42 protein-coding genes and 1 tRNA gene (1 of these 43 cut by a window edge) are annotated in these 43,355 nt (G+C 69.1%); 30 read left to right on the top strand and 13 right to left on the bottom strand.

What is annotated here, in order from left to right:
• Positions 1-210: the 3' end of an ankyrin repeat domain-containing protein gene (locus AX018_RS03710; RefSeq protein WP_111875962.1), read on the top strand. 474 nt of this gene lie to the left of the window's left edge; the window shows 210 of its 684 coding nt (coding positions 475-684); its start codon lies beyond the left edge, outside the window; its stop codon occupies positions 208-210.
• A gap of 13 nt (positions 211-223) precedes the next feature.
• On the opposite strand, the gene msbA is transcribed toward AX018_RS03710, so the two are convergent.
• Positions 224-2,014, bottom strand: coding sequence for a lipid A export permease/ATP-binding protein MsbA (msbA, locus tag AX018_RS03715; RefSeq protein WP_111875963.1), 1,791 nt, complete (start codon positions 2,012-2,014; stop codon positions 224-226).
• 135 nt (positions 2,015-2,149) lie between these two features.
• On the opposite strand from msbA, the gene tolB reads away from it, so the two are divergent.
• From tolB to AX018_RS03740, 5 genes are all read left to right on the top strand, one after another.
• Positions 2,150-3,466, top strand: coding sequence for a Tol-Pal system beta propeller repeat protein TolB (gene tolB / locus AX018_RS03720; protein WP_111875964.1), 1,317 nt, complete (start codon positions 2,150-2,152; stop codon positions 3,464-3,466).
• A gap of 60 nt (positions 3,467-3,526) precedes the next feature.
• Positions 3,527-4,072 carry a peptidoglycan-associated lipoprotein Pal gene (gene pal / locus AX018_RS03725; RefSeq protein WP_111875965.1) on the top strand — a complete coding sequence of 182 codons (546 nt, stop codon included), beginning with the start codon at positions 3,527-3,529 and terminating at the stop codon, positions 4,070-4,072.
• Entirely contained in the window at positions 4,072-4,869 is a 798-nt protein-coding gene (gene ybgF, locus AX018_RS03730; RefSeq protein WP_170146173.1) for a tol-pal system protein YbgF, read from the top strand. Before pal ends, ybgF begins: the two co-directional genes overlap by 1 nt.
• A gap of 11 nt (positions 4,870-4,880) precedes the next feature.
• Entirely contained in the window at positions 4,881-5,690 is an 810-nt protein-coding gene (locus AX018_RS03735) for a tRNA threonylcarbamoyladenosine dehydratase (protein WP_245951412.1), read from the top strand.
• Between the two features lie 55 nt (positions 5,691-5,745).
• A tRNA-Lys gene (locus AX018_RS03740) sits at positions 5,746-5,821 on the top strand.
• 270 nt (positions 5,822-6,091) lie between these two features.
• On the opposite strand, the gene AX018_RS03745 is transcribed toward AX018_RS03740, so the two are convergent.
• Positions 6,092-6,565 carry a DUF2846 domain-containing protein gene (locus AX018_RS03745; RefSeq protein WP_111875968.1) on the bottom strand — a complete coding sequence of 158 codons (474 nt, stop codon included), beginning with the start codon at positions 6,563-6,565 and terminating at the stop codon, positions 6,092-6,094.
• A gap of 259 nt (positions 6,566-6,824) precedes the next feature.
• Between AX018_RS03745 and AX018_RS03750 the strand changes: the two genes are divergently transcribed.
• The 4 genes from AX018_RS03750 (at position 6,825) to AX018_RS03765 (ending at position 10,118) form a co-directional block, all read left to right on the top strand.
• A complete protein-coding gene (locus AX018_RS03750; RefSeq protein WP_111875969.1) occupies positions 6,825-7,124 on the top strand; it encodes a DUF2789 domain-containing protein in 300 nt (99 codons plus the stop codon).
• Between the two features lie 223 nt (positions 7,125-7,347).
• A complete protein-coding gene (locus AX018_RS03755) occupies positions 7,348-7,764 on the top strand; it encodes a hypothetical protein (protein ID WP_111875970.1) in 417 nt (138 codons plus the stop codon).
• Positions 7,765-7,877: 113 nt separating this feature from the next.
• Complete coding sequence (locus AX018_RS03760) at positions 7,878-9,014, top strand: acyltransferase family protein (protein WP_111875971.1); 1,137 nt, start codon at positions 7,878-7,880, stop codon at positions 9,012-9,014.
• A gap of 66 nt (positions 9,015-9,080) precedes the next feature.
• Positions 9,081-10,118 (top strand): phytanoyl-CoA dioxygenase family protein, encoded by a 1,038-nt coding sequence (locus AX018_RS03765; protein WP_245951413.1) that lies wholly within the window; start codon positions 9,081-9,083, stop codon positions 10,116-10,118.
• Between the two features lie 65 nt (positions 10,119-10,183).
• Here AX018_RS03765 and AX018_RS03770 read toward each other — a convergent pair whose 3' ends face one another.
• Together AX018_RS03770 and AX018_RS03775 are read right to left on the bottom strand one after the other, a co-directional pair.
• The gene (locus AX018_RS03770) at positions 10,184-11,803 is read right to left on the bottom strand and encodes a sensor domain-containing diguanylate cyclase (protein ID WP_111875973.1); all 1,620 of its coding nucleotides are present in this window, start codon (positions 11,801-11,803) and stop codon (positions 10,184-10,186) included.
• Between the two features lie 65 nt (positions 11,804-11,868).
• A complete protein-coding gene (locus tag AX018_RS03775; RefSeq protein WP_111875974.1) occupies positions 11,869-12,765 on the bottom strand; it encodes a LysR family transcriptional regulator in 897 nt (298 codons plus the stop codon).
• A gap of 116 nt (positions 12,766-12,881) precedes the next feature.
• Between AX018_RS03775 and AX018_RS03780 the strand changes: the two genes are divergently transcribed.
• From AX018_RS03780 to typA, 13 genes are all read left to right on the top strand, one after another.
• On the top strand, positions 12,882-14,255 hold the full coding sequence (locus AX018_RS03780) for an acyclic terpene utilization AtuA family protein (protein WP_111875975.1): 1,374 nt from the start codon (positions 12,882-12,884) through the stop codon (positions 14,253-14,255).
• Positions 14,256-14,284: 29 nt separating this feature from the next.
• Entirely contained in the window at positions 14,285-14,668 is a 384-nt protein-coding gene (locus AX018_RS03785; protein ID WP_111875976.1) for an AtuA-related protein, read from the top strand.
• Between the two features lie 100 nt (positions 14,669-14,768).
• Positions 14,769-15,758 carry a Bug family tripartite tricarboxylate transporter substrate binding protein gene (locus AX018_RS03790; RefSeq protein WP_111875977.1) on the top strand — a complete coding sequence of 330 codons (990 nt, stop codon included), beginning with the start codon at positions 14,769-14,771 and terminating at the stop codon, positions 15,756-15,758.
• A gap of 153 nt (positions 15,759-15,911) precedes the next feature.
• Positions 15,912-18,050: an alpha/beta hydrolase domain-containing protein gene (locus AX018_RS03795; protein WP_111876010.1), complete on the top strand. Its 2,139-nt coding sequence runs from the start codon at positions 15,912-15,914 to the stop codon at positions 18,048-18,050.
• Positions 18,051-18,255: 205 nt separating this feature from the next.
• Positions 18,256-19,065: a c-type cytochrome gene (locus tag AX018_RS03800; protein ID WP_245951414.1), complete on the top strand. Its 810-nt coding sequence runs from the start codon at positions 18,256-18,258 to the stop codon at positions 19,063-19,065.
• Positions 19,062-20,390 carry a c-type cytochrome gene (locus AX018_RS03805; protein ID WP_111875978.1) on the top strand — a complete coding sequence of 443 codons (1,329 nt, stop codon included), beginning with the start codon at positions 19,062-19,064 and terminating at the stop codon, positions 20,388-20,390. Before AX018_RS03800 ends, AX018_RS03805 begins: the two co-directional genes overlap by 4 nt.
• 66 nt (positions 20,391-20,456) lie before the next feature.
• Positions 20,457-20,852 (top strand): thioredoxin family protein, encoded by a 396-nt coding sequence (locus AX018_RS03810; protein ID WP_111875979.1) that lies wholly within the window; start codon positions 20,457-20,459, stop codon positions 20,850-20,852.
• Between the two features lie 213 nt (positions 20,853-21,065).
• Positions 21,066-21,665, top strand: a complete 600-nt coding sequence (rimP, locus tag AX018_RS03815; RefSeq protein ID WP_111875980.1) for a ribosome maturation factor RimP — start codon at positions 21,066-21,068, stop codon at positions 21,663-21,665.
• A gap of 73 nt (positions 21,666-21,738) precedes the next feature.
• Positions 21,739-23,223 (top strand): transcription termination factor NusA, encoded by a 1,485-nt coding sequence (gene nusA, locus AX018_RS03820; RefSeq protein ID WP_111875981.1) that lies wholly within the window; start codon positions 21,739-21,741, stop codon positions 23,221-23,223.
• A 25-nt stretch (positions 23,224-23,248) separates the two neighbouring features.
• Positions 23,249-26,098, top strand: a complete 2,850-nt coding sequence (infB, locus tag AX018_RS03825) for a translation initiation factor IF-2 (protein WP_111875982.1) — start codon at positions 23,249-23,251, stop codon at positions 26,096-26,098.
• A 167-nt stretch (positions 26,099-26,265) separates the two neighbouring features.
• A complete protein-coding gene (gene rbfA / locus AX018_RS03830; RefSeq protein ID WP_111875983.1) occupies positions 26,266-26,637 on the top strand; it encodes a 30S ribosome-binding factor RbfA in 372 nt (123 codons plus the stop codon).
• Between the two features lies 1 nt (position 26,638).
• Positions 26,639-27,634 (top strand): tRNA pseudouridine(55) synthase TruB, encoded by a 996-nt coding sequence (gene truB / locus AX018_RS03835; RefSeq protein WP_111875984.1) that lies wholly within the window; start codon positions 26,639-26,641, stop codon positions 27,632-27,634.
• The gene (gene typA / locus AX018_RS03840) at positions 27,631-29,460 is read left to right on the top strand and encodes a translational GTPase TypA (protein WP_111875985.1); all 1,830 of its coding nucleotides are present in this window, start codon (positions 27,631-27,633) and stop codon (positions 29,458-29,460) included. Before truB ends, typA begins: the two co-directional genes overlap by 4 nt.
• 115 nt (positions 29,461-29,575) lie before the next feature.
• Here typA and AX018_RS03845 read toward each other — a convergent pair whose 3' ends face one another.
• Entirely contained in the window at positions 29,576-31,135 is a 1,560-nt protein-coding gene (locus AX018_RS03845; RefSeq protein ID WP_111875986.1) for a TerC family protein, read from the bottom strand.
• A 259-nt stretch (positions 31,136-31,394) separates the two neighbouring features.
• Between AX018_RS03845 and AX018_RS03850 the strand changes: the two genes are divergently transcribed.
• A complete protein-coding gene (locus tag AX018_RS03850; protein ID WP_111875987.1) occupies positions 31,395-32,486 on the top strand; it encodes an enoyl-CoA hydratase/isomerase family protein in 1,092 nt (363 codons plus the stop codon).
• Positions 32,487-32,510: 24 nt separating this feature from the next.
• On the opposite strand, the gene AX018_RS03855 is transcribed toward AX018_RS03850, so the two are convergent.
• The 4 genes from AX018_RS03855 to smpB all read right to left on the bottom strand — a co-directional run bounded on the left by AX018_RS03855 (position 32,511) and on the right by smpB (position 34,916).
• A complete protein-coding gene (locus AX018_RS03855; RefSeq protein ID WP_111875988.1) occupies positions 32,511-33,353 on the bottom strand; it encodes an anti-sigma factor family protein in 843 nt (280 codons plus the stop codon).
• Between the two features lie 23 nt (positions 33,354-33,376).
• On the bottom strand, positions 33,377-33,928 hold the full coding sequence (locus AX018_RS03860) for an RNA polymerase sigma factor (protein ID WP_111875989.1): 552 nt from the start codon (positions 33,926-33,928) through the stop codon (positions 33,377-33,379).
• 34 nt (positions 33,929-33,962) lie between these two features.
• Positions 33,963-34,346, bottom strand: a complete 384-nt coding sequence (locus tag AX018_RS03865) for a COG4315 family predicted lipoprotein (protein WP_111876012.1) — start codon at positions 34,344-34,346, stop codon at positions 33,963-33,965.
• A gap of 96 nt (positions 34,347-34,442) precedes the next feature.
• Positions 34,443-34,916, bottom strand: a complete 474-nt coding sequence (gene smpB / locus AX018_RS03870) for an SsrA-binding protein SmpB (RefSeq protein WP_111875990.1) — start codon at positions 34,914-34,916, stop codon at positions 34,443-34,445.
• Positions 34,917-35,106: 190 nt separating this feature from the next.
• On the opposite strand from smpB, the gene AX018_RS03875 reads away from it, so the two are divergent.
• Together AX018_RS03875 and AX018_RS03880 are read left to right on the top strand one after the other, a co-directional pair.
• The gene (locus tag AX018_RS03875; RefSeq protein WP_111875991.1) at positions 35,107-35,547 is read left to right on the top strand and encodes a type II toxin-antitoxin system RatA family toxin; all 441 of its coding nucleotides are present in this window, start codon (positions 35,107-35,109) and stop codon (positions 35,545-35,547) included.
• Positions 35,540-35,878 (top strand): RnfH family protein, encoded by a 339-nt coding sequence (locus AX018_RS03880; protein WP_111875992.1) that lies wholly within the window; start codon positions 35,540-35,542, stop codon positions 35,876-35,878. Before AX018_RS03875 ends, AX018_RS03880 begins: the two co-directional genes overlap by 8 nt.
• 103 nt (positions 35,879-35,981) lie before the next feature.
• On the opposite strand, the gene AX018_RS03885 is transcribed toward AX018_RS03880, so the two are convergent.
• Positions 35,982-36,494: a DUF4124 domain-containing protein gene (locus AX018_RS03885; protein ID WP_111875993.1), complete on the bottom strand. Its 513-nt coding sequence runs from the start codon at positions 36,492-36,494 to the stop codon at positions 35,982-35,984.
• Positions 36,495-36,603: 109 nt separating this feature from the next.
• Between AX018_RS03885 and guaB the strand changes: the two genes are divergently transcribed.
• The 4 genes from guaB to guaA all read left to right on the top strand — a co-directional run bounded on the left by guaB (position 36,604) and on the right by guaA (position 40,692).
• Positions 36,604-38,073, top strand: a complete 1,470-nt coding sequence (guaB, locus tag AX018_RS03890; protein WP_111875994.1) for an IMP dehydrogenase — start codon at positions 36,604-36,606, stop codon at positions 38,071-38,073.
• A 259-nt stretch (positions 38,074-38,332) separates the two neighbouring features.
• Positions 38,333-38,596, top strand: coding sequence for a type II toxin-antitoxin system Phd/YefM family antitoxin (locus AX018_RS03900; protein ID WP_111875995.1), 264 nt, complete (start codon positions 38,333-38,335; stop codon positions 38,594-38,596).
• Entirely contained in the window at positions 38,593-39,027 is a 435-nt protein-coding gene (locus tag AX018_RS03905; protein WP_111875996.1) for a type II toxin-antitoxin system VapC family toxin, read from the top strand. Before AX018_RS03900 ends, AX018_RS03905 begins: the two co-directional genes overlap by 4 nt.
• A gap of 45 nt (positions 39,028-39,072) precedes the next feature.
• Positions 39,073-40,692: a glutamine-hydrolyzing GMP synthase gene (gene guaA / locus AX018_RS03910; RefSeq protein WP_111875997.1), complete on the top strand. Its 1,620-nt coding sequence runs from the start codon at positions 39,073-39,075 to the stop codon at positions 40,690-40,692.
• A 419-nt stretch (positions 40,693-41,111) separates the two neighbouring features.
• Here the strand turns inward: guaA and AX018_RS03920 are convergent, their stop codons facing one another.
• The 3 genes from AX018_RS03920 to AX018_RS03930 all read right to left on the bottom strand — a co-directional run.
• Positions 41,112-42,215 (bottom strand): ATP-binding protein, encoded by a 1,104-nt coding sequence (locus AX018_RS03920; protein ID WP_111875999.1) that lies wholly within the window; start codon positions 42,213-42,215, stop codon positions 41,112-41,114.
• Positions 42,212-42,946 (bottom strand): response regulator, encoded by a 735-nt coding sequence (locus AX018_RS03925; protein ID WP_111876000.1) that lies wholly within the window; start codon positions 42,944-42,946, stop codon positions 42,212-42,214. The genes AX018_RS03920 and AX018_RS03925 overlap by 4 nt, the downstream gene beginning before the upstream one ends.
• Before the next feature lie 82 nt (positions 42,947-43,028).
• Positions 43,029-43,355, bottom strand: a 327-nt coding sequence (locus AX018_RS03930; RefSeq protein ID WP_146749212.1) for a transposase, incomplete at its 5' end; no start/stop codon positions are given.

Here is a 43,355-nt window from a genome sequence, read left to right on the forward strand (position 1 = left end):
CCCAACGGCACCACGCCGCTCATGATGGCCGTGAGCTACGGCCGGGCCGAGGTGGCGCGCTTCCTGCTGGAGCAGGGCGCCGACCCGACGCTCAAGAACCAGGTCGGCCTCACCGCCGCCGATTTCGCCCGGCGCGCGGCCCGGCAGGACATGTCCGAATTGGTCGCCGAAGCCATCCGCCGTCGCCAGCCCAACCGCGGCCAATGGTGACGCGGCAGGCGGTTCAGCCGGCCTGGGCCGCCGAGCCCTGCAGCCGCGCGTAGAGCCCGCCGCGCGCCATCAGCTCGGCGTGCGAGCCCTGCTCCGCGATGCGGCCGCGCTCCATCACGACCACGCGGTCGGCATGCTCGATGGTCGAGAGCCGGTGCGCGATCACGAGCGTGGTGCGCCCGCGCATCAGGCGCTGCAGCGCGTCCTGCACCAGCCGCTCCGACTCGGTGTCCAGCGCCGAGGTGGCTTCGTCCAGGATCAGGATCGGCGCGTCCTTGTAGAGCGCGCGGGCGATCGCGAGGCGCTGGCGCTGGCCGCCCGAGAGCTGGGTCGCGTTGTGGCCCACCACCGTGTGGATGCCCTGCGGCATCGCCGCCACGTGGTCCGCGAGGTTCGCCGCCGCAAGACAGGCCTGCACGCGCGCCTCGTCCACCTCGGCGCCCAGCGCCACGTTGGCCGCCACCGTGTCGTTGAACATCACCACGTCCTGGCTGACCATCGCGAACTGCGCGCGCAGCGCCGGCAGGCTCCAGTCCGCGATGGGCTGCCCGTCGAGCAGCACGCGGCCCCGCGTGGGCTGCAGGAAGCGCGGCAGCAGGTTCACCAGCGTGGTCTTGCCCGCGCCCGACGGCCCCACCAGCGCGACGATCTCGCCCGGCCGCACGGCGAGGTCCAGGCGGTCCAGCGCGGGGGCCTGGTCCGGCCCGAAGGCCACGGTCACCTCCTCCAGCACGAGGGCGCCCTGCGCGCGAGCGCCGGGCGCATGTTGCCCGCCGGTCTCGGCCGGCGTGCTCTCCAGCAGCGCCAGCCCGCGCTCCAGCGCCGCCACGCCGCGCGTCACCGGGTTGGCCACGTCCGCGAGGCGGCGGATCGGTGCGATCAGCATCAGCATGGCCGTGATGAAGGCCGCAAAGCCCCCCACCGTCACCCCGCGCGCATCGCTGGCGTGGCTTTGCCAGAGCGCCACGCAGATCACGCCCGAGAGCGCGGCGGCCGCGAGCAACTGGGTGAGCGGCGTCATCGCGGCGGAGGCGATCGTCGCCTTGATCGCCAGGCGCCGCAGGCTGTTGCTCAGGGCGCCGAAGCGGCGGAGCTGGCCAGCCTGGGCGCCATGCAGGCGCACCATGCGGTGGGCGAGCACGTTCTCTTCCACCACGTAGGCGAGCTGGTCGGTGGCCTGCTGGCTGCTCTTGGTGATCTGGTAGAGGCGGCGCGACAGCGTCTTCATGATCCACGCCACGCCCGGCACCACCACGGCCACGATGAGCGTGAGCTGCCAGTTCAGGTAGAGCAGATAGCCCAGCAGCGCCACCAGCGTGAAGCCGTCGCGCGAGATCCCCATCAGGGCCTGCACCAGCAGCGTGGCGCCGGTCTGCACCTCATAGACCACGGTGTTCGACAGGGCGCTGGCGGACTGCCGTGTGAACAGCGCCATGTCGGCCGCCAGCAGCCGCTCGAACAGCGACTCGCGCAGTTTGAGCATGCCCTCGTTGGCGATGCGCGCCAGCGCGTACTGGCCCACGAACTGCGCGAGCCCGCGCACCAGGAACACGCCCATGATGGCGACGGGCACCATCCACAGCTGCAGCGAACCCTCGGTGAAGCCCTCGTCCAGCAGGGGCTTGAGCAGCGCGGGAATCAGGGGCTCGGTCACCGCGCCCACCAGCGTCGCCAGCACGGCGAGCGACCAGGCGAGGCGCTGCCCGCCGAAGTACACGGACAACCGCCGCAGCCGGGCGGCGAGGGGCAGCGGGGGGGAGGGAGGGGCGGTCGCCGGGGCTTGCGGAGGGGCAGGGGCTTGCATGAGGCGCGGATTCTACGTAGGACTGCGCCGCCAACTCGCACAGTTTGTCACAGGGGTATGCGGCCAGTGTGTAACATTCGACCCTCGTCCTCCGGCATTTCCACCGGCGAATGGCCCGGTATCCGAACGCTGCCAATGACTTCAGATCGTCCAGTCCATACCTCCTCTGCGGCCCTGCCGCAACCCACGCGACGCCGCGCCATCGCGGCCCTCGCAGCCTCCTCCTCCCTTCCCGCCCTGGCCCAGTTCCGCGTCGAGATCACCGGCGTGGGAATGACCCAGCTGCCCACCGCCATCGCGCCCTTCCGCGGCGAGGCCGGCGCTCCGCAGAAGATCTCGGCCATCATCCAGGCCGATCTGGAGCGCAGCGGGCAGTTTCGGGCCATCGATGCCTCCGGCCCGCAGCTCGATGAGACCTCGCGTCCCGACGTGGCCCAGTGGAAGCAGAAGGGCGCGGATTCCCTCACCACCGGCAGCGTCACGCGCCTGCCCGACGGCCGCTACGACGTGCGCTTTCGCCTGTGGGAGACGGTGCGCGGCGAAGACCTCGGGGGTCAGAGCTTCGTGGTCACGCAGGCCGACCTGCGCCTCGTCGCGCACCGGATCGCCGACTACGTGTACGAGAAGCTCACCGGCCAGCGCGGCATCTTCTCCACCCGCATCGCCTACGTGACCAAGGCCGGCAGCCGCTACAGCCTGTGGGTGGCGGACGCCGACGGCGAGAACGCCCAGTCGGCCCTCTCCAGCCCCGAGCCCATCATCTCGCCGGCCTGGTCGCCTTCGGGCGGCCAACTGGCCTACGTGTCGTTCGAATCGCGCAAGCCCGTGGTCTACGTGCACGACGTCGCCTCGGGCCGGCGCCGGCTCATCGCCAACTTCCGGGGCTCCAACAGCGCCCCGGCGTGGGCGCCGGACGGCCGCACGCTCGCCGTCACGCTGAGCCGCGACGGCAATTCGCAGCTCTACACCATCGATGCCAACGGCGGCGAGCCGCGCCGCCTGATGCAGAGCGCCGGCATCGACACCGAGCCCACGTATTCGAGCGACGGGCGCAGCATCTACTTCGTGAGCGACCGCGGCGGCGCTCCCCAGATCTACCGCGTGCCCGCATCGGGCGGCAATGCCGAGCGCGTGACCTTCACCGGCACCTACAACATCTCGCCAAGCATCAGCCCGGACGGCAAGTGGCTGGCCTACATCTCCCGGGTCGGGGGGGCCTTCAAACTGCACGTCATGGACCTCGCCTCCGGCACCACGACCGCCATCACGGACACCACGGCCGACGAGAATCCCAGCTTTGCCCCCAACAGCCGGCTCATCGTCTACGCCACCCAGCAGCAGGGGCGCGAGGCGCTCATGACCTCCACGCTGGACGGCAAGATCAAGGCACGCCTCGCCGGCCAGAGCGGAGACATCCGCGAGCCGGACTGGGGCCCGTTCCAGAAGCAATGACCTGAACTTTTTCGCACTTTCCTGAACTCGACCCATCTGGACTAGAGGAGAACCTTCCCAATGATCAACCTTCCTTTCAAACGCGTTTCCCTGGCCCTGACCGTGGCAGCCCTCATGGCGGGCTGCAGTTCCGGCGTGAAGCTGGAAGACGTGCCCGTCGAAAACAAGGGCGCGACATCCACCGTGCCCGATGGCGCCAATACCGGCAGCAATTCGCAAAGCGGTGTCGCGCCGGTGGACCTGAACCAGTCCGCGCGCGACGCGGCCGGCCCGGTGGGCGTGAGCCGCATCGTGTACTTCGACTTCGACAGCTACGTCGTCAAGCCGGAGTTCCAGTCGCTCATCGAGCAGCACGCGCGCTTCATCAAGGCCAACCAGGGCCGCAAGGTCATGATCGAAGGCCACACCGACGAGCGTGGCGGCCGTGAATACAACCTGGCCCTGGGCCAGAAGCGCGCGGAGGCCGTGCGCCGTTCCCTGGGCCTGCTCGGCGTGCCGGACAGCCAGGTGGAAGCCGTGAGCTTCGGCAAGGAAAAGCCCGCCGTGCAGGGCGGCTCCGAGGACGCCTACGCGCAGAACCGCCGCGCTGAACTCTCCTACCGTTGATGACTTCCTCCGTGCAGCAGCGGGCCCGGGCCCGCAACGCCGTGGCGCTGGCCGTTCTCTCGCTGGCCGCCGCCTTCGGCGCCTCTTCCAGCCACGCGGCGCTTTTCGAGGACGACGAGGCGCGCCGCGCCATCCTCGAATTGCGCCAGCGCATCGATGCGCTGCAGCAGCGCAGCGGCGAAGACCAGCGCCGTGCGTCGGAGGAAAGCGCCCAGATGCGCCGCAGCCTGATCGACCTGCAATCGCAGATCGAAGCCCTGCGGTCCGAGCAGGCCACCCTGCGGGGCCAGAACGAGCAGCTTTTGCGCGATGCGGCCGACCTGCAGAAGCGGCAGAAGGACATCGCCCAGGGCGTGGACGAGCGCCTGCGCCAGTTCGAGCCCGTGAAGGTCACGGTGGATGGCCAGGAATTCCAGGCGGACCCCGCGGAAAAACGCGACTTCGACGCGGCCCTGGCCGTCTTCCGGTCGGGCAAGTTCCCCGATGCGGTGTCCGTGTTCGGCAACTTCCTGCGGCAGTATCCCCGCAGCGGCTATGTGCCCTCGGCGCGTTTCTGGCTGGGCAACGCCCAGTACGCCACGCGCGACTACAAGGAAGCGATCAACAACTTCAAGGCCCTGCTGGCCGCCGCGCCCGACCACGCGCGCGCACCGGAAGCGGCCCTGTCCATCGCCAACTGCCAGATCGAGCTCAAGGACACGCGAGGCGCCCGCAAGACGCTGGAAGACCTCATCCGCGCATACCCGCAGGCCGAGGCCGCCGCCGCGGCCAAGGAACGCCTCGCGCGCCTGCGGTGAGCCGGTTGAGCGTGTCGCAGATCCCCCCCGTGCCATCGCCGGAGGATGGCGCCGACCTCCGGCGCCGCTTCGGCGGGCTCGACCGCCTCTACGGCGTCGAGGGGGCGGACCGCATTCGCGGCGCCCACGTCGCGGTCATCGGCATCGGGGGCGTGGGCTCCTGGGCCGCCGAGGCGCTGGCCCGCAGCGGGGTGGGGCGGCTGACGCTCATCGACCTCGACAACGTGGCCGAGTCCAACATCAACCGGCAGATCCATGCGCTGTCCACCACGGTGGGCCAGCCCAAGGTCGAGGCCATGCGCGACCGCATCGCATTGATCCATCCCGGCTGCCAGGTCCAGGGCATCGAGGAGTTCGTGGAGCCCGGCAACTGGCCCGCGATCCTTCCGGCGGGGGTGGATGCCATCATCGACGCCTGCGACCAGGTCCAGGCCAAGACCGCCATGGCGGCCTGGGCGCTGGCCGGGCGGCACCGTGCCTTCGTGAGCGTCGGCGCCGCGGGCGGCAAGCGGCTCGCGCACAAGGTGGACATCGACGACCTGTCGCAGACGACCCACGACCCGCTGCTGGCCCAGCTGAGATACCGCTTGCGCAAGGGCCATGGCGCCCCGAAGGAGGGCCGCCGCATCGGCCTCGCCTGCGTTTTCAGCCGCGAGGCGGTGGCGCCCCCCCATGCCTCCTGCACCGTCGATGCCACGGGCGACGGCTCGCTGAACTGCCACGGATACGGCTCGGTCGTATCCGTCACGGCAACGTTTGGACAGTGCGCTGCGGGGTGGGTGCTGGATCGGTTGTCGGGTAGCGCGGGGGCGGTGAAATAGGCGCTATAATCTGAGGCTTTGTTGCAGTAGATAAATTTTGCTACCGCAACAGTGTGGGACGTTAGCTCAGTTGGTAGAGCAGCGGACTTTTAATCCGTTGGTCACAAGTTCGAATCTTGTACGTCCTACCAAAAACATAAGCCGCTACAGCTATCAAAGTTGTAGCGGCTTTCTTGTTTCATCCCCTCTGCGGGCATACCAGCCCAAGCCTCTGCGGACAGGTGCCAAGTGAGCTGTCATGGGCCCTGGCGCTGTGATCGGATCTCACCATTGCCTGCGTGCCGTCGCCTGCTGCCCGGCTCGCACCAGCCGGTCGATCCCTTGGATTCCCCGGCCCGTCGATGAACGGCCGTAATTCGGACGGCTCAGGGGCTGGCGCCAGCACCGGCCCCACCCGTTGATTACTTCGGTGCGACGTAGTACTCGCTGCAGGTACCTGGCTTGGCCATGGCGAGCTTTGCCACGGCTGCCTTGCCTTGTTCTTCGGGGATCAGTTCAAGATCGGCCCCTCCAATCATGACGCCGAGCTTGATATATTGCCTTATGAAGTAATTTTTGCCGGATTCGAACAGCATGGACAGCTTGTTGGGCGTGAATTCAGAGGCGGTGGAAACCTCGTGCTCCTTGTCACCCGAGACTTCCGTATAGAAGAAAACATCGGGGGCTGATTCCCCGATGCATTTCCCGTCCACCATGACATCTTTCTTGAGAGCCTTGCCGATGAAGCCATCTCGGTAAATATAGAGACCGGAATTCCCAGCCGTGGGTGGAGCGAATTCCTTGGCCTTGTCCGAGGTTTCCTTGCTTTCCATCTGTACAGAAGCGCAGCCCGTGAATAATGCCGATGTCAAAACTATCAAGGCGATCTTTTTCATGATTTCCTGGTGAAATGTATTAATGGTTTTTGTGAATGCGAAGGCGATGGCGGGGCGAAGCCACGGGGGAATCACTGCTTGCAGGGTTTGCAACAATTGGTTGCAATATTATTGTAAGTGCGATCGGGCATGGCCCGGTAGTTCCTCCCCAATTCATAGGGAGCGGCAACGATCGTGGTGGCGCATACGCCGCGTTGTCCGACGCGCCCTGCACGCAAACACGACTACCGTGTGTGCATCGAAGTGCATTGGAGTCACCATGATCACCACCGAACCGACGATGACCAACCTGTTCCTGCAATTGGGGCTGGACGAAAGCCCGCCGGCAATCGCCCAGTTCATCAAAACCCACCAACTGGCGACCGACGTCGGCCTGGCCGAGGCGCCGTACTGGAGCGATGCGCAGCGTCAATTCCTGACCGAGCAACTCAAGGCCGACGCACCGTGGGCGGTGATCGTGGACCAGTTCAGCGAATCCCTGCACGCGGACGCGGTGCACCAGCGTGCGGCCCAGGAGATGGCGGCGGCGTTGCCTTCCGGGTCGGGGCCTGCAGGGTGATGCCGAACGGGTGCGAAAGCTGCTCGCACGGCAACGGCGAGTGATCTCCGTGCCCTGAAGGGGCCGCGTCTGCCGTACGGCTTTTTTGACACGGCGTGCCTGGGCGCGTGGCCGCCACGGCGAGGCCGGAAGGTGCAATCGCCAGCCCCTGGAATGAAGCCCGCCGCGCGCGGGTTTCCTCGTTTCTGGAGGCTACCATCGGGCCTTCATCGGGGGAGGGGTCATGAATACATCGAGGCTCTGGTGGGCATTGGCGTCGTATGCGCTCTCGTCCTTCGGGTTTCTGGGGTCGGTTTTCCTGCTGGTCACGCAATGGTTTGTGGGTACGCCGGAAATCTTCTGCGTCGGTGCCCTGGTATGGGGTTACGCATGGCTCGTGCACATCCGCATGGCGGTTGCCTGGGTGAGAGACCGAAGACTCCATCGCAGTTGGCCCGTCTTCGGCGTCGTTCTGGGCCTTGGCAGCATTGCGCTCTACCCCGTCGTGGTTTGGGGTACGGCCGAGATATCGGCAACGGTTTACTGGGACGCCGTCGCGATTCCCGCCGTGTTCGTGGCCCCTTGCATCGTGCTGGGAGCCTGGCTGGCGCGTTTCCACTGGACGCCGTCCGGATCGGGAATCGCCGCCGGCCACCCTTGATGGTCCGTCGCCGGCCATTCACGGTGGATGTCTTTTCCTCGTGGGTGGTCTGTTTTCTTGCGTGATGGGTCCGCTATTCACCAGGGTTCTGTCGAGATTTTCTGTTGTCGTTCATGAGTCAAGCCGTTTCTAATAACCATCGGAATCTGGAAATAGAAGTGCTGCGGGCCGTCGCGGTGATGTTCGTCATCATCCACCATTACCCGGCGCTCCTGGGAACCCCCGATCCCGGGATATACCGATGGGTCGAAGGCCTCTGGTCCGGGGTGGATCTTTTCTTCTGCATCTCCGGATACGTGATCGCCAGGGGGCTGCTGCCGGTGCTCGCATCCGCGAGGGGGGCGGAATTCTGGGTGGAGGTCGTCCGGTTCTGGATCCGGCGCTGGTACCGGATCATTCCCGCTGCGTGGCTATGGATCGCGGCGCTGGGGATCGTGAATTATTCCCTGGTGCTCCACGGCGACCGGGTGTTTTTCTCGGATGCGATTTCGGCGGTCCTGCACTATGCCAATCTGCACTTCTATTCCTGCACCGTAGGGTTCTCGAATGCCTGCCAGCATTTGCACATGTATTGGAGCCTGTCGCTGGAAGAGCAGTTCTATTTGCTCCTGCCGATCTCGATATGGGTCTTCAGGAAATGGTTTCCCCTGTTCATCGCGCTGGTCATCGCGTTCCAGCTTCCCGTGGCGCGCGACCACTGGTCGGGCCTCCTGTCTTTCATCCGCACCGATGCGATCGCGTTCGGCGTGCTGCTGGCCGTCTACAAGGAGTCCCGGTTCCTGAAAGGGGTGGAGCCCGGCATCCTGGGCAAGATCCGTTTCCCCGTGCTGGCGATCGGGCTGGTGGCCGCCCTGGTGCTGATGAAGCCGCTGGGGTGGACCCGCAATCCGGTCGGCTTCGCCGCCGTTGCCAGCATGCTGCTGGTCTGGCTGGCCTCGTATGAAAAAGGGTATGTCCTGCCGGATGGGTGGCTTCGCAAGGCCTTGCAGAAGGTGGCCGCGAGGTCTTTCTCGCTGTATCTGGGGCACATCGTGGCTTTCGCGCTGGCCCGGCGTTGGGTGATGCGGCTCTGGCCTTCGGTGTCCGATGCCTCTTTCCTGGGCGGGCTGGTTTTCGTCCTGGTGGGCGGCCTGGTGCTGTTCCTGCTGGTGGAGCTGAGCTATCGCTGGGTGGAGGCGCCCTGGCGCCGAAAGGGGCATGCCGTCGCCGATCGCTTCTCCGGCTTCGGGCCGGCGAGGGCTTTGCAGTAGGGCGGGTGGGAGCGAGGGGCCGGAAGGGCCGCAACAAGGCGATCAACGATGCGAGAGGGGATACCGATGCGGGAGCCACAGACGATGGCCAGGGTGCAGGATCAGTGCGGGGCCTTGCCGCCGTGTCTGGAGGAGGTCTGGTCGCGCTTTGCCATGGTGCGCGAAGGGCGGTCGGCGCCGCTCTCGGCGCGGCAGGGGCGGCGGGACCATTGGGTGCTGCATGCCCTGGGGATCGGGCTGGAGCCGTTCTATGCCTGGTTCGGGCGTGAAGGGGGCGGCACCTATGCGGCGTTCGAGCGCTGGGTGGCCGAGCGCGCGGGCCTGCCATCGGCCGATACCGTGGCGCGCCTCGATGCCGCCATGAACGAAGGGCCACTGCCACCCGCAACCCGCGACGCGCTGGCGGCGGTGGATCGGATGGAGCCCGTGCTGTCGGCCCGGGATCTGGCCTTCTGGGAGGAGCACGGCTATGTCGTGCTGCACGATGCGGTGCCCGCCGAGGATGCCGCGGCGGTGGCGGCGGAGATCTGGCGCGTTCTGGGCGCGGACCCTGGCGACCCCGCCACGTGGTATCCGCCCAATGAGCACGGGATCATGGTCCAGCTCTTCCACCACGCGGCGCTGGAGCGCAACCGCCGCAGCCGGCGCATCCACAAGGCCTTCGCCCAGTTGTGGGGCACGGCGGATCTGTGGAGCACCACGGACCGCGTCGGCTTCAATGCGCCGGAGACGGCCACCCACCCGTTCCGCGGCCCCCACCTGCACTGGGACGTCAGCCTGCAGACACCCGTGCCGATGGGCACCCAGGGCATTCTGTACCTGACGGATACGCAGGCGGAGCAGGGGGCGTTCACGCTGGTCCCCGGTTTTCATCGCCGGCTCGAATCCTGGCTGGCGGGCCTGCCGGGCGGGCCCTCGTCCGCGCGGCAGCAGGATCTCACCCTGTTGGGGGCCACGCCGCTGGCCGGAAGGGCTGGCGACCTCATCATCTGGCACCACGCCTTGCCGCACGGCAGCCGGCCCAATAGGGCGGATCGGCCGAGGCTGGTCCAGTATCTCAATATGTTCCCCGCCCACGCGCCGCTGCAAGAGAACTGGATCTGACGGCGGCCTTCGTGCCAGCGCCTGGGGGCCGGGGGCCTGCCTGGCGTTTCTGAACCGGTTGCCGCTCAGTGCGCTTCGCCCGCGGTGGCGTGCTCAGGCTCGCCGGCCGGCGCAGGGGCCTCGGCTGCCGCGGCGACGCGGTTGCGCCCTTCCTGCTTGGCGGCATAGAGCGCGGTGTCCGCGCGGCCTGTCAGGTCGCGCGGCGTTCTATCGGCGCAGTCCCAGGCGCAGCTGGCCACGCCGCCGCTGACGGTGACGTGCCGGAACGGGCTTCCGGGATGGGGGATACCGAGGGCGCTGACGGCCGAGCGCGCCGCGGACGCCACCAGGTAGGCTCCGGCGGTGTCGGTCTCGGGCAGCACCATGGCGAATTCTTCGCCGCCATAGCGCGCGATGAAGTCGCCGGGCCGGCGGATGGCCCCCGACAGCGCCTTGGCCACCTGCCGCAGGCATTCGTCCCCCTGCAGGTGCCCCAGGATGTCGTTGTAGCTCTTGAACAGGTCCACGTCGAACATCACCACGGAGACCGGCCGCCGGTTCCGCCGGCACTGCGCCAGCACTTCGGTGATGCGGCGGTCGTAGGCGCGGCGGTTGTGCACACCCGTGAGGCCGTCGTGCTCGGCCATGTGCTCCAGGCGCAGGTGGGCCTGCATCAGCTCGCCGTGGGCCGAGATCAGTTGCCGCTCGGCGTCCTGCCGGCGCTTGACGGTGCGGATCACGTAGCCGCCGGCGATGCCGACGACGCTCAGCAGCAGGAAGATGCCCACCGCCTGCACGGACGTGGCCTCGCGCCACTGCGCGAGCACGTCGTCCTCCGACTGCGCCACGGCGATGGCCAGCGGGTTGTTCCGCGTGTGCTCGAAGGTGACGAGCCGCCGCACGCCATCGATGGGCGAGGGCGTGACGATGGAGCCCGAGCGGCTCTGGATGAGGCGCGCGTGCAGCGGTGAGCCGGCGATGCTGCGGCCCATGTCCTCCATGTAGAAGGGGCGGCGCACCATGATCGTGCCGTCGGAGTGCGAGAGCGCGATCGCGCCCTCCGGGCCCACGTCGAAGCCGTTGAGGATGCCCAGCACGTGGTTGAGCCGCACGGTCGCGAGCGCCACGCCCGCGAACCGGCCCTCGGAGTCGTTGATGCGGCGCGATACCGGAATGATCCAGGCCTCGCTGGAGCGGCTCACGATGGGGCTGCCGATCAGCGTCCGGGTGCTGGGGTTGTCGCGGTGGTGGATGAAATAGGCGCGGTCGGAGTTGTTGGCGCCCGGCCTTTGCACGGGCTGCGTGTTGACGAGCCAGCTGCCGTCCTTGCCATAGATGAACAACCCGTGCAGGTGGTCGGTGTGGGCCACGTGGTTGACCAGCACGGGCTGCAGGGATTCCAGCGCGTCGGGCGCCATCTCCTCGCGCTCCAGTTCGTACACGATGCCGTCCAGGACGCGGTCGATCTCGGAGAACATGCTGTCCATCTGCTGCGCCACCGCGTGGCCCAGGTTCTGCCCGAAGGCCTGGGCCTGGTGCCATTCGGCCTGCCGCGCGCGCCACGCGAGCCAGACGTTCGAACCGATGAGCAGGAGGGTCACCAGCACTACGAAGCAGATCGTGGCCTGCAGCGAGCGGTTGTCGCCGAAGTCCGGGGCCGGGTGGGGGGCGGAGGGAAGGGTGGAATCCGGAAGCGCAGTGGACATGGACAGGGTGAAAGGGGGGGCGGGCGTTCGGAGGCGGTCGGGGCTCTCCGCCTTTGCTTTTTATCTCACACCCGTGGCCGGTGTGCCAAGACCCGTTCATAAAGACTGTGCGCCGCGACCGACAGTCCCCGGTCGCGGCGGCGCACGAGATAGATCTGGCGCGTGAGTCCCGGCAGCGCGAGCGGGCGCGTGGCGATGCCGGGATGCGCGAAGTGGAAGAGCGTGAGCGTGGGCACCACGCTGATGCCCAGGCCCGCGCGCACCATGCCCATCACGGTGGCGAGCTGCTCCACTTCGATCAGGGTGTTCATGGCATGGGGATGGATGGCGGCTTCGAGATATTGCCGCACGCTGCTCGTGCGGGCCAGGTGCACGAAGGGCCATTGCGCGAGATCCGTCACCTGCAGGCCGCCTTTCCTGCGGCGGCGCGCCAGCGGATGGTCGGCGGGGCAGACGAGGTGGAAGCCGTCGGCGCAGAAGGGCTCGGCCTGCAGCGACGGCGTGTCCGCGCGGATCGCGGCCAGCGCGAAGTCGGCGCGGCCCGAGGCCACGCGCTCGATGCAGGGCTCCGACAGCACGTCGGCGATGTCCAGCTCGATGCGGGGATGGGCGGCGCGAAAGCCCGCCAGGATGCCGGGCAGCCAGCCCGCGGCCAGCGAGGGCAGCAGCGCCAGCGACACGCGCCCCCGCCGCAGTTGCGCGGCATCCTGCGCCGCCGCGAGGGCATCGTCGATCTCCGCGCGGATGCGCCGCGCCGACTCCAGGAAGTCCAGCCCCTCGGGCGTGAGGTCCACGTGCCGCGTGCTGCGGTCGAACAGCCGCAGCCCCAGGCCCTCTTCGAGCGAGCGCACGAGCGCGCTGAATGCGGGCTGCGAGAGGTGGCACAGGGAGGCGGCCCGCGTGAAGCTGCGCTGCTGCGCCAGGGCCAGGAAGGCATCGATGTGGCGGCTGGAGAGGTGCATGGCGGGCCCGGCGCTGGGGCGTGGATTGATCTGAAATCCGGATCAATCGATCTTAACAATCTATTTCACGGAAGAAGCGCCGGCTTCTACAGTCGCCCCCAGGAGACAGAACGACGATGGCGAATGCAAACATCCTGCGCGTGGGGTGCGCGGCCGGGTTTTCCGGCGACCGCACCGATGCCGCGCTGCCCGTGGTGCGGGCCCTGATCGAGGCCGGCGGCCCGGCGGTGCTCATTTTCGAGACGCTGGCCGAGCGCACGCTGGCCCTGGCGCAGCTGGCCCGGCGCGCCCGGCCGCAGGCGGGCTACGAGCCCCTGCTGGACGATCTGCTGCGCCCCGTGCTCGCTCAGTGCCTGCAGCACGGCATCCGCATCGTGAGCAATTTCGGGGCGGCCCACCCGGCCGGCGCGGCCGAGCGCATCCGCGTGCTGGCGCGCGAGCTCGGGGCCCGCGCGCCGCGCATCGCCGTCGTGTGGGGCGACGATCTGGGTCATGAGGCGCACCGGCCCGTGCTGGCCGCGGCACTGGGCGGAGCCTGGCCCGCCGATCCGATCGTGAGCGCCAATGCCTACATCGGCGCCGAGCCCATCGCCGATGCGCTGAAGGCCGGGGCCGACATCGTCGTGTGCGGCCGCGTGGCCGATCCCTCGCTGGTGCTGGGGCCGGCCATGGCGCATTTCGGCTGGTCGCCGCGCGACTGGGACCGGCTCGCGCGCGCCACCATGGCGGGCCACTTGCTGGAGTGCGGCGCGCAGGTGTCGGGCGGGTACTTCGCCGATCCGGGCTACAAGGACGTGCCGGGCCTGGCCCGCCTGGGCTACCCGATCGCCGAGATCGGGGAGAGCGGCGACTGCACCATCACCAAGCCGGCCGGTACCGGGGGGCGGATCGACGAGCGCACGGTCAAGGAGCAGCTCCTGTACGAGCTGCACGACCCCGCCGCCTACCTCACCCCCGACGTGGTGGCCGACATCACGGCCGCGCGCGTGACCGCCGAGGGCCCCGACCGGGTGCGCCTTGAAGGCGTGCGCGGGCATCCCCGGCCGGATTCGCTCAAGGTCAACGTGTGCTTCGAGTCGGGCTGGTTCGCCGAGGGCGAGATCTCCTATGCGGGCGCGCGGGCCGGTGCCCGGGCGCGGCTGGCGGCGGACGTGGTGCGCGAGCGCATGGCCGAGGCCGGCGCCGGCCTGCGCGCGGACCTGATCGGCGTGATGAGCGCCTGGGCCGACGATGCGGGGCGGGGCCTGGGCGGCCCGGGTGCCAGCGATGGCGACGGCGCGCGGGACGTGCGCCTGCGCCTGGCGCTGCAGCACCGCGACGCCGCCGTGGCGCAGCGGCTGGTGCGCGAGGTCACGGCGCTCTACACCTGCGGCCCCGCGGGCGGCGGCGGCGTGCGGACCTCCGTGCGCCCGCGCCTGGGCATGGCGTCCGGCCTCGTGCCCCGCGAGGCCGTGGCCACGGGCTACCGGCTGCTGGAGGAGGCCGCATGACGCAAGCACACGCACCGCAGGCCGCAGGCATGGACAGCACCGCATCCCCGAACACCCTGACCGTGCCCCTGTACCGGCTGGCCCACGGCCGCACGGGCGACAAGGGCAACCGCTCGAACATCAGCGTCATCGCCTGGCACCCGGCGCTCTGGCCCGTGCTGCTGGAGCAGGTGACCGAGGAGGCCGTCGCGCGGCAGTTCGCGCACCGCGCCCCCGGTCGCGTCGCGCGCCACCCGCTGCCGCTGCTGCACGCGATGAACGTGGTCATCGACGACGTGCTGGACGGCGGCGTGAACGATGCGCTCAACCTCGACAGCCACGGCAAGACCCTGTCGTTCCTGCTGCTGGACATGCCCGTGCGCGTGCCCGCCGCGCTGGCGCCCCACCTAGCCGGCCCCGCCGCGCCGGATTGAAGCGGCGGCCTGCAAACCCCGGAGTTTTTCTCGCGGCGCCGGCCCGCGCCGCCGTTTTCCCGCCCCTTGCATTCCAACTATTCCTAAAGGAGACAACGCCATGAACCTTCCCGATTTCCCCCGGCGCCGGCACGCGCTCGCCGCCGCGGCCTGCCTGGCCTGGACCGCCCTGGCCGGGGCGCAGCAGCCCGCGCCGGCGTATCCGGCCAAGGCCCTCACCTTCGTGGTGCCGTTCGCGGCGGGCAGCGCCACGGACCAGCTCGCGCGGGCCGTGGGTCAGTCGGTCACCACCGACACGCAGCAGCCCGTGGTGGTGGACAACCGGGCGGGCGCCAGCGGCATGATCGCCGCGCAGTTCGTGGCCAAGGCGCCGCCCGACGGCTACACGGTGCTCATCACCACCAACACCACGCACGCGGCCAACGAGCACCTCTACAAGAAGCTGTCCTACGACCCGGTGAAAGACTTCGCGCCCGTCACCGGGCTGGGCAAGGGCGGGCAGGTGCTGGTAGTGAACGCCTCCGCGCCCTACAAGACCGTGGGCGAGCTGATCGCAGCCGCGAAGAAAGCGCCCGGCAAGCTCAGCTTCGGCAGCGGCAGCTCGTCGAGCCGCGTGGCGGGCGAGATGCTCAAGCAGCTCGCGGGCGTGGACATCCTCCACGTGCCCTACAAGAGCAATCCGCTCGCCATCACCGACCTGCTGGGCGGGCAGATCGACCTGATGATCACCGACACCTCCACCGGCGTGCCGCAGATCAAGGCGGGCAAGCTGCGCGCGCTGGGCTATTCCACGCAAAAGCGCAGCGCCCAGCTGCCCGACGTGCCCACCATCGACGAGGCGGGCGTGAAGGGCTACGACATGGGCTACTGGTTCGCGGCCTACGTGCCCGCGGGCACGCCCGCGCCGGTGGTGGCGCGGCTCAACCAGCTGCTCGCGCAGGCCACGCGCAGCGCCGCCGCGAAGTCGTTCTACGACATGGCCGGCTCCGAGCCCTGGACGACCACGCCGCAGGAGCTGGCGGGCTTCCAGGCCGCGGAAACCCGCAAGTGGGGGCAGGTGATCAAGGCCGCCGGCATCGAGCCGGAGTGAGCCACCGCGCGCGGCGGCCGCGTGCCGCCCGCGCCCTTTCCTTTTCCGTCGATTTCCTTTCTGTCCTGTTGCGGGCCCGCCGGGCCCGTGCGGCCGGCCGCGCGCCCGCCGCCCCCCGGCGCGCCCTTTGTCGAGGAGACTGCCATGTGGTGGATGACATCGGATCGTGTGCGTGAAGCGGCCCGGCCGCGGGCCGTGGGTGGCCTGCTGTGCGTGGCGGCGGCCCTGCTGGCCGCGTGCGGAGGTGGCGGCGGCGGGGAGGGCAGCGCGCCCCGCATGCATCTGGAGATCGCGGCCACCGAGGATTTCCCCGGCAGCTACGGCAGCGTGGGCACCTACGAGAAGCTCACCGGCACGCTGCGCGGCGAGCTGGACCCGGCCGATCCGCGCAACGCCATCATCCAGGACCTGCAGCTCGCGCCGCGCAACGGCCGGGGCATGGTCGAGTACAGCGCCGACTTCGTGCTGCTCAAGCCCAAGGACATGTCCAAGGCCGGCGGCGTGCTGCGCTACGACGCGCCCAACCGGGGCAACATCCTGACGCTGCCCAACCCGTCGGCCACGCCGGGCGACGCCGTGTATTTCGAGCGCGGCTACACCTTCCTCTACTCGGCCTGGCAGGGCGACGTGCCCAAGAGCACGCCCGCGCGGCTCACGGCCACCGTGCCCGTGGCGCGCAACCCCGACGGCAGCAGCATCACCGGCCCCTACCGCGCGGAACTGGTGCCCACGGCCGCCGCGCCGGCGATGACCCTGCCGGGCGGCGTCTTCAACGGCAGCATGATCCCCTATGCGCCCGCCAGCCTGGACAACACCCTGCCGGGCTACTCGCTCACGCGCCGCCGTAACGAGACCGACCCGCGCGAGCCGGTGTCCGCGGCGGACTGGAAGTTCGCCACCTGCGATGCCGCCGCCAATCCGTTCCCCGGCACGCCGGATGCGGCCAGCGTGTGCCTGCGCGGCGGCTTCGATCCGCAGTACCTCTATGAGCTGGTCTACGTGGCCAAGGACCCCAAGGTGATGGGCGTGGGCCTGGCCGCGCTGCGCGACACGGTGGGCTTCTTCCGCGGCCGGGCCGCCGATGCGGACGGCCGCGCCAACCCGCTCGCGGGGCGCGTCTCGTACGTCATCGGGCAGGGCACCTCGCAGTCGGGCAACGCGATGAAGACCTTCCTGCACCTGGGCTTCAACCAGCGGCTGGACGGCGGGCGCGTGTTCGACGGCGTCTATGCCCATGTGGCCGCGCGGCAGACCAACGTCAACACCCGCTTCGCGGTCCCGGGCGGCGGGGGCGGGCTGCGCACCGACCACACGGCCTTCGGGCAGACCGCGCCGCGCGGCCTCGCGGCCGACTACGTGGACGCGGTGAGCGGGCGGCAGGGCGGGGTGCTGCGGCGTTGCACCGCCAGCGGCACCTGCCCCCGGCTCTTCCTGGGCCTGTCGGGCACCGAGTTCTGGCAGCTGCAGGGCTCGCCCGTGCTCACCGATGCGCTGGGCGAGCGCGACATCGCCCAGCCCGCCGACGCGCGCATCTACTACTACGCCAGCACCCAGCACGGCGGAGCGGGCGGCGTGGAGAGCATCAGCTACGCGCCTTCGCGCACGGTCTATCCGGCCGGCACCGTGGTGCATTTCAACGACACCTTCCGCGCGCTCTTCCTCGCGCTGGAGGACTGGGTGGTGCGCGGCACCGAGCCGCCGCCCAGCCAGGTGCCGCGCGTGGCCGACGGCACGCTCGTGCGGCCCGCGCAGCTCGCCTACCCGGCCATGAAGGGCCTCACCTGGAGCGTGGGCGGCGTGCAGACGGCCATCCCGGAGTTCCGCTACCTCGCGCGCTACAACGGCTTCACGCTGCTGGACTTCGGGCCGCAGTACCAGCCGCAGGATGAATCGGACATCGCCACCGTGCTGCCGCCCCGCGCCGTGGGCCGCGACTACGCCATCCTGGTGCCGCAGGTCGATCCGGGGACGGGCCTCGCGCGGGCCGGCATCCAGAGCGTGGAGGCGCGCGTGCCCCTGGGCACCAGCATCGAGTTCAACGACGTGGCCACGCCGGGCATCGTCGATCTCGCCAACCTCACCGGAAGCTTCATCCCCTTCCACAAGACGCGGGCCGCACGCCTCGCGGCCGGGGACGGGCGCCCGTCGCTGGAGGAGCTGTACGGCAGCCAGGCCGGCTATGTCGCGGCCGTGGGTGCGGCGGCGGACGCGCTGGTCGCCCAGCGCCTGCTGCTGCGCCGCGATGCCGACGCCATCGTGGCCAAGGCGCGGGCCGCCAACATCCTTCCGTGAGGGGGTGGGGCAGGTTTGGGGGTGTTTGGGGCTCCATGTCGCCGTAAATGCTGGATTGTTTGCTATTGAATTGGTAGCAATCGCCGGGCGCACGGGCAGGCGCGCGCCGGGCCGGCTGTACGCGCCGGCAAGGGGTGCGTAGAGTGGGGGAGGGCGGCACCCGCACCGCCGGCCTTCCCCACGCACACGACGAGATACCCCAACCATGCCCCCGCCGCCTGCCGCCCCGACCGACTTCGCCGCCACGCGCCTCCTGCGCCGGGTGGCCGCGCTGGCGGTGGCCATGGCGGCCTGCACGGGCACGGCGGCCACTCCTCAGTCCCCCCAGTCCCCTCAGGCTCCCCCGGCGCCCGCGCCCGCGCCCGCCGTGCCGGCCGGCATGGCCGACCGCGTGCTGGCCTGCACCGCCTGCCATGGCCGCGAGGGCCGCGCGACGCAGCAGGGCTACTTTCCGCGCATCGCCGGCAAGCCGGCCGGCTACCTCTACCACCAGCTCCTGCACTTCCGCGACGGGCGCCGCAGCTACCCGCAGATGTCCTACCTGCTGGAGCACATGACCGACGGCTACCTGCGCGAGATCGCCGGGTACTTCGCGGCGCTGGACCTGCCCTATGCGCCGCCCCCGCCGCCCCAGGCCCCGCCCGAGGCGCTGGAGCGCGGGCGCCGCCTTGTGCGCGAGGGCGACGCGGCGCGCGGCATCCCCGCCTGCGTGCAGTGCCACGGCGCCGCGATGACCGGCGTGCGGCCGGCCATTCCCGCCCTCGTGGGGCTGCCGCGCGACTACGTCAACAGCCAGATCGGCGCCTGGCAGACCGGCCAGCGCCGCTCCCACGCGCCCGACTGCATGGCCCAGGTGGCGCGCCAGCTCACCGCCGACGACGTGAGCGCCGTCTCGGCCTGGCTCGCGGCCCAGCCCGTGCCCGATGGCGGCCGGCCCGCCGGCGCGGCGGCCGGGCCGCTGCCCATGCCCTGCGGCGGCGTGCAGGAGGCATCGGCGCCGGGGAGCGCGCCATGAGCGCGGCCCGGTTCCCGCGGGCCTTCCGCGCGCGATGGCGGGCGGTGGCGGCCTGCGCCCTGGCCGCCGTGCTGGCCGCGTGCACCGGCCTCGTCGTGGTGCTCAACCGCTGGGGCGAGACCCCGCTGCCCGAGGGAGACGGCCCGCCCGCCGCGCCGGCCACGGCGCAGGTTATCGCGCGCGGCGAATACCTGGCCCGCGCCGGCAACTGCATGGCCTGCCACACGGCGGCCGGCGGCGCGCCCTTCGCGGGCGGGCGGGGCATCGAGACGCCCTTCGGCACCGTGTACAGCAGCAACCTCACGCCCGATCCCGAGACCGGCCTGGGCGCGTGGTCCGGGGCGGCCTTCTGGCGGGCACTGCACCACGGGCGCTCGCGCGACGGCCGGCTGCTCTACCCCGCGTTCCCGTACCCGAGCTACACCCACGTGACGCGCGAGGACTCGGACGCCCTCCATGCCTACCTGCGCAGCCTGCCGCCCGTGCGCCAGCCCGGGCGCCCGCACGCGCTGGACTTCCCCTACGGCACGCAGGCCGCGCTGGCGGTGTGGCGCGCGCTCTTCTTCCGGCCGGGCGGCCTCGCGCCCGATCCCGGGCGGCCGGCCGCCTGGAACCGCGGGCGCTACCTGGTCCAGGGCCTGGGCCATTGCGCGGCCTGCCACAGCCCGCGCAATGCGCTGGGCGCCACCCGCGACGCGGGCGCCCTGCGCGGCGGGCTTATCCCCGTGCAGAACTGGTATGCCCCCGCGCTGGACACCCCGCGCGAGGCCGGCGTGGCCGACTGGCCCGTGGACGAGGTGGTGGCGCTGCTGCGCGACGGCGTCTCGCCGCGCGCCACCGTCACCGGGCCGATGGCCGAGGTGGTCTTTCGCAGCACGCAGTACCTGGACGACGCGGACCTGCGGGCGATGGCCGAATACCTGCGCGCGCTGCCCGATGCGCGCGGCCCGCACGAGGGCGCCGCGCCCGCGCCGGCCCCGCCGCGCACGGCCATGGAGCGCGGCGCGACCCTCTACACGCGCCACTGCGCCGAATGCCACGGCGACGCCGGGCAGGGGCGGCCGGGGGCCTTCCCGGCGCTGGCGGGCAACCGGGCCGTGCTCCTCGGCGATCCGACCAACGTGGTGCGCACCATCCTGCAGGGCGGCTATGCCCCGGCCACGGCCGGCAACCCCCGGCCGCACGGCATGCCGCCCTTCACCCAGGTGCTGGGCGATGACGAAGTGGCGGCGGTGGCCACCTTCGTGCGCAACGCCTGGGGCAACCGGGCGCCGGGTGTCGCTACCATCGACGTCCATCGCGCCCGGGAGCGCCGGGGCCGCTGAACGGGCCCGGTGCTCCCGCGCCGCCCCCTTGTCCCGCTCGCCCCGCTCACCACACCGCCTGCCTCCATGCCTTCGCCGGATTCCACCCTTCCGCCACCACCGCCCGCCACGGCCCCGGGCTGGTGGGTCGTCTGCCTCTGTGCCGCCTGGTGCGGCGTCTGCCGCGAATACCGGGCCGTGTTCGACGGCCTCCGGGCGGCCCATCCCGAGGCCCGCTTCGAATGGGTGGACGTGGAGGACGAGGAGGCGCTGGCCGGCGATCTCGACGTGGAGACATTTCCCACGCTGCTCATCGCCGACGGCGCGCGGGCCCGCTTCCTCGGGCCGCTGCTGCCCCAGGCGGGCGTGGTGTCGCGCCTGCTGTCGAGCCTGCAGGAGTCCCGCTCCGCGGCGCCCGCCGCGCCAGAGGCGCAGGCGGTGTTCGAGCGCCTGGTGAGGGCCCGGGGCGCGGCCTCCGCGTAGGGAAGTGTGGCGCCGGTGCAATGCAAGTTGCATGCCGCTTGCTTGGCAAAGCCGGGCGTCACAGGCTACAATTCGTGTCTCACGGCCAGAACGGGCGGGTACCCACCGCCCGTTTTTTTTGGCCGTTCGCTTTTCTTCGAGCTCGAAGCTGTCGGGGAGACACCTCGGCGGTTATCGGGTTTTTTGTACTTCTGGAACTGAGCTGAACAACACGTGGCATTGCAGCAGATCGTCGAACAAACCGTCGCGGGCCTGGGGTACGACCTGGTGGAGATCGAACGCTCCGCCGGCGGGCTGCTGCGCATCACCATCGATCTGCCGTGGGAGCCACCCGCCGCCGACGCGCCCGCGCAGCCGGCCGAAGCCGGGCAATTCGTCACCGTCGAGGATTGCGAGAAGGTCACGCGCCAGCTGCAGTTCGCGCTGGAGGTCGATGGCGTCGACTACAAGCGCCTGGAAGTCTCCTCGCCCGGTATCGACCGGCCGCTGCGCCACGAACAGGATTTCCAGCGCTTCGCTGGCGAGGTGATCGACATCACGCTCAAGGCGCCGATCGGCGAGGCCGCGGCGGGCCAGGTGAATGCCAACCGCAAGAAATTCAGGGGCACGCTCGAACGCACCGAGGCGGGAGGCTGGCAGATCGTCTGGAGCGACGAGCCTCCGGTCAAGCCCGGCCAGAAGGTCAGCAAGAAACGGGCGCCGGCGCCCCTGCAGGCCCTGGGTTTCACGCTGGACGAGTTGCGCGATGCCAGGCTGGCCTCGATCGTGAACTTCAAGGGGCGTGGGGCGAAAGGCGGCGAGGCCCAGGGCTGAGCGCAGGGAATTCGAAGCAAGGGCCGCCGCGCCGGGCGCGGGCCTCCAAGGGATTGAAAAATAGGAGTCGTCGATGAATCGCGAACTGTTGATGTTGGTTGAAGCCATTTCGCGCGAGAAGAACGTGGAGCGCGACGTGGTGTTCGGCGCCGTGGAACTGGCATTGGCCCAGGCCACCAAGAAGCTCTATCCCGGCGATGTGGACATCCGCGTGGCGATCGACCGCGACAGCGGCAACTACGAGACTTTCCGTCGCTGGCTCGTCGTGCCCGACGACGCCGGCCTGCAGAACCCCGATGCCGAGGAACTCCTCATGGACGCGCAGGAGCGCATCGCCGACATCGAGGTGGGCGAGTACATCGAGGAAGGCATCGACTCCCTGCCCATCGGCCGCATCGGCGCCATGGCCGCCAAGCAGGTCATCCTGCAGAAGATCCGCGACGCCGAGCGCGAGATGCTGCTCAACGACTTCATGTCGCGCGGCGAGAAGATCTTCACCGGCACCGTCAAGCGCATGGACAAGGGCGACATCATCGTGGAGAGCGGCCGCGTGGAAGGCCGCCTGCGCCGCAGCGAGATGATCCCCAAGGAAAACCTGCGCAACGGCGACCGCGTGCGCGCCATGATCATGGAGGTGGACCTCACGCTGCGTGGCGCGCCCATCATCCTCTCGCGCTCGGCGCCCGAGTTCATGATCGAGCTGTTCCGCAACGAAGTGCCCGAGATCGAGCAGGGCCTGCTCGAGATCAAGAGCTGCGCCCGCGACCCCGGCAGCCGCGCCAAGATCGCCGTGCTCTCGCACGACAAGCGCGTGGACCCCATCGGCACCTGCGTCGGCGTGCGCGGCACCCGCGTGAATGCCGTCACCAACGAGCTGGCCGGCGAGCGCGTGGACATCGTGCTCTGGTCCGAGGACCCCGCGCAGTTCGTGATCGGCGCGCTGGCCCCGGCCAACGTCTCCTCCATCGTGGTCGATGAGGAAAAGCACGCCATGGACGTGGTGGTGGACGAGGAAAACCTCGCCATCGCGATCGGCCGCGGCGGCCAGAACGTGCGCCTCGCCTCCGACCTGACGGGCTGGAAGATCAACATCATGGACGCGGCCGAGTCCGCCCAGAAGCAGGCCAGCGAGACCGACACGTCCCGTCGCCTCTTCATGGAAAAGCTCGACGTGGATGAAGAGATCGCCAACATCCTCATCGAGGAAGGCTTCGCGAGCCTGGAAGAAGTGGCCTACGTGCCGCTGCAGGAAATGCTCGAGATCGAGAGCTTCGACGAGGACACCGTGAACGAGCTGCGCGCCCGCGCCAAGGATGCGCTGCTCACCATGGAGATCGCCCGCGAGGAAAGCGTGGAAGGCGTCTCGCAGAATCTGCGCGACCTCGAAGGCTTGACGCCCGAACTCATCGGCAAGCTGACCGAGGGCGGCGTCCACACCCGCGATGATTTGGCCGATCTGGCCATCGATGAACTGACCGCCCTGACCGGCCAGTCCGAGGAAGATGCCAAGGCCTTGATCATGAAGGCGCGCGAACACTGGTTCGCGGGGCAAGAGTAAGGGTCAGGGGAGGTACGAACCGAATATGTCCAGTAACACTGTCGCCGAGTTCGCCAACGAACTCAAGAAATCGCCGGAAACCCTGATCGACCAGCTCAAGTCCGCTGGCGTGGCCAAGGCCGCTCCGACCGACGCGCTCACCGAATCGGACAAGCAGAAGCTGCTTGCATTCCTGCAGGCCAGCCATGGAACGGCCACCGGGGATCGCAAGAAGATCACGCTGACCAAGAAGTCCACCAGCGAGATCAAGCAGGCCGATGCCACCGGCAAGGCCCGCACGATCCAGGTGGAAGTGCGCAAGAAGCGCACCTTCATCAAGCGCGACGACGTGGCCGATGCCTCGGGCGAAGGGCAGGGTGTGTCCATGGACGATGCCCAGGCCGACATCTCCGCCGAGGACCAGGATCTGGCCCGCCGCGAGGAAGAGGCGCGCCATCAGGTCGAGCTGCTCCGCCGCCAGGAAGAGGAGTTGAGCGCCAAGCGCCTCGAACGCGAGGCGCGCGAGCGCCGCGAACGCGAGGCCGAGGAGCGCGCAGCCGCCTACGCCGCGCAGCAGGCCGGCAAGAAGGCCCAGGAATCCGCCGAACGGGCGGAGGCATCCCGCGAGGCTGCGGCCGAAGCCGCGGCCCGTGCCACCGCGCAGTCCGAGGCCCGGGCGAAGGCCGAGGCCGAGTCCAAGGCGCGTGCCGCCGAGGAAACCGCGCGTGCCGTCGATCTGGACGAGCGCCGCCGCAAGGCCCTCGCCGAGGCCGAGGCCATCCGCGCCATGATGGCCGCGCCCAAGAAGGTGCTCGTGGCCAAGAAGCCCGAGGAGCCCAAGCCCGCGCCCAAGCCCACCACGACCGCCGACCCCAAGAAGGGCACGCTGCACAAGCCTGCGGCCACTCCCGCCGCGGCGCGCGCTCCGGCGGGCGCGCCTGCCGGCGGCTTGGGCAAGGAAGTCAAGTCGGCCAAGCTCTCGTCGAGCTGGGCGGGCGATCCGGCCAAGAAGAAGGAAATCAAGACCCGTGGCGACGCCAGCGGCGGCGTGGGCCGCAACAACTGGCGCAGCGGCCCGCGCGGCCGCCGCGGTGATCGCGACGACCATCCGCACCAGCAGGCGGCGGCGGTCGAGGCGCGCATCATCGAAGTGCACGTGCCCGAGACCATCACCGTGGCCGAGCTGGCGCACAAGATGTCGATCAAGGCCTCCGAGGTCATCAAGTCGCTGATGAAGATGGGCCAGATGGTCACCATCAACCAGCCGCTGGACCAGGAAACGGCCATGATCGTGGTCGAGGAAATGGGCCACAAGGCCGTCGTGGCTGCGCTGGACGACCCCGAGGCGTTCACCGACGAGGACGTGTCCGGCCAGCAGGCCGAGGCACTGCCGCGCGCTCCCGTGGTCACCGTCATGGGCCACGTGGACCACGGCAAGACCTCGCTGCTGGACTACATCCGCCGCTCCAAGGTGGCGGCGGGCGAGGCCGGCGGCATCACGCAGCACATCGGCGCCTACCACGTCGAGACGCCGCGCGGCATGGTGTCGTTCCTCGATACCCCCGGCCACGAGGCCTTCACGGCCATGCGTGCCCGCGGCGCGCAGGCCACCGACATCGTCATCCTGGTGGTGGCGGCCGACGACGGCGTGATGCCGCAGACGAAGGAAGCCATCAAGCACGCCAAGGCGGCGAAGGTGCCCATCGTCGTGGCCATCACCAAGGCCGACAAGCCCGATGCCAACCCCGACCGCGTCAAGCAGGAGCTGGTGGTCGAGGAAGTGGTGCCCGAAGAGTACGGCGGCGATTCGCCCTTCGTGCCCGTGTCCTCCAAGACCGGCATGGGCATCGACGACCTGCTGGAGCAGGTGCTGCTGCAGGCCGAGGTGCTGGAGCTCAAGGCCCCCGTGGACGCGCTGGCCAAGGGCCTCGTGATCGAAGCGCAGCTCGACAAGGGCCGCGGCCCCGTGGCGACGGTGCTGGTGCAGTCCGGCACGCTCAAGGTGGGCGACGTGGTGCTCGCGGGCCAGACTTCCGGCCGTGTGCGCGCCATGCTCGACGAGAACGGCAAGGCCACCAAGTCCGCCGGCCCCTCCATCCCGGTGGAGATCCAGGGTCTGTCCGACGTGCCCCAGGCCGGCGACGAGTTCATGGTGCTCTCCGACGAGCGCCGTGCCCGCGAGATCGCGACCTACCGCGCCGGCAAGTTCCGCAACACCAAGCTGGCCAAGCAGCAGGCGGCGAAGCTGGAGAACGTGTTCGCCGACATGACGGCGGGCGAGGTGCAGAACCTGCCCATCATCATCAAGGCCGACGTCCAGGGCTCGCAGGAAGCGCTGGCGGCCTCGCTGCTCAAGCTCTCGACCAACGAGATCAAGGTCCAGCTCGTGTATGCGGGCGTGGGCGGCATCAGCGAGAGCGACGTGAACCTGGCCATCGCCTCCAAGGCGATCGTGATCGGCTTCAACGTGCGTGCCGACGCCGGCGCGCGCAAGACGGCCGAGGCCAACGACGTCGATCTGCACTACTACAACATCATCTACGACGCGGTGGATGAGCTGAAGGCGGCCATGTCCGGCATGCTGGCGCCCGAACAGCGCGAGGAATCCATCGGCACGGCCGAGATCCGCACGGTGTTCGTGGCCTCCAAGATCGGCACCGTGGCGGGCTCCTACGTCACCTCGGGCCAGGTCACGCGCGGCTGCCGGTTCCGCCTGCTGCGCGAGAACGTGGTCATCTACACCGGCGAAGTCGAATCGGTGCGCCGCCTCAAGGACGATGTCAAGGAAGTCAAGGAAGGCTTCGAGTGCGGTATCAAGCTCAAGAACTACAGCGACATCAAGGAAGGTGATCAGCTGGAGCTCTTCGAGATCAAGGAAATCGCAAGGACCTTGTGATGCACCCCCTGAGTCGCTTCGCGCCTTCCCCCTCCAGGGGGACGACGCCCGTGGCCCGGCGAAGCCGGTTCCACGGCGTCTGCTGGCATGGCCTGCTCCGCGGCCCTTCGAGGGATGCGGACAGGGTGCTGGCGAGGTGCGTCGGCTCTGCGGAGGCTTGAGACCCTATGGCAGCCAAAAAATCCTCCTCCACGCCCAACCGGGGCTTCAAGGTCGCGGACCAGATCCAGCGCGACCTGACCGAGCTGATCCGCGAGTTGAAGGACCCGCGCATCGGCATGGTCACGCTGCAGGGCGTTGAAGTGACGCCCGACTACGCGCACGCGAAGGTGTTCTTCAGCGTGCTCGTCGGCGATACCGATGCGACGCAGGAGGCGCTGAACCAGGCCGCGGGCTTTTTGCGCAACGGCCTTTTCAAGCGCCTGCACATCCACACCGTTCCCACGCTGCACTTCATGTTCGACCGCACCACCGAGCGCGCGGCCGACATGAACGCGCTCATCGCGCAGGCCGTGGCCTCGCGTTCCAAAGAAGACTGACGTGACCCAAGCGCCACGCACACGGGTGCAGCGGCGCCCTGTGCACGGGGTGCTGCTGCTCGACAAGCCGCTGGGACTGTCCAGCAACGATGCGCTGCAGAAAGCCAAGTGGCTGCTGCGGGCGGAGAAGGCCGGCCATACGGGCACGCTCGATCCGCTGGCATCGGGCGTGCTGCCGCTGTGCTTCGGCGCGGCCACCAAATTCAGCCAGCTCCAGCTCGATGCGCCCAAGACCTACGAGGCCGTGGCGTTGCTGGGCGTGACCACCACCACCGGCGATGCCGAGGGCGAGGTGGTGGAGCGCCGCGGCGTGGACCCGCAGCAGCTCGCGCCTGAGCGCCTCGCCGAGGTGCAGCGGCAGTTCACCGGGCCGATCCGGCAGGTGCCGCCGATGCACAGCGCGCTCAAGAAGGACGGCAAGGCGCTCTACGAATATGCCCGCGCGGGCATCGCCGTGGAGCGCGAGCCGCGCGATGTGGTGATCCATGCACTGGATCTGGCCCTTGTCGCCGGAAACATTGAACAACCTGCTATCAAAATGGTAGTGACGTGCAGCAAGGGCACGTACATCCGCACGCTGGGCGAGGACATCGGCGCCGCGCTGGGCTGGGGCGCGCACCTCACCTTCCTGCGCCGCATCGACACGGGCGGCCTGGGGGTGGAGCGCTGCGTGACGCTGGCGGCGCTCGAAGCGATGGACGAGGCCGCGCGCCTCGCCTGCGTGCAGCCGGTGGAGACGCTGCTGGCACGGCACGTGCCTGTCACGCTCGATGCGGACAATGCGGCGCGGTTCCTCTCCGGCGTGCGCCGCCGCGGGCCCTGGCCCGACGCGCCGCAGGTGGCCGTGTTCGGCGCCGCGCCCCGCGCGCTGCTGGGCGTGGCCCACGCCGTAGGCGGCGAACTGGTGCCCGAGCGGCTCCTGAGCCCGCTGGAGATCGGTCAGATTCTGGAAAACAACACGCCGCGGGCAGAGCGCGGCACATTGGAAGCACTATGAGCAAACAAATCCGCAACATCGCCATCATCGCCCACGTCGACCATGGCAAGACCACCATGGTGGACCAGCTGCTGCGGCAGTCGGGCACCTTCGCCGACCACGAGAAGGTCGTCGATACCGTGATGGACAACAACGCCATCGAACGCGAGCGCGGTATCACCATCCTGGCCAAGAACTGTGCCGTGAGCTGGGAAGGCACCCACATCAACATCGTCGACACCCCGGGCCACGCGGACTTCGGCGGCGAGGTGGAGCGCGCGCTGTCCATGGTGGACAGCGTGGTGCTGCTGATCGATGCGCAGGAAGGCCCGATGCCCCAGACGCGCTTCGTGACCAAGAAGGCCCTGGCCCTGGGCCTGCGCCCCATCCTGGTGGTGAACAAGGTGGACAAGCCCGGCGCCAACCCCGACAAGGTGGTGAACGCCGCGTTCGACCTGTTCGACAAGCTGGGCGCGACCGATGAGCAGCTCGATTTCCCCGTGGTGTATGCCTCGGGCATCAACGGCTGGACCTCGCTCGAAGAGGGCGCGCCGGGCGAGCAGTGGGGCCCCGACATGTCGGCGCTCTTCAACACCATCCTGAAGCACGTGCCGGCCAACTCCGGCGACCCGAAGGCACCGCTGCAGCTGCAGATCTCCGCGCTGGACTTCTCGACCTTCGTGGGCCGCATCGGCGTGGGCCGCATCAGCCAGGGCACGATCAAGCCCGGGCAGGACGTGCTGGTGATGGAAGGCCCGGATGGCAAGTCCGCCAAGGGCCGCATCAACCAGGTGCTGACCTTCCAGGGCCTGGACCGCATGCAGACGCCCGAGGCCGGCCCGGGCGACATCGTGCTGATCAACGGCATCGAGGACATCGGCATCGGCGTGACCGTGACCGACCCCGCCAGCCCCTCGCCGCTGCCGATGCTGCGCGTGGACGAGCCCACGCTGACGATGAATTTCTGCGTGAACACCTCGCCCCTGGCCGGCCGTGAAGGCAAGTTCGTGACCAGCCGCCAGCTGTGGGACCGCCTGCAGAAAGAGCTGCAGCACAACGTGGCCCTGCGCGTGAAGGAAACCGACGAGGACGGCATCTTCGAAGTGGCCGGCCGCGGCGAACTGCACCTGACCATCCTGCTGGAAAACATGCGCCGCGAAGGCTACGAACTGGCCGTGTCCAAGCCGCGCGTGGTGTTCCGCGACATCGACGGCGTGCGCAACGAACCGATCGAGCTGGTCACGGCCGACATCGAGGAAGGCCACCAGGGCGGCGTGATGCAGGCCCTGGGCGAGCGCAAGGGCGAGCTGGTCAACATGGAACCCGATGGCCGCGGCCGCGTGCGCCTGGAATACCGCATTCCTGCGCGCGGCCTGATCGGCTTCACCAACGAATTCCTGAACCTCACGCGCGGTTCGGGCCTGATCAGCAACATCTTCGACAGCTACGAGCCGCACCGCGGCGAGATCGCCAGCCGCAAGAACGGCGTGCTGATCTCGATGGACGACGGCGAAATCTTCACCTACGCCCTGGGCAAGCTCGATGACCGCGGCCGCATGTTCGTGAAGGCGAACGATCCGGTGTACGAAGGCATGATCGTCGGCATTCACAGCCGCGACAACGACCTGGTGGTGAACGCCACGCGCACCAAGCAGCTCACCAACTTCCGCGTGAGCGGCAAGGAAGACGCGATCAAGATCACGCCCCCGATCGAGCTCACGCTCGAATACGGCGTGGAGTTCATCGAGGACGACGAGCTGGTCGAGATCACCCCGAAGAGCATCCGCCTGCGCAAGCGCTTCCTGAAGGAGCACGAGCGCAAGCGCGCGAGCCGCGAAGGCGCGTGACGCCGACGGGCCGCGAGGCCCGGGCGGCACAACACCCCGCCGCCAACCCTTGACGACGCGCCCTTCGGGGCGCGTTGCCGTTAGATCGTGAACACGTTCTTAGGGCGTCCGCGTTTCACCCGCCCGGCGGATGCTGGGGCGCAGCGTCCCGGCGCACGTCCACGCGGGTGATGCGACGCTCCTGCACCGCCACGACCTCGAAGCGCAGGCTGCCGAGCACCGCGGTCCGCCCGGGCGCGGGCAGCTCGCCGAAGTGTTCGAGCAGCAGGCCCGCCAGCGTGCTGGCGTCGTGCGCGCCGTGCGCCAGCCCGTCCACGCGCAGGGCGCGCTCCAGCGTATGCAGGTCCACCAGGCCGTCCACCAGCCAGTGCTCGGGGCCCACGGGCTGCACCGAGAGCGCCTCGCCCGTGTCGGGAAACTCGCCGGCGATGGCTTCCAGCACGTCCATCGGCGTGACCAGCCCGAGGATGGTGCCGTACTCGTCGCTCACCAGGGCCAGGTGGTTGCGCGAGCGGCGCAGGCTCTCCATGAGCCGGATGACGCTCACCGTCTCGGGCACGACCAGGGGCGGCTGCAGGCTCTTGTGGCGGTTGATGGTGCCGTGCCCGATGAGGTCGGCCATGAGGTCCTTCGCGCGGCCGATGCCGATCACCGCGTCCAGCCCGCCGCGCTCGCACACGGGAAACAGGCCGTGCGGCTGCGCCTGCAGCTGGCGATAGAGCGAGGCCTTGTCCTGGCTGATGTCGAGCCAGTCCACGTCCGCGCGCGGCGTCATGACCGAGAGCACGGAGCGGTCCGCCAGCGAGAGCACGCCGCTCACCATGCTGCGCTCCTCCTGGCCGAACGCGGGGGCCGGTGCCGGCCCCTCGGGGCCGTGCGCGGAATCCGGGCCCGCGCCGTGCCCGCCCAGCAGCCGCAGCACGGCACGCGCCGTGCGCTCGCGCAGCGGCAGGCGTGCGGCATGCCGGGCGATGTTGCGCAGCCTCCACTGGTTGAAGCCCTCGACCAGGATCGAGAAGCCGATGGCGGCATAGAGGTAGCCCTTGGGCAGGTGAAAGCCCATGCCCTCGGCCACGAGGCCGAGCCCGATCATGAGCAGGAAGCTCAGGCACAGCACCACCACCGTGGGGTGACGGTTCACGAAGGCGGTGAGCGCGCGCGAGGTCAGCATCATCACGGCCATGGCGATCACCACGGCCGCCATCATCACGGGCAGGTGGTCCACCATGCCCACCGCGGTGATGATCGAGTCGAGCGAGAAGACGGCGTCCAGCGCCACGATCTGCACCAGGACCGTGCCGAAGGCCGCATGCCCCCCGCGCCGGGGCCCGGCATGCTCCACGCCCTCCAGGCGTTCATGCAACTCGGTGGTGGCCTTCCAGAGCAGGAACAGGCCGCCGGCCAGCAGGATCATGTCCCGCCCCGAGAGCGAGAGTTGCCCCCATTCGACGATGGGGGCGGTAAGCCGCACGAGGTGCGCCATCGCGGCCAGCAGACCCAGCCGCATGAGCAGCGCGAGCGACAGCCCCACGACGCGCGCGCGCTCGCGCTGGTGCGGCGGCAGCTTGTCGGCCAGGATCGCGATGAAGATGAGGTTGTCGATGCCCAGCACGATCTCCAGCACCACCAGCGTGAGCAAGCCGGCCCAGACGGAAGGATCGCTCAGCCATTCCATGGCGCATCCTGCAGGGGGGCGGGCGCTGCGGCGCGCGGGCAGGGGGCGCTGCCAGGGGCCGTCGTCGTGGCCGGAGGGTGGGTGGGGAAGCGGGAGGGGTGCGGTGCCACGGGAGGAAGGGGCATGCCCGGGGATTCTAGGGAGCGGCTTTCGCCTGTCTTGTAGGAGGCCGGGCACAAAGCATGCCTCGGGCACAATCGCCGCGGGCCGCTGTGGGGCCCGAGACATGCCATTCCAAGAACACCAGGAGACCCCCGAAATGGATGCAACGCAACGCGACGTGCTGACCGAAGTGCGCGGACACGTGGGCTTCATCACGCTCAACCGCCCGCGCGCGCTGAACGCGCTGTCGCTCGGCATGGTGCGCGACCTCATGGCCGCGCTGCTGCGCTGGCAGGCCGATCCCGGGGTGCGGGCCGTGGCCATCCGGGGCAGCAACAAGGAGGGGCCGTTCGGCGCCTTCTGCGCGGGCGGCGACATCCGCTTCCTGCACCAGGCCGGCAGCACGGGCAACCCGCAGCTGGAGGACTTCTTCACCGAGGAATACGCCCTCAACCACCTCATCCACCACTTCGGCAAGCCCTACATCGCCTTCATGGACGGCATCGTCATGGGCGGCGGCATGGGCATCAGCCAGGGCGCCACCGTGCGCATCGTGACCGAGCGCACGCGCATGGCCATGCCGGAGACGGCGATCGGGCTCTTCCCCGACGTGGGCGGCGGCTACTTCCTCTCGCGCTGCCCGGGGCGCGCGGGCGAGTGGCTGGCCCTCACGGGCGAGACCATCGGCGCGGGCGACGCCGTGGCGCTGGGGCTGGCCGACGGCTGCCTGCCCGCGCACCGGCAGGCCGAGTTGTGGGAGGCGCTGGGCGCGCGCGCGATCGGGGACGGCGCGGGCCTGGAGGATTGGATTGCTACTCATTTTGTAGCAACAAACGCAGATTCCGCGGCGACATGGGCGCAAATCGATGCTGTATTTGCCCTGGAGAGCGTTCCGGCGATCATCCAGGCGCTCGAATCCTCCGCAGGCGACTGGGAGCGCGCCACGGCCGCCACGCTGCGCAAGCGCTCGCCCCTCATGCTCCACGTGGTGCTGGAGCAGATCCGCCGGGCGCGCGGCCTGGGGCTGGCGGACGACCTGCGCATGGAGCGCGACATGGTGCGCCACTGCTTCCACCTGCGGCCCGGACGCAGCGAGACCGTGGAGGGCATCCGCGCGCTGGCGGTGGACAAGGACCATGCGCCGCGCTGGAGCCCGGAGCGCATCGAGGACGTGACCCCGGAGCAGTGGCGGCCGTTTTTCGACAGCCCCTGGCCGGCGCACGCCCATCCGCTGGCCGGGCTCGGCTGAGGCCGGACCGAGGGCCGGCAGGCCTCAAAGCTGCGGATGCACCGCCGTCGCGAGCGCCAGCAGCGCCTCGCGCGGCAGCGGCCCGCTCAGCGCATAGCCGAAGCCGCCGTCCACCCAGTAAAAGCAGGGCACCGGCCCGTCGGCTTCGTACCGGAATGCGGTCTCGCCCGTGCCGGTGCCCTCCAGCGCGCCCAGGTACAGCGTGATGCGCTGGCCCGCGCCGTTCTGGTACATGAACTGCGCGCGGGCGCCGCTGCCGCTGCCCGGGTCGCCGGGCAGGAGCCGCCCGCCCACCAGCTCATAGCCCTGCGCCTGAAGCCCGGGCACCTTTAGGGGGCGCCCCAGCCGCTTGGACAGCCACTGCACCAGATGCTCCTGCTGCGCCGCGCCCACCTCCACCGGGTGGCGCTGCTCGGGCTGGTACACCGCGTGGGCGGCGGCGGCCTGCAGCGCGAAGCGCTGCGGCGGGGTGTCCGCGCGGGCCAGCGGCGCGGGCGAGGGTCGCGGCGCCGAGGCGCCGTGCAGCGTCCAGCCCAGCCCGAAGGTCAGCGCCAGCGACGCGGCCAGGCCTGCATGGCGCCATGCCTGCGCGCGCCGGCGCCGCCCGGCCTGCCACTCATCGGCGATGCGCCGCAGCTCCGGCGGAACGGGGGCCTCTTCCCAGGCCGCGTGCAACTGGCGCAGTTGCGCGCGCTGGCTCTCCCAGGCCTGCGCGCGCTCGCGGGCGCCGTCGTCCCGGGCCAGCCGCTCGCGCAGTGCCTGTGCGGCCTCCGGCGTTGCGTGGCCATCGACCAGCGCGTGCAGGTCGTCGTCGCGGAGGCCGTGCGCGTCGGAGGAGGGGGGGGGCGTCGTGCGGGGGGCGGTCATGGCGGAAGGCGGTGAAGGGGCCGTCACTTGAGGCGCCGCAGCGGTGGTGTTTCGGGCGGAGAGGGCGAGGCCTGCGCACAAGCCGCGGGCCGTGGCGCGCCGGCGCGGGGCTCCTGCGGGGCCTGCATCAGCTCGCGCAGCCGGCTGCGGGCGCGCGAAAGCCGCGACATCACGGTGCCCACCGGCACCCGCAGCACGCGGGCCGCGGTGGCGTAGTCCATGTCCTCCAGGGTCACGAGCAGCAGCACGGCGCGCTGGTCCGCCGGCAGCCGCTGCAGGCAGCGGTCCAGGTCGATGGCATCGTCCGTCAGGGCGGGTGGGGCCTGGAGCTCGTCCTGCACCGCCTCCAGATCGAGCGGCGGCTGCGAGGGCAGGGCGCGCAGCTGGTTCAGGTAGAGGTGGTGCATGAGGGTGAAGAGCCAGGCGCGCAGATCGGTGCCTGGCCGCCACAGCAGCCACTTGCGGCAGGCGCGCTCCAGCGTGTCCTGCACCAGGTCGTCCGCCGCCCACGCATGGCCCGTGAGCGCCCGCGCATAGCGCCGCAGGCCCGGCAGGTGCGGCGCGATGTCGTCCATGCGGCGGGCCCGGTGGCGCGGTGGCCGGTGCGGATCAGGGCTTGGCCAGGCGCCAGACCTGGTTGACGCCGTCGCCCGTGCGGTCGCCGGGGCGGGTGTCCTTCACCCAGTAGTAGAGCGGCTTGCCCTTGTAGGCCAGTTGGCTGGAGCCGTCGTCGCGCCGCACGGCGCTGAAATCGCCCGAGGGCGCGGCATCGCCGGCCATCAGCGGCGGCCAGTTGACGGCGCACTGGCCGTTGCAGACCGACTTGCCGCCGCCGGCGGGGTCGCGGTCGAAGGTATAGAGGCTCATGCCGTTCGGGCCCACGAGCGCGCCGTCTTTCGCGGCGACACCGCCGGGCATGCCCGAGTAGGCGGCGCAGCCGGCGAGCACCACGGCCAGTGCGGACGCGGCGAGGAAGGGGATCGGTCGGGTCATCGGTGATTGCTCCTGGTGTGCGGGCATGCGCGACATGCGGCCCACGATGGAATGAACACCGGGCGCGGCGGGTTTATTCCGCGCCTTCGAAAAAAATCAGCGGTTGCGGCTTTTCATCACGCGCTCCACCTCGCGCTTGCCCTCGCGCTCCTTGATGGTGTCGCGCTTGTCGTGCTCGGCCTTGCCCTTGGCCAGCGCGATCTCGCACTTCACGAAACTGTTCTTCCAGTGGAGGTTGAGCGGCACCAGGGTGTAGCCCTTCTGCTCGACCTTGCCGATGAGCCGGCGGATCTCTTCCTTGTGCAGCAGCAGCTTCTTGGTGCGGGCCGCTTCCGGGCTCACGTGGGTCGAGGCCGTCTTGAGCGGCTGGATCTGGCAGCCGATGAGGAACAGCTCGCCCTCGCGGATCACGACGTAGCCGTCGGTCAGCTGCGCCTTGCCCTGGCGCAGCGCCTTGACCTCCCAGCCGTGCAGCACCACCCCCGCCTCGTGGCGTTCCTCGAAAAAGTAATTGAAGGCCGCCTTCTTGTTGTCGGCGATGCGGGACGGGGTCTCGGGTTTTTTGGCCATGGGTGATTAGATGCGGCGCATGGGGGAGTTTGAAAGCCCTCCCTACAATCGGTCGATCGTCCCGCGCGCCGGGTCCGGATTCTAGTGCGCCGTCCCGCAAATCACTTGCAGCCATGGCGGCATTGCGAATCCGCGCGATAGCGCCCGCCGTCTCTTTGCCGGGGGGGCGCCCGACATTCCCGCTCACTCCATGAAAAACGTCAACAAGTCCGTCCTGATCTGGTACAGCCCCGAGGAGATGTTCTCCCTGGTCACCGACGTGGTCCAGTACCCGAAGTTCCTCCCGTGGTGCGACCATGCCCGGGTGCTGGAGCAGGACGAGCACGGCATGACGGCCGAGGTCGGCATCGCCTTCAGCGGACTGCGCAAGTCCTTCGTCACGCGCAACACCCACGAGCCCGGGCGGCGCGTGCAGATGCGGCTCGTGAAGGGGCCGTTCTCGCAGCTCGACGGCGACTGGCGCTTCCATCCCGTGGGCGACGGCAGCCAGCGCGCCTGCAAGGTCGAGCTGCAGCTCAATTACGGATTCGACAACTTCGCGCTGGCCACGCTCGTGGGGCCGGTGTTCGACCGCATCGCCGGCAGCATGGTGGACGCGTTCATCCAGCGCGCGGAGCAGGTCTATGGCTGAAGAGGGGCCTTCCGGCACCATCGAGGTCACGGTGGCCTGGTCCCCCGGGCCGCGCGAGGTCCGCGAGGTGCCCTTGTGCCTGCCCGCCGGCGCCACGGTGGGCGATGCCCTGCGGGCCTGCGGCGGCCCTGCCGACGGCTCGGCGCCCTGCGGCATCTGGGGTCGGGCCGCAGGGCTGGAGCAGGTGCTGAAGGAGGGCGATCGGGTCGAGTGGTACCGCCCCTTGCTCGTGGACCCGAAGAAGGCGCGGCGCGAGCGTTTCGCCCGCCAGGGTGCACGCGCCACGGGGCTTTTCGCCGCACGGCGGCCCGGCGCGAAGGCCGGCTATTGATCTGACATCCGCCCTGGCCCGGGTAGCCGGGGTGGCCTGGCGTTCATGGAGGGTGGCGCTGCCCTGAGTCCGTCTTGCAAGCGCCGCTGTGGAATCCCGTGGGTCAGCGCGGGCAGTCCGAGGCGATCGCGGCGTCCGCGCGGCGGATTTCCGCATTGCGCGCCGCATCGTCCATGAAACCCCGTTCACCCTGCGCATTGACGGAGCTCAGCAACTGGCCCGAGGTCATGGTGGCCTTCTGCTGGCGTGCGCGCTGGCAGTTCTCGGTGCGGGCCTTGGCCTGCCGCTCTTCGTCGGCCTTCTTGCGTGCGGCCTCGGCGGCATCCGCCTGGGCCTTGCGCTGCTCCAGTTCCTTGTCCGTGCCCGACAGCCGGGGCGCGCTGGCGGCCGAGGCAGCCGCAGTGGCGGCTGGGGCGGTCCCGGCATCGGCTGGCGCGGCCTGCGCGCGCTGCGTGCCGCCGGGCTGCTTGAGGATGCTCTTGGCCGGCACATCCGCCGGCGGCGGGCGGTCGCTGAAGACCTTGCGTCCGTCCTTGTCGAGCCATTGCCATTGCGCCGAAGCCCCGAGCGCCCAGGAGCAGGCGCAGGCGAGCACGAGAAGTCGGTGGAATTTCATGCAGGCAAGTGTAGCGGGGGGCTTTCGCGTGCGCCATCGCGGCCCGAGCCCCTGTGGCGCGGCAAGCGCATGGCCGGCGGGTACAATCTTTCTTTTGGAGCGAAACTTCATGCGCCTTCTTGGAAAAGCGCTCACCTTCGACGATGTGTTGCTGGTGCCGGCGTACTCCCAGGTCCTGCCCAAGGACACGTCCCTCGCGACGCAACTCTCCCGCAATATCTCCCTCAACCTCCCCCTCGTGTCCGCCGCCATGGACACCGTGACCGAGGCGCGTCTGGCCATCGCCATCGCGCAGGAAGGGGGCATCGGCATCGTTCACAAGAACCTCACTCCCCAGGAGCAGGCCGCCCACGTGGCCAAGGTCAAGCGCTACGAATCGGGCGTGGTGCGCGATCCGGTGGTGATCACCCCTGAGCACACGGTGCTGCAGGTGCTGCAGCTGTCCGAGCAGCTCGGCATCTCGGGCTTCCCCGTGTGCGACGCGGGCAAGGTCGTCGGCATCGTCACGGGCCGCGACCTGCGCTTCGAGACGCGCTACGACGTCAAGGTGCGCGACATCATGACGCCGCGCGAGAGGCTGGTCACCGTGAAGGAGGGCGCCACGCCCTCCGAGGCCAAGGCGCTGCTCAACAAGCACAAGCTCGAACGCCTGCTCGTCATCAACGACGCCTTCGAGCTCAAGGGCCTCATCACCGTCAAGGACATCACCAAGCAGACCAGCTTCCCCAACGCCGCGCGCGATGCCTCCGGCCGCCTGCGCGTGGGCGCGGCCGTCGGCGTGGGCGCGGGCACCGAGGAGCGCGTCGAGGCGCTGGTCAAGGCCGGCGTCGATGCCATCGTGGTGGACACCGCCCACGGCCACAGCAAGGGCGTGATCGACCGCGTGCGCTGGGTCAAGCAGAACTACCCGCAGGTGGACGTCATCGGCGGCAACATCGCCACGGGCGCGGCGGCGCTTGCACTGATCGAGGCGGGCGCGGACGGCGTCAAGGTCGGTATCGGCCCCGGCTCCATCTGCACGACGCGCATCGTCGCGGGCGTGGGCGTGCCGCAGATCATGGCCATCGACAGCGTGGCCACGGCGCTCAAGGGCACGGGAGTGCCGCTGATCGCCGATGGCGGCATCCGCTACTCCGGCGACATCGCCAAGGCCCTGGCCGCAGGCGCCAGCACCGTGATGATGGGCGGCATGTTCGCCGGCACGGAAGAAGCGCCCGGCGAGGTCATCCTCTTCCAGGGCCGCAGCTACAAGAGCTACCGCGGCATGGGCTCCATCGGCGCCATGCAGCAGGGCTCGGCCGACCGCTACTTCCAGGAATCCAGCACCGGCAACCCCAATGCCGACAAACTGGTGCCCGAAGGCATCGAAGGCCGCGTGCCCTACAAGGGCTCGATGGTCTCCATCGTGTTCCAGATGGCCGGCGGCGTGCGCGCGGCCATGGGCTATTGCGGCTGCGCGACGATCGAGGAAATGAACAACAAGGCCGAGTTCGTCGAGATCACCACGGCCGGCATCCGCGAAAGCCACGTGCACGACGTGCAGATCACCAAGGAAGCGCCGAACTACCGCGCTGATTAAGGGCGCAACCCCCTGAGGCGCTGCGCGCCTTCCCCCTTCTCTCGAATGGCTGCGCCATTCGGGAAGGGGGACGCAGCCGGTGCGGCGGGGCGGCCCCTGCACGGCTGCTCTGGCATTGGGCCGTTGGGGCTTTTGCACCGCTACCGATAGCAAGCGTTGCGTTCATTTCTGGTCTGATTGCCAGATTCTGGTCGGTTTGATAAAGTCTGGTCTGAATTTTGATTCAGGCCAGACTTTTCTTTTTTCCGTGCAATTTTCCATGCAGACCGTTGGCATCTACGAAGCCAAGACCCGCTTTTCCGCGCTCATCGAGCTTGTGGAGCTGGGCGAGGAAGTGCGCATCACCCGCCATGGCAAGGAGGTCGTGCGCATGCTGCCCGTGCGGCGGCGCCCCGTGATCACCGACGAGCAGATCGCGCGGGAGCTGGGCCAGATCGACGCATTGCACGCCACCATACGCGCCGCAGGCAGCGAAGCCACGGTGCCCGTTCTGCGCCGCCGTGGCCGGAGCGCCGCCGCATGACAGCCTTCGTCCTCGATGCCTCCGTGACGGCCGCGTGGCTGCTGCCCGAGGCGGCGAATGAGCACACGCGGCGCCTCTATGCCCGCATCCGCCGCGACGAGGTGGAGCCCCAGGCGCCCAATCTCTGGCAGTGGGAATGCGGCAACCTCATTGCAAGCGGCGTGCACAGCGGCCGCATCCCCGAGGGTTCCGTCGAGGGGCTGTGGAGCGTGCTCGACGCCATCCGCCACCGCGTGGAGCTGCACGAGCTCGCGCCCGCGCAGCACAAGGCCGTGCTGGACGTGGCGCTCGATGCCGGCCTGCCGGTCTATGACGCGGCCTACCTGTGGCTTGCGCGGTCGCTGCGCCTGCCGCTCGCCACCTTCGATGCCGCCCAGGCCGCTGTGGCCGGGCGCTGTGGCGTGGCGCTGCTCGACCTCTCCACGCTCTGATTTCCAACGCCTCTCGCCTCCTTTTTCCTCCCTTTCACGACCACCATGCAACACCAGAAGATCCTCATCCTCGACTTCGGCTCCCAGGTCACCCAGCTCATCGCCCGCCGCGTGCGCGAGGCGCATGTGTACTGCGAGGTGCACCCCTGCGACGTGGGCGACGAATGGGTGCGCCAGTACGCCGCCGACGGCTCGCTCAAGGGCGTGATCCTGTCGGGAAGCCACGCCAGCGTGTACGAGGACACCACCGACCGGGCCCCGCAGGCCGTGTTCGATCTGGGCGTGCCCGTTCTGGGCATCTGCTACGGCATGCAGACCATGGCGCAGCAGCTCGGCGGCAAGGTGGAAGGCGGCCACAAGCGCGAATTCGGCTATGCCGAGGTGCGTGCCCATGGCCACACCGCGCTGCTCAAGGACATCGCCGACTTCACCACGGCCGAAGGCCACGGCATGCTCAAGGTCTGGATGAGCCATGGCGACAAGGTGGCCGAGATGCCCCCGGGCTTCAAGCTCATGGCCTCGACGCCGAGCTGCCCCATCGCCGGCATGGCCGACGAGGCGCGCCGCTTCTATGCCGTGCAGTTCCACCCGGAAGTCACCCACACCGTGCAGGGCCGCGCGCTGCTGGAGCGCTTCGTGCTGGGCATCTGCGGCGTGCAGCCCGACTGGGTCATGAAGGACCACATCGCCGAGGCCGTCGAATCGATCCGCGCGCAGGTGGGCGACGAGGAAGTGATCCTGGGCCTCTCCGGCGGGGTCGATTCCAGCGTGGCTGCCGCGCTGATCCACCGCGCCATCGGCGACCAACTCACCTGCGTGTTCGTGGACCATGGCCTGCTGCGCCTCAATGAAGGCGACATGGTCATGGACATGTTCGCCGGCAAGCTGCACGCCAAGGTCGTGCGCGTGGACGCCAGCGACCTCTTCCTGCGCGAGTTGGCCGGCGTGAGCGACCCCGAGCAGAAGCGCAAGATCATCGGCCGCCTGTTCGTCGATGTGTTCAAGGCCGAGGCCGCCAAGCTCACGGCCTCCGGCGCAGCCAAGAAGGGCGCGACCTTCCTGGCCCAGGGCACCATCTACCCCGATGTGATCGAGTCCGGCGGCGCCAAGAGCAAGAAGGCCGTCACCATCAAGAGCCACCACAACGTCGGCGGCCTGCCCGAGCAACTGGGCCTGAAGCTGCTGGAGCCGCTGCGTGACCTGTTCAAGGACGAAGTGCGCGAACTCGGCGTGGCCCTGGGCCTACCGCACGACATGGTCTACCGCCACCCGTTCCCCGGCCCGGGCCTGGGCGTGCGCATCCTGGGCGAGGTGAAGAAGGAGTACGCCGACCTGCTGCGCCGCGCCGACGCGATCTTCATCGAGGAGCTGCGCAACCACGTGGATGAGGCCACCGGCAAGACCTGGTACGACCTCACCAGCCAAGCCTTCACCGTGTTCCTGCCGGTCAAGAGCGTGGGCGTGATGGGTGACGGCCGCACCTACGACTATGTGGTCGCCCTGCGTGCCGTGCAGACCAGCGACTTCATGACCGCCGACTGGGCCGAGCTGCCGTACGCGCTGCTCAAGAAGGTGTCGGGGCGCATCATCAATGAGGTGCGTGGCATCAATCGCGTGACCTATGACGTGTCGAGCAAGCCGCCGGCGACGATCGAGTGGGAGTGAAACCAGGTCCTTCGGGGACTATCACCAGTTATCGAAAAACTGTCGTAACGTGTTGATTTAAATGAAGATACGTCACGGCAGTTACCGGTGGGCATCGTCGGCCAGCAGAACAGGTTGGCGGTGGAGCTGGCGGTAAGAACCGAAGGCCGGATGAAGACCGTCCCGTTCACTGTCCAGACCGAAACCGTCTTTGACGGTCAAGGTCTCTTCGGGAAAGCTTGCTTGATGCGGCTTCCCCGGCATCAGCAGGTCTCCTGGCCCCTGACGGTAAAAGCCGTCACGAACGGGAGGCTTGGCAGACCGGGGCGTCCATATACGCTCTGAGTGCATCGGCGGCGAGATGGACGTATCTACTGCCGGGTTTCGCAGTCCGGGGGCGATGGTGCTCCTGCTCTGCCTGTGGGCGCGCTATCCAGCGTTCAATCAGCCGCCTGCCCGGCGGCGTTCGCCCCCGGTTCTCCGATGGCCCCGGCCCAGGCCAGCTCGAACAGGGAGCCACCGCGCGCCGTTGGGCGACAGCTTGCCTGGCCGCGGTGCGCATGGGCAATTGCCGCCACTACGGCCAATCCGAGTCCAGTTCCCTTGTGATCGGTCTCCGCTTGTGCTGCAGGGTTGCGGCGGAACGCGGTGAAGACCTGGGATGCAAACTCCTCCGGGATGCCAGGACCTTCATCCTCCACCCTGAGGAGAACGTTGGTGCCATCTATGTGGGTCCGGATGATCACGTCTCCTGCTACGGCGTGCCTGCGGACGTTCTCGATCAGTGCGAGCAGGGCCTGGCGGATGCGCATGGGGTCGCAACGCACCGGGCCCGCCTGCAGGTCCAGCACGGCCCGCTGTCCTGCAGAGCGGAGTGCTGCATCGCAGAATGCGACCACGTCCCGGATCTCTTCATCCAGGTTGGCTTCCCGGATGTGGAGGTCGAGGTGACCGCTTTCGGCGAGGCCCACGACGCGCAGATCCTCGATCAGCCGCGTCAGCCCATCGACCTGGGTCAACAGCGTCTGGAACAGGGCTTCTTCCGGCTCGAACACCCCTTCGGCCAGCCCCTGCAGGCGCCCGCGAAGGATGGTCACGGGCGTGCGCAGTTCGTGGGCAATGGCCGCGTTCCAGAACGTCTGCTCCTGCGTCATGCGCTGGAGCTTCTCCGCGAGCAGGTTGAAGTCATCGGCCAGCAACGCTGCTTCGCCCAGGGAGCGATCTCCTGCATCCGCCCGTGCCGCGAGGTCGCCTTGCGCCACCCGGCGGATGCTGTCCGCGACGGAGTTCAGGGGCACCAGGATGCGTTTGGACAGATTGATGGCCACGACGACGGCCAGCGCAAGGCCAGCCATGGTCGTTCCGATCATCCAGAGCAGTTCGGGTACCGTAGGGACCAGGCTTTCGTCCGAGAAGTTCTCGGGCCAGTAGGTTTTCCAAAGAAAGTAGAAGGCGTAGGACGTCAGCAGCACGAGCAGGCTCACGCTGAACGCGATCGCCATCATGGACCGTGCGATCTGCCGGCTCAGGCCCTCCAGTTTCACTTCGCACCCCAGAGCTTGTAGCCCACGCCGCGGATGCCTGTCGGTATGCCCTCGACGCCCAGTTCCTCGAGCTTCTTGCGCAGCTTGCTGATGTGGCTGTCCACTGTCCGCTCCAGGGTGTCGCCCTCCGGCAGGCAGTTGACCAGCAGCTCGGCCCGGCTGAAGACACGCCTTGGTGCTTTCACCAACTGGGCCAGCAGCTTGAACTCGGTGAGCGTGAGAAGCAGCCTGTGGCGCTGGTTGCCAGTCTCCACGAACGCCTCATGGTGGTCCAGGTCGACTTCCAGCGGATTGGCGCGCAGCACGCGCGGTTCCGGGTTGCCGCAGGACCGGGAGCGGCGCAGCACCGCCAGCACGCGTGCCACGACCTCTGCCGCATTGAAAGGCTTGACCACGTAGTCGTCCGCGCCGATGCGCAGGCCTGTGAGCTTGTCGATGTCCTGGTCCATTGCCGTCAGCATGATGACCGGCGTGTCGCCGCGGTGGCGGATCTCCGCCAGCACCTGCCAGCCGTCGGTCTGCGGCATCTGCACGTCCAGCAGCACCAAGTCGGGTTTCAGGGTGAGATGGAGTTCCAGTGCCCGGCGCCCGTCTGCCGCGTGCACGGTACGCAGGCCGCCGCGGTTCAGGTAGGCCGTCAGGATGGTCGCGATCTCTGGCTCATCTTCGGCGATGAGGACGAGCGCCTGAACGCCTGCAGCGTTCCCGGTCGCTTGAGGCGTGGTGGGCATGTCGATGAATGGTGATGTCTTCAGGTATCCATCGTATCTCCACACAGGCTCGTCCGAATCCCGGCACGGTCTTAGAACGTGTTTACGATCTTCTGAGTAGCAGAGCCAGAAACGCCAAGTGGACGAACTGTAAGCTGGTGTTGAGCCATCGCTCACAGTTCTTCCATAGCCGCCGGTTCTTGTCCAGCCAAGCAAAGCTGCGCTCAACCACCCAGCGCTTGGGCATGACCTTGAAGGTGTGCAACTCGCTTCTCTTGGCGATCTGCACCGTCACATGCTCACCCAGGATGTCCTTGACGCCTTGCGCGAAGGGCTCGCCTGTGTAACCGCTGTCCGTCAGCACACTTTGCACCCGCCCCAGCGAGCGCTTGCAGCGCTTGAAGGCCGCAAGCGCTCCCTTGCGATCAGT

Source organism: Paracidovorax anthurii (assembly GCF_003269065.1).
In the GTDB taxonomy this organism is placed as follows: domain Bacteria; phylum Pseudomonadota; class Gammaproteobacteria; order Burkholderiales; family Burkholderiaceae_C; genus Paracidovorax; species Paracidovorax anthurii.

What these genes read in the sequence shown, in the direction of transcription:
- msbA (WP_111875963.1), bottom strand. Translation starts at nt 2,014, where the DNA reads ATGCAAGCCCCTGCCCCTCCGCAAGCCCCGGCGACCGCCCCTCCCTCC.
- tolB (WP_111875964.1), top strand. Translation starts at nt 2,150, where the DNA reads ATGACTTCAGATCGTCCAGTCCATACCTCCTCTGCGGCCCTGCCGCAA.
- pal (WP_111875965.1), top strand. Translation starts at nt 3,527, where the DNA reads ATGATCAACCTTCCTTTCAAACGCGTTTCCCTGGCCCTGACCGTGGCA.
- ybgF (WP_170146173.1), top strand. Translation starts at nt 4,072, where the DNA reads ATGACTTCCTCCGTGCAGCAGCGGGCCCGGGCCCGCAACGCCGTGGCG.
- AX018_RS03745 (WP_111875968.1), bottom strand. Translation starts at nt 6,565, where the DNA reads ATGAAAAAGATCGCCTTGATAGTTTTGACATCGGCATTATTCACGGGC.
- AX018_RS03750 (WP_111875969.1), top strand. Translation starts at nt 6,825, where the DNA reads ATGATCACCACCGAACCGACGATGACCAACCTGTTCCTGCAATTGGGG.
- AX018_RS03755 (WP_111875970.1), top strand. Translation starts at nt 7,348, where the DNA reads ATGAATACATCGAGGCTCTGGTGGGCATTGGCGTCGTATGCGCTCTCG.
- AX018_RS03760 (WP_111875971.1), top strand. Translation starts at nt 7,878, where the DNA reads ATGAGTCAAGCCGTTTCTAATAACCATCGGAATCTGGAAATAGAAGTG.
- AX018_RS03765 (WP_245951413.1), top strand. Translation starts at nt 9,081, where the DNA reads ATGCGGGAGCCACAGACGATGGCCAGGGTGCAGGATCAGTGCGGGGCC.
- AX018_RS03770 (WP_111875973.1), bottom strand. Translation starts at nt 11,803, where the DNA reads ATGTCCACTGCGCTTCCGGATTCCACCCTTCCCTCCGCCCCCCACCCG.
- AX018_RS03775 (WP_111875974.1), bottom strand. Translation starts at nt 12,765, where the DNA reads ATGCACCTCTCCAGCCGCCACATCGATGCCTTCCTGGCCCTGGCGCAG.
- AX018_RS03780 (WP_111875975.1), top strand. Translation starts at nt 12,882, where the DNA reads ATGGCGAATGCAAACATCCTGCGCGTGGGGTGCGCGGCCGGGTTTTCC.
- AX018_RS03785 (WP_111875976.1), top strand. Translation starts at nt 14,285, where the DNA reads ATGGACAGCACCGCATCCCCGAACACCCTGACCGTGCCCCTGTACCGG.
- AX018_RS03790 (WP_111875977.1), top strand. Translation starts at nt 14,769, where the DNA reads ATGAACCTTCCCGATTTCCCCCGGCGCCGGCACGCGCTCGCCGCCGCG.
- AX018_RS03795 (WP_111876010.1), top strand. Translation starts at nt 15,912, where the DNA reads ATGACATCGGATCGTGTGCGTGAAGCGGCCCGGCCGCGGGCCGTGGGT.
- AX018_RS03800 (WP_245951414.1), top strand. Translation starts at nt 18,256, where the DNA reads ATGCCCCCGCCGCCTGCCGCCCCGACCGACTTCGCCGCCACGCGCCTC.
- AX018_RS03805 (WP_111875978.1), top strand. Translation starts at nt 19,062, where the DNA reads ATGAGCGCGGCCCGGTTCCCGCGGGCCTTCCGCGCGCGATGGCGGGCG.
- AX018_RS03810 (WP_111875979.1), top strand. Translation starts at nt 20,457, where the DNA reads ATGCCTTCGCCGGATTCCACCCTTCCGCCACCACCGCCCGCCACGGCC.
- nusA (WP_111875981.1), top strand. Translation starts at nt 21,739, where the DNA reads ATGAATCGCGAACTGTTGATGTTGGTTGAAGCCATTTCGCGCGAGAAG.
- infB (WP_111875982.1), top strand. Translation starts at nt 23,249, where the DNA reads ATGTCCAGTAACACTGTCGCCGAGTTCGCCAACGAACTCAAGAAATCG.
- rbfA (WP_111875983.1), top strand. Translation starts at nt 26,266, where the DNA reads ATGGCAGCCAAAAAATCCTCCTCCACGCCCAACCGGGGCTTCAAGGTC.
- typA (WP_111875985.1), top strand. Translation starts at nt 27,631, where the DNA reads ATGAGCAAACAAATCCGCAACATCGCCATCATCGCCCACGTCGACCAT.
- AX018_RS03845 (WP_111875986.1), bottom strand. Translation starts at nt 31,135, where the DNA reads ATGGAATGGCTGAGCGATCCTTCCGTCTGGGCCGGCTTGCTCACGCTG.
- AX018_RS03850 (WP_111875987.1), top strand. Translation starts at nt 31,395, where the DNA reads ATGGATGCAACGCAACGCGACGTGCTGACCGAAGTGCGCGGACACGTG.
- AX018_RS03855 (WP_111875988.1), bottom strand. Translation starts at nt 33,353, where the DNA reads ATGACCGCCCCCCGCACGACGCCCCCCCCCTCCTCCGACGCGCACGGC.
- AX018_RS03860 (WP_111875989.1), bottom strand. Translation starts at nt 33,928, where the DNA reads ATGGACGACATCGCGCCGCACCTGCCGGGCCTGCGGCGCTATGCGCGG.
- AX018_RS03865 (WP_111876012.1), bottom strand. Translation starts at nt 34,346, where the DNA reads ATGACCCGACCGATCCCCTTCCTCGCCGCGTCCGCACTGGCCGTGGTG.
- smpB (WP_111875990.1), bottom strand. Translation starts at nt 34,916, where the DNA reads ATGGCCAAAAAACCCGAGACCCCGTCCCGCATCGCCGACAACAAGAAG.
- AX018_RS03875 (WP_111875991.1), top strand. Translation starts at nt 35,107, where the DNA reads ATGAAAAACGTCAACAAGTCCGTCCTGATCTGGTACAGCCCCGAGGAG.
- AX018_RS03880 (WP_111875992.1), top strand. Translation starts at nt 35,540, where the DNA reads ATGGCTGAAGAGGGGCCTTCCGGCACCATCGAGGTCACGGTGGCCTGG.
- AX018_RS03885 (WP_111875993.1), bottom strand. Translation starts at nt 36,494, where the DNA reads ATGAAATTCCACCGACTTCTCGTGCTCGCCTGCGCCTGCTCCTGGGCG.
- guaB (WP_111875994.1), top strand. Translation starts at nt 36,604, where the DNA reads ATGCGCCTTCTTGGAAAAGCGCTCACCTTCGACGATGTGTTGCTGGTG.
- AX018_RS03900 (WP_111875995.1), top strand. Translation starts at nt 38,333, where the DNA reads ATGCAGACCGTTGGCATCTACGAAGCCAAGACCCGCTTTTCCGCGCTC.
- AX018_RS03905 (WP_111875996.1), top strand. Translation starts at nt 38,593, where the DNA reads ATGACAGCCTTCGTCCTCGATGCCTCCGTGACGGCCGCGTGGCTGCTG.
- guaA (WP_111875997.1), top strand. Translation starts at nt 39,073, where the DNA reads ATGCAACACCAGAAGATCCTCATCCTCGACTTCGGCTCCCAGGTCACC.
- AX018_RS03925 (WP_111876000.1), bottom strand. Translation starts at nt 42,946, where the DNA reads ATGCCCACCACGCCTCAAGCGACCGGGAACGCTGCAGGCGTTCAGGCG.